Below are 57,671 nucleotides of genomic sequence, written 5' to 3' on the forward strand. Positions count from 1 at the left end.
CCGAAGCGATGACACGGCGAGTCGCCTCCATAAGCGCCCGGGGTGTATGGGCTTGGGTAGTTTCGCTCGCGCACACCTCTTCGAGTGGTCGCGGCTCGCGCCGCTCCTACAGGGAGATACCCACAGCCCGATCAGCCGTTCGCCCGCGTCCCCGCATGCCGCAACACCTCCAGCACCGCATCCGGATCGCAGGCATACAACCCCGCGCCCCAGGCCGCGTTCTGCTCGACGCAGGCCCAATCGCCGCCGTCGATGATGCCCGCGTCGATCACGCAGGCGCGCGGCAGATCCACGCGCGAATCAGCGAGCAAGCGGCCGATGAAATCGCGCAACCCCGCGTCTTCCTCGGACGTGCTTGCGAACCCGCTGTCGCGCGCGAGTTCACCGTCGCGCGAATACAGCGAATACGTGCGCAACTCACGATCGAGCACGAAGCAGCGGAACTCGCAGCGCCAGCGCACGACGTCCGACACCAGCACCGGCATGTCTTCGTCGTAACCGCGCGGCAACTCGGCGCCGATGTAGACCTGGGCCGGAAAGCTCTTGTCGTTCGGCGGCTTGATGAAGGCCGGCGCGATGCTGGCGCGTTCGGCGCCGAGCGTGCTGAGCCGGATATCGCGCAGGCGATATTCGAGCGGCAGCCGCACCAGCCAGTCTTCCGGCGGGTTCGAAAGGACCAGGCCGAGTTGTTCGCTGATCGACGGCCCGAACAAGGCTTCGCCATAGAACACCGGTTCGGACAGCGTGCGCAGATGCTCGGGCACGCGCCAGCCGGGCAGGCGTTCGACGCTCCAGCCTTGGCGAGCAGCGGCTTTCCACAGCGCCTGCGAGTCTTCGCTGTGGCGAGGGGTGAAGATCAGCGTGGGCATGGGGTTGTCGGGAGTCGGGAGTCGAGAGTCGAGAAGGGGGCGAACAGACTTTGTTTTTCCCCCCTTTGGAAAAGGGGGGCAGGGGGGATTCGCTTTTCGCTTTTGTCTTCGCTTTTGCAATCACGCCCCACGACAGCATGGAGCAAAAGCGAATCCCCCCTGCCCCCCCTTTTCCAAAGGGGGGAACAGCAAGAGCGTGGCGCGAACGGGATATCCATTGATGCAGACGAAGGCCCGGCGCGGCAAATGACCCCTCGGCGCGTACCTACCCATACCCGCCCGCCTCGCGAATCCCGCGCGTATCACCCCATCGTCGTTCAATGCCCCACACACGCGTCGATCGACACGCATCCAGATCAACGCAACGCGTGATCCGGTACATCCAGCTCCAGCGACAACGCCAGATGATCCGACAGTGCCGCAGGCACCGCGCGCGCGCTGGCGAAGCTCAGGCCGTCGCCCAGCAGGATGTGGTCGATCGCGCGCTGCGGACGCCAGCTCGGGAAGGTGGGAAACACTTCGTTCGGCGGTTGCAGGCGGGTGTTGCGGAACAAGGCCTGCATCTCGGGGCGATCGGCCGAGCAGTTGAAGTCGCCCATCAGCACCGCGTGCGGATGGTCGTGCAGCAGTTCGGCGATGAAGGCCAACTGCGAGGCGCGCGAACCGGCGCCGAGCGAGAGGTGGGCGACGGCGATGGTCAGGCCGTCGTCGCCGCTTCCGTAATGCGCGATCAGCACGCCGCGGCCGGAAATGCGGCCGGGCAGGGGATGGTCGACGACTTCGCGCGGTTCCAGCTTGCTCAGCAGGCCGTTGGCGCTGGAGGCGACATTGCCTACGCGGCGATTGGGCTGGTGGCTCCAGTAATCGAAGCCAGCGCGCTGGGCTAGGTAATGGGTCTGGTTGGTGAAGCCCGAACGCAGACTGCCCGGATCGCTTTCGTTGAGGCCGACGATGTCGTGCTCGCCGGCCAGCTGGGCGATGGTGTCGAGGCTGCCGCGCTTGTTGCCGGCCGGCAGCACATGCGACCAGCTGCGCGTCGCGTAATCGCTGTAGCGACGCGTGCTGGAGCCGGCCTGGATGTTCGCGCTGAGCAGGCGCAGCCGGCGTGTGGTCATGCTTGGGTCGATGCCTGCGGGCCGATTACGGCTTCGGCGCCGCGTCGGCGGCCGGAGCGGCGGCCGGCGCGCTGGACTTCAGCGCGGCGCGTTCCTGCGCGACCAGGTGGTCGGTGATGCGCAGCATGTCCTCGAAGCTCTTGCCCTTGACCAGGAACTTGCCGTTGACCACCAGCGACGGACTGGAGCTCACGCCCGAGCGCTGCATGAACTGTTCGGCGCGCTTGCCCTTGGCGTTGATCGCGAAGCTGTTCATGGTGCCGATGAAGTCGGCCGCCTTGACGCCGTACTTGGCGTAGAACGCGCCGATCTGTTCGTCGGTGATGGTCTGGTAGTTCAGCGACTGGTCGATGTGGACGGCGCGGAACATCGCTTCGTGGGTCTTCTCGACCAGGCTCAGGGTCTGGGCGGCGTAGAAGGCCTTCTGGAACGGGATCGGGTTGCCGCCGAAGGGACCTGCGATCGGGGTGAACTTCACGTCCGCGGTCTGCTTCCTGCGCCAATCGAGCAGCACCGGCTCGAACTGCGCGCAATGCGGGCAGGTGTAGCTGAAGATTTCGGCGACTTCGATCTTGCCCGGGACCGGGTCGAACGCCTGGCCGCCGGGAATTTCTTCGTAGTCGGCGCCGACGGTCGGCGCCGGGCCGGCCGGCGGGGTCGCGACCGCGGCCGGCTGGATCGCGGGTTCCGCGGGGGCCGGCGCGGTTTCGGCCGGCGCCGGCGTGGCGCCTTCGGCGGCCGGGGTGGCGGCGGCTTCGGTCGCGGCCGGGGTGGCGGCGCTTTCGGCCGGCGCGGTTTCGGTCTTGTTGCAGGCGGCCAGCGCGAACAGCGCGGTCAGCACCAGCGGAAAGCGGGACAACGAGGCCATACGCGAAATCATCGGGAATCTCCGCAAACGATCAAAGAAGACGAGGGCCTCGGGGCGTGGCGAACGCCGAACGCGAGGCCGACAAGGGCGGCGGCCAGCATAGCGGCCGCGGGACTGAACGTGGAGTGTAGGTTGGGAGCCGGGATTGGAGATTGGGGATTCGGGATTCGCAACAGCCACGGCGAGTCAGCGCTGGTGATTTTCCGAATCCCGAATCCCGAATCCCCAATCCCGGCCGTCAAGCGCCTCAGCGCTTGGCGGCAGCACGTTCCTTGGCGATCAGCCCATCGGCCACGCGCAGCATGTCGTCGAAACCCTTCTGGGTGATGATCCGGTACTTGCCGGCGACCACCATCGACGGGGTGCTGTCGACTTCGCTGGCCATGATGAAGGTCTTGGCGCGGTCCATGGCCTTGGCGGTGGCCGGGCCGTTCATGGCCGCGGCGAAGGCGATCGGATCGGCGCCGAACTTGGCGTAGAACGCGGCGATCTCGGCCGCCGAAGCGTTCTGGATCGGCAGGCTGCGCTCTTCGTGCAGGGCCTTGAACACCGCTTCGTGGGTCTTGGGTTGCAGCTTCATCGCCTGCGCGGTGTAGAACGCCTGCGCGTACGGATTCCAGTAGCCGCCGAACGGCGCGGCCAGCGGCACGAAATTCACATCGCTCGGCAGCTTGGCCTTCCAGGCCGCGACCTGCGGTTCGAAATGGGCGCAGTGCGGGCAGGTGTAGCCGAACACTTCGACCACTTCGATCTTGCCCTTGACCGGCGCGAACGGCTTGCCGCCCTCGATCTCGACGTAGTCCACGCCCACGACGGGCGCGGCGCCGGCGGCGGCCTTGGGCGCGGCGGAGGCAGCGAAGGGAAGCACGGCGAGCAGCAGCAGGGTGGCCAGGCGCAGATTCATCGGTAGGTCTCGTCGGTGGGGTGGCCGGCGCGCGGCGAACGGGGTTCGCGCTGGCCGGGGAACATAAAAAACGCCGGCAGCAAGGATAACGGCCGGCGTGCAGAACCAAGAGTATGCAGTGAGATCGAAACCGCCCGAAGAAGTTCCTGTGCGCTCAGGCAGTGATGGCGGTCACTTTATGCGGCGCGGATCGCGGCCCGGGGCAACGGGCGCGCGTCGGCGGCACGGCGATTTCTCGCGGTCGCGAGCCGTGGCGGGGTGCGTTGATGACGCCATCGCGCCAGATTCGCGGCCGCGGCTCGGTCGCCGAAGCAGGGCCCGCTTGCAGAGGCTGTCCGCCTCGCGCCTTCGCCCAACAAAAACGCCGGCCTGTTGCCAGGCCGGCGTCCGGGTATTGCCTTGACGCGCGCTCAGCCCTTGGCGGGCTGGGCCGGTGCCGCCGGAGCGGTGGTCGGCGCGGCCGCCGGAGCCGTGGCGGGCGCGGCAGCCGGTGCGGGCGCGGCCGCCGGCTTGGCCGCCGGGGCATCGGCCGCGGCGACGTCGTCGGCGCGTTCGTGCAGGCCCTGCAGGTAGCTCGACAGCGAACCGATCTCTTCGTCGGTCAGCGACTTGGCCACGCTGGCCATGATGTTGAACAGGTGCGGGTCTTTCTGGGTGCTGGTGCCGGCGCGGTATTCCTCCAGACGACGCTTGGAGTAAGCCGCCTGCTGGCCGGCGACGTGCGGGTAGGCCGGGCCGGGATTACCGGCGCCGCCCGGACCGTGGCAGGCCATGCAGGCCGGGATGCCGCGGGCCTTGTCGCCGCTGCGGAACAGGTCTTCGCCGATCTGATAGAACTTCTTGTCCTTGTTCGGACCCGAGGCCACGACCGTGTCGTCGGCGACGCCGGCGCCGGACTTCTGGGTCGCGAAGTAGGCGCCCAGGTCGCGCGCGTCCTGCTCGCTGAGCGCGTCGGCGAACGGCTTCATCGCCGCGGACATGCCGGTATTGCGCTCGCCGGTCTTGAACAGGGCGATCTGGTGGGCGATGTAGCGCTCGCTCTGGCCGGCCAGACGCGGGTACTGCGGATCGGTCGGATTGCCGTCGAGACCGTGGCAGGCCGCGCAGGTGCCCGCCTTGGTCGCGCCGGCCTTGACGTCGCCCCAGGTGGCCTTCGGGCCGCCGTTGAGCGGCGCGGTCTGGACCGGCTCCTTGTCGGGAATCGGGGTGACCGTGGTCTGGGCGAACGCAACGGCGGCGACCGCGAAGGCGGCGAGGCCGACGAGGCTCAGGACGCGGGCTTGGCTCATGTAGCTGGGCTCCGAACTACTCGTTGCTTCAGGGCTGGCTTGCTGCTGAAGAGGCTGGCTGAAAGGCGGTACGGGGCGGCTGGGCCGACACCGGAACCTCGGAATTATCTTCGCCGGCCGTGATCGGGTCAACGCGGGTTCATCCGGATGTGACCGGAAGGGCAAGTATTCCGGTGCGCCGTGCGATCCTACCCGCATGACCAACCACCTCGCCCGCGCCCGCTATCTGCTGTCGGCGCACAACGTCAAGCAACTGCCGCCCGATGGCGGTTTCGAGGTCGCATTCGCCGGCCGCTCCAATGCCGGCAAGTCCAGCGCGCTCAATGCCATGTGCCAGCAGAACGCGCTGGCGCGGGTGTCCAAGACCCCCGGCCGCACCCAGCAGCTGGTGTTTTTCGACGTCAGCCTGCCGTACCGCGGCCCCGATCCGGCGCCGGAACCGGACAAGTTCCTGGTCGACCTGCCCGGTTACGGCTACGCCAAGGTGCCGCAGAACCTGCAGGCGCACTGGCAGGCGTTCCTGGACCGCTATTTCCGCACCCGCCAGGCCCTGCGCGGGCTGGTCGTGGTGATGGACATCCGCCACCCGCTCAAGGACTACGACCGGCAGATGCTCGGTTACGCGGTCAGCCGCGACCTGCCGGCGCACGCGCTGCTGACCAAGGCCGACAAGTTCGGCCGCGGCCAGCAACAGCAGCAGCTGATGATGGTGCGCAAGGAATTGAACGCGGCCTTCGGCGACACGGTCAGCGTGCAGACCTTCTCCGGCGAGTCCAAGCAGGGCGTGGACGAAGCGCGCGAGAAGGTGATGGGCTGGCTGGGGCTGCTGCCGAGCGTCGCGCCGACTCCGCTGGCCGTGCCCGAAGCGCTGTTCCCGCCGCCGTCGGACGAATAAGCCGGCCGCCGCGCCGGTGCGTGTCGAGCGGGCTTTCCAGGGTAAGCGGGGTTTCGGCCCCGTCCACGGACACCTGGTTCGCTCCCGCCGCCAGCGTTCGCTGGCCGCTTTCGCACCACGCTTCGCGTTACTGACTGGGTGACTCAAGGACCTTCGCGCACTGCGCGAAGACCCGGCCTGCGCGTGCAGGCCCCGGCCCAGGACGCGCTACCGCATGGACACGATCACCGATCCGCAAACCATTCTCGCCGCAGGCGCCTACGGCACCGCACTGCTGTTCTTCGCCTACGGCGCGTATGCGCTGCTCAAGACCAAGAACGCCGAACAGAACAAGAACGTGCGCTGGTATCTCGGCATCGGCGCCATCGTGGTGGTGGCGATGATCGGCTTCGACACGCTCAAGAGCTGGCGCAGCGGCGAACGCGTGGTGCCCAACGTCTACCTGACCTTCTCGCCGCGTTTCGCCGCGGTGAAACTGCCCGACCCGGTGATCGAATACAGCGGCCAGACCCTCGCGCCGAACGCGCCGATCCGGGTCGCCGACAACAACAGCAGCATCAACATCTCGGTCGATTCGATCATCGAGACGGTCAAGGGCCTGCAGCAGAACAACCAGCAACTGCAGAACGCGCTCGGCAGCGCCGCGCTGGCCAGCCAGCCCAAGGAATTGGCCGAGGAAATCGCCGCCGCGTCCAGCGCCGGCAAGGACCCGTGCGAAGGCGGCGGCGACGCCACCCTGTGCGGCTGGAAGCAGTTGTCGAGCGGCCAGTTGGCCAACGCGCAGCAAACCCTGACCCAGGCGGTGAAGGACGCGCCGGCCGACGACCCCAAGGCCAAAGCCACCGCGCTCAGCGGCCTGGGCGAGATCTATGTCGGCCAGGGCCGCATCGAGGAAGCCAGGGTCGTGCTGAAAAAAGCGGCCGATCTGGGCAATAGCGGGGCGAAGAAGCGGTTGGATACGTTGGCGGCTCCGTCGCGGACCGCGCCGGTGCGTCCGCTCACGCCGGTGCGTACGCCGACGGGCGTCACGCCGCGCGAGGGACGCGCGGTCCCGACGCATTGAGGGCGACCGTCAGCGGTTGCGTCGCGGCGCGGAAACGTCGCGACCGTCTCAGGGTCGAGGCAACGAACGCGTCGTGGTGATTTCGCCGATCGGATCGTAACGGCGCTCGATATCCATGACGCCGTCGCCATCACGGTCGAGCTGGTCGTCGACCAGGCGGCCGCCGACATAGCGCATGCGCTTGATGACCCGGCCCTGCTTGTCCTGCCATTCCTGGACTTGCACCACATCGAACAGAGCTCGATCGCGGTACTCGGGTTCGCCGTCGCCGTCGTAGTCCATGGTGTAGCTCGACAGCTGGTTGTGTCGATACGCGCCCTTGCCTTCGCGATAACCATCGAAGTCGTCGTCTCGTTCGATGGTCGAGGTCAGTCCATCTTCGTAATACACGATCTGGTCGATCTTGCCGTCGCGGTTGCGGTCGGTCTCCATGCGCTCGGGCAGACCATTGCTGTAGAAGACCGTTTCATCGGTCTTGCCGTCGCCATCGAAATCGAAGCGGCCAGTGAACGGTTCGGGCCGTTTCGCGGCAGCGGTCAGCACGGCGCCGATGACGCCACCGACGACCAGCGCGAGCACGAGGCTGGGTACGCCGAAGCGGCTGGGTACGGGCTTGGAGCGATGCAGGGGTTTGTAGAGGTTGGGATCGTCGTCGGGCTTGGCCACGGCCGTGTCGTTGAATCCGTCGTCGGCCGGTTCGTCCTCAACCTCCTCGGCTGGCACCGCCGCCGCCTGCCATTCGTCGATGATCGCGCGCGCCTCGGCGACATGTTCGTCCGCCACTTCGACCCGCACCGAACCGCCGACCGGCAACAGCCCGGCGCCGCCTTCCAGCGCGCCGCCGAACACGAACGATTGAATGCCTTCCTGCGCCAACAAGCCACGCACCAGCTGCGCGTCGGCCGAATGGGCCGCGTGATACACGATCTGCATCGATTCCCCCTGGCGCGCGGCGACGCGCTCGCGCAGGCGAAGTATGCATCGGCGCGATGGGGCGACGCACGAACGCCGCGCCGCCATCAGCAGCGGCGCGAAGGCGGAACCTATGCGCCGATCAGCGTCCGGCGCGCGCCGCGTAGATGCCGTAGGCCGGCAGGATCAGCCGCCCGTCGACGACCCGGCCCTGCGGCAGGCCGTGGCCCGAATCGACCGGCCAGTCCGCCATCGCGCCGAGTTCGACGCTGGCGTCGCCGTCGCCGAGATTGAACGCCATCAGCATCGCCTCGCTGCCTTCGCCGCGCACGAACGCGATCACCGGTTCGGCGCTGTCGACGAAGGCGATCGCGCCATCGAGCAACGCGGCATGGCGTTTGCGCCAGCTCAGGAAACGGCGAAAACCATTGAGCATCGAATCGCGATCGGCATGCTGGGTGGCGACGTCGAGCCCGCGATGGCTGGCCGGAATCGGCAGCCACGCTTCGCCGGTGCTGAAACCGGCGCGTTCGCTCGCGTCCCACGGCAGCGGCGTGCGACAGCCGTCGCGGCCCTTGAAGGTCGGCCAGAATGCCTTGCCGTAAGGGTCCTGCAAGGATTCGTACGGTACCTCGGCCTCGGGCAGGCCGAGTTCCTCACCTTGATACACGCACACCGAGCCGCGCAGCGAACAGGTCAACGCGCTGAGCATGGTCGCGAAATGCGCCGGCCTGGCGCCGCGGCCCCAGCGCGTGACCACGCGCTGCACGTCGTGATTGGAAATCGCCCAGCACGGCCAGCCCTCGCGCATCGTGCCTTCCAGCCGCTGCACGGTGTCGCGGATGTGGGCGACGCTGTAATCGTCGGTGAGCAGTTCGAAGCTGTAACCCATGTGCAGGCGGCCGTGACGGGTGTATTCGTCCATGGTCGCCAGCGAATCTTCCGAGGAGATCTCGCCCAGCGACACCGCGCCGGGGTATTCGTCCAGCAGCGCGCGCAGATCGGCGAGGAAGGCCAGGTTCTGCGGCTGGGTGTTGTTGTAGTGGTGGTACTGGAACGCGTACGGATTGTCCGGGCTGAAGCCGCGGCCCACGCGCTGCGCTGGCGGCTTGGCCGGGTTGTCGCGCAGCTGCGCGTCGTGGAAGCAGAAGTTGATCGCGTCCAGGCGCAGGCCGTCGACCCCGCGTTCGAGCCAGAAGCGCACGTTGTCGAGCACCGCCGCGCGCACCGCCGGGTTGTGGAAATTCAGATCCGGCTGCGACGACAGGAAATTGTGCAGGTAGTACTGCTGCCGGCGCGGTTCCCAGCGCCAGGCGACGCCGCCGAACAGCGACATCCAGTTGTTCGGCGCGGTGCCGTCCTCGCGCGCGTCGGCCCACACGTACCAGTCGGAATACTCGTTGTCGCGGCTTTCGCGGCTGCGCTTGAACCATTCGTGTTCGCTGGAGGTGTGGCTGAGCACCTGATCGATCATGACCTTCAGGCCCAGCGCATGCGCCTTGGCCAGCAGCCGGTCGAAGTCGTCGATGCTGCCGAACAACGGATCGACCGCGCGGTAATCGGCGATGTCGTAGCCGAAATCGGCCATCGGCGATTTGAAGAACGGCGAAATCCAGATCGCGTCCACGCCCAGATCGGCGACATAACCGAGCTTGTCGATGATGCCGGGCAGGTCGCCGACGCCGTCGCCGTCGAGGTCGCGGAAGCTGCGCGGGTAGATCTGGTAGATCACCGCGCCGCGCCACCACAGTTCTTCGCGCGGGGATGGATCGGTGGAAAGGCTGACGGCTGACAAGTGACGCCCCTGATTCGATTGGCGGCGTTCGTGCTGCACTGCCGCGATGCACGCCAGCTTACCGCCGCAGGCCGGCGCGGCCGGAGCCTGTGCATACGTATTCACCCCTCAATCGCCAGACGAAGTGCGACATGAATGCGACTTCATCCCATGAATACGTATGCAGAACCCGCTGCGGGCGCGATCGCTTGCCTAACATGCGCCTCAGACCGAGGGCGTACGCCGCCCAGGCAACCGCAGCGCGCCGCAGTGCGCGCGCGGACGACACACAGCGCTTCTGGAGGGGAGCATGTCGAGACTCAAGCCGGCCACGCCGCAATCGCAATTCAATCGCCATCTGTTGACGATGGCCCTGGCCTCGCTGGGGTTGTGCAGTTCGTGGACGGTGTGGGCGGCCGATGCGCCGCAGCCGCAGGACGCCGCGCCGGTCGCGGGTCAAGCCGCCGCGCCCGCCGCGCAAAGCGCTGCGCACGAACTCGACGCGGTCCAGGTCACCGGCAACCGCCGCGTGCAGTCGATCCAGAAATACGCCGGCACGATCCAGTCGTTCAGCGGCGAGGACCTGACCAAGCTCGGCATCAACACCGATTTCCGCAACCTGCAGGCGGTGGTGCCCGGATTGCAGATCACCAAGCAGGAAGGCAAATACGAAATCTTCCTGCGCGGCATCGGCGCGGCCGATTCGGACTTCTCCTCCGATCCGTCGGTGGCGACCTACTACAACGGCATCTACCTGCCGCGTCCGCGCTCGATCGGGCCGATGTTCTTCGACGTCGACCGCATCGAGGTTAACAAGGGCCCGCAGGGCACGGTGCGCGGCCGCAACGCCACCGGCGGTTCGATCAACGTGATCTCCAAGCGCCCGGAGCTCGGCGTGACCAGCGGCGGGCTCAAGATCGGCGCCGGCAATTACGACTTCACCAACGCCGAGGGCGTGCTCAACCTGCCGATCGGCGAGACCTTCGCGCTGCGCGCGGCCTTGTTCGACGAGGAACGCTCCTCGTACATCAGTAACGGTTATCCCAGGTCGCTGTTCGATGCCGAAGGCCCCGGCGCGCTAGACAACCAGGCCGCGCGCCTGTCGATGCTGTGGGAGCCCAACGACAAGTTCTCCGCGTTCGTGATGCTGGACAAGGTCACCGAGCGCGGCACCGGCGACCCGGGCCTGTTCGCCGAGCGCGGCCTGTCGGCGGGCTACGACATCAAGGACCTGGACGATCCGTTCAAGCAGTACTTCCGCACCCAGGGCAAGACCACCAACGACATCGAAGGCATCGCCGGCACCTTCACCTACGCCTTCAACGACAAGTTCTCGGTCGAGTTCAACACCTCGTACCGCAAGTACGATTTCTACAACCGCAACGCCTCGCGCGAGTGGCAGCTCGGCCCGGTATATCCGGGCTCGGAGCGCGAAGCCTATTTCAATCCCGAGCGCCTTGACTGGTACGACACCTTCTACCAGGCCGACAAGTCCAGCTCGACCATCAACGAACTGCGTTTCTTCGGCGACACCGGCCGGGTGATCTGGTCGGCGGGCCTGTTCAACTACGAAGAAAAGTACGACTACACCTCGTGGGACGTCGGCAACGGCTACTTCGGCGATTGCGACTGGTGGCGTCCGGGCACGATCTGCGGTTACCAGGATGGTTTGGGCGGCGAAAACCGCGGCGACAATTCCAAGGTCGAATCGAACGCGGCCTATGCCGATTTCAGCTTCGCCGCGACCGATTCGCTGCGCCTGATCGGCGGCGTGCGCTACACCCGCGACAAGAAGATCGCGCGCGAATCCAACGTCAAATACCAGTTCATCATTCCTGAGGAACTGTTCGCGCAGTTCACCGGCCAGCCGATCAACACCGCGACCAACCCCTACACCACCGGCCTGATCCTGGGTTCGCCGGGCTTCCGCCTGGCGCCTCCGGGCAATCGCGGCGGCGGCTCTCCGAGCATCTGCACCGGCTGGAACCCGACCGATCTGCGTTGCGGGCCCGGCGGTAACACGCTGGATTATTTCCTCGGCGGCATCCAGAACTTCGGAGCGCAGGACAACTGGCAGCAGTTCCTGCAACAAAACCGCGACCAGATCCAGGTGATCGCGCGTTCGGATTTCCCCAACGGCCGCAGCGAAGACGTCTATAAGGACAGCTACGTCGACTGGCGCGTGGGCTTCGAGTACGACATCAATCCGCAGGTGATGGTGTACGGCACCGTGTCGACCGGCACCCGCTCGGGCGGCATCAACCGGCCGTTGCTGCTCAACGACGGCAGCGCGCTGGCGCCGACCTTCGAACCCGAAGAACTGACTTCGTACGAAGCCGGCATCAAGGGCGACTACGTCTGGGGCGAGACTCCGGTACGCCTGAACGCGTCGGTGTTCTACTACGACTACAAGAACAAGGTGCTGCAGAACCTGATCGACGTGCCGGCGCCGACGCCGACCAATCCCAATGCGACCAGCCGCCAGGTGTTCAACGACAACGCCGCCAATGCCAGCGTGCTGGGCCTGGAACTGGAAGGCCGGGTCGGTCTGCCGTACGGCTTCAACCTGGGCTACAACTTCACCTACCTGGATGCGACCTTCGACGAGTCGAACGTGCTCGACACGCGTTCGGGCGGTCTGGGCCTGATCGTGCCGCTGGACGGCAATCGCCTGCCGAACACCTCGAAGTACAACGCCAACGTCAGCCTGTCGCAGACCATCGACATCGGCCGCGGCGCGCTGTCCTCGTTCGACTGGACGATCAACCTGACCTACCGCTCCGATTACTACCTGACCGCGTTCAACAGCCGCGGTTTTGGCCAGGATGCGAACGGCAACGTCATCGAGATTCCGCTGCGCGACATGCCGTTCAACAACGGCTCCAACCCCGCCGCGGGCGGCGGCCCGGCCAACGGCCTGGCGATGCGCGACGATGTCGACGGGTTCCTGACCGTCAACGTCTCGGCCGGACTGAACTTCGGCAGCGACAATCAGTTCCGCATCGACGGCTTCGTGTCCAACCTCACCGACGAGGTGTATTCGGGCAAGGGCTTCGTCAACAACGCGACCAATATTCGTTACTTGAATACGCCGCGGATGTATGGGGTGCGGTTCTCGTCGCAGTTCTGAGTGGCTGCGGAGATTTTCGGGTAAAGGAAAATCCCCGCCCGCTTTTTCAAAAGTTCTTCTCCCGCTTGCGGGAGAAGGTGGCCCGAAGGGCCGGATGAGGGCGCGCGGATTTGGCTTGCGATATAGGTTTGCAGTCCGTGGGCCCTCACCCCAGCCCTCTCCCGCAAGCGGGAGAGGGTGTAGAGGGAATCGCCGGGCCCGGTTTGATCGGCGGTCGCGATCGCTGCCTGTGAATGAGTGGCTTCGGCCGTGTTTTTTGAAGAGCGAGCGTGGTTGAGCGGGCTCATGAAGATTCTTTGTATCCGAGCGTGCAACGTCTCTCGCGGTTCGCTTCGTACTACGCTCCGCTCGCGCTTATGTTCCCTCTTCGTGACAGGGATTGAGGGGGATTCGCTTTTGCCGGCCGAAGCCCGCGTAGCCACGCTCACCTTCGTGCCAGTATCGAGCCCATGACCTACAGCCATAGCGCCCCGTCCCGCAAGCCGCAGCTCTCGTTCTGGCAGATCTGGAACATGTGTTTCGGCTTTCTCGGCATCCAGTTCGGCTTCGCGTTGCAGAACGCTAACGTCAGCCGCATCTTTCAGACCCTGGGCGCGCCGATCGACGACATCCCGATGCTGTGGATCGCCGCGCCGCTGACCGGCCTGATCGTGCAGCCCATCGTCGGCTACCTGTCCGATCGCACCTGGACCGGCCTCGGCCGTCGTCGCCCGTACTTCCTGATCGGCGCGGTGCTGGCGACGCTGGCGCTGATCGCGATGCCGAACTCGCCGACGTTGTGGATCGCCGCCGGCCTGCTGTGGATCCTCGACGCGTCTATCAACATCTCGATGGAGCCGTTCCGCGCCTTCGTCGGCGACCAACTGCCGCAACAACAGCGCGCCAGCGGCTATGCGATGCAGAGCTTCTTCATCGGCGTGGGCTCGGTGATCGCCAGCCTGCTGCCATTCGCGCTCGCTCATTTCGGCGTCGGCAACACCGCCGGGCCGGGCGAAGTGCCCGACACCGTGCGCTATGCGTTCTACTTCGGCGGCGCGGTGCTGCTGCTGTCGGTCGGCTGGACCGTGCTGCGCACGCGTGAATACCCACCGGCGCAACTGCACGCCTTCGACGAGGCGCCGGTGCTGGCGCGACCCAATCGCGACCGCGTGCGTTGCCTGCTGCTGGGCGCGTCGTGGATGGTGGTCGGCGCCATCGTCGCGACCACGATCTCGATGCTCGGTTGGGACAAGCAGTTGTATGTGCTGGCCGCGTTGATCGCCGCGTTCGGGCTGGCGCTGGCGCTGCGCGGCGTGGTCGGCGACAGCGGCGGTTTCGCGTCGGTGATGGACGATCTGGCGGCGATGCCGACCACCATGCTGCGCCTGGCCGTGGTGCAGTTCTTCTCCTGGTTCGCCTTGTTCGCGATGTGGATCTACACCACGCCGGCAGTCACCCAGTTGCATTACCACAGCAGCGACACCGCCTCGGCCGCGTACAACGAGGGCGCGAACTGGGTCGGCGTGTTGTTCGCCGCCTACAACGGCTTCGCCGCGCTGGCCGCGGTCGTGATCCCGCCGATGACCCGCCGTTGGGGCCTGCGCTGGAGCCATCTGTTCAACGTCTTTCTCGGCGGCGCCGGGTTGATTTCGATTGCGCTGATCCGCGATCCGCAATGGCTGCTGCTGTCGATGCTCGGGGTCGGTTTCGCCTGGGCCTCGATCCTGTCGCTGCCGTACGCGATGCTGTCCGACAGCGTGCCGGCGGCGAAGATGGGCGTGTTCATGGGCATCTTCAACTTCTTCATCGTGATTCCGCAGTTGGTCGCGGCGAGTCTGCTCGGCTTTTTGCTCAAGCATCTGTTCGGCGGACAGCCGGCGATGGCGCTGGTGATCGGCGGCGTCAGCCTGTTCCTGGCCGGGCTGTGCGTGTTGTCGGTGCGCGAACCCGGTCAGGCTGCGGAGCCGATCGATGCCGCGCAGGCGCGCGCATGAAGAGGCTGACGATCGCGCTGTTGAGTCTGACGTTGGCGGCCTGCGCGCATGGCGCGCGCGATGCGAAACCTGCGCGCGACTACTACGGCACTTTGGAGCCGATGGCGAGCGACGCGGTGTACTTCGTGGTCACCGATCGTTTCGTCAATGGCGACACCAGCAACGACCAGCGCGAGCAGGGCGGACCGGATCCGGCGACGCGGACCTTCGATCGTCCGGTCGCGGGCGGACCGCCCGGACAAAGCGACAACATCGGCTATCTGGGCGGCGACTTCAAAGGCCTGCTCGACAACGCTAGTTACATCCGCGACATGGGTTTCGGCGCGGTGTGGCTGACGCCGATCGTCGACAATCCCGATCAGGCCTTCACCGGCGGCGATGCGGTGACCTGGGGTGGCGCGTTCCAGGATCGCGGCAAGACCGGTTATCACGGGTACTGGGGCGTGGATTTCTATCGGCTCGACGAGCATCTGCCGAGCCGCGATCTGGATTTCGCCGGGCTGACCCGAGGGCTCAAGCGTCATGGCCTGAAGACCGTGCTCGACATCGTCGCCAATCATGGCTCGCCGTCGTTCACCATGCCGGTCGATCAGCCCAAGTACGGCGAGATCTATCGCGACGGCGTGCTGGTCGCCGATCACCAAAATCTCGCGCCGGATAAACTCGATCCCGCGCATAACCCGCTGCACCGGTTCTTCCACAACGAAAAAGATCTGGTGCAGCTGTCGAACATCGACGACACCAGTCCCGAAGTGCTGGACTATTTCGTCGGCGCGTATTCGCAATGGATCGACCAGGGCGCCGACGCGTTCCGCATCGACACCATCCGGCATATGCCGCCGGCGTTCTGGAAGCGGTTCTCCGACCGCATCCGCGCCAAGCGGCCGGGTTTCTTCATGTTCGGCGAGGCGTTCGACTACAAGGCCGAGAATATCGCGCCGTTCACCTGGGCGAGCAACGGCGGCGTCAGCGTGCTCGATTTTCCGCTCAAGGAGCGGATGGCCGAGGTGTTCGGGCGCAAGCGCGGTGATTTCGCATTGCTGAGCGAGCGGCTGTATCTGACCGATGGTCCGTACGCGAACCCGTACGAGCTGATGACGTTCTACGACAACCACGACATGCCGCGCCTGGATGCCAGCGATGAGGGTTTCATCGACGCGCACCACTGGCTGTTCACCGCGCGCGGGATACCGGTGATCTATTACGGCTCGGAGGTCGGCTTTGAGCGCGGGCGCGCGGAGCATGCCGGCAATCGCAATTATTTCGGCCAGCAGCGCATCGACACGGCGCGAGGCAATCGGATTCGCGAATCGCTCAAGCGCATCGCGAAGGTGCGCGAAACTTCGCCGGCGCTGCAGCGCGGCTTGCAGTTGAACGTTGAGTTGCGTGGCGATCGGGCGGTGTTCTATCGGGTGTACGAGCACGCTGGGAAATCGCAGATCGCTCTGGTGCTGCTCAACAAGGGCGATGCGGCGACGCAGTTCGAGGTGAGCGAGTATCTGCAGGCCGGGCGTTGGCGCGCGGCATTGGGTGGGGGCGAGGTCGACGTGGCCGAAGGCGGGTCGCTTCGCGCGTCGGTGCCGGCGCATGGGGTTGAGGTTTACGTTCTCGATCAGCCCGTGGTTCGCGAGGATCTTCGGGTGGCGTTGGATCGTGCGATGGGGCATGCGCGGCGGCGTTGAGTGCGCTGCTTGATTGCGGCGTCATCTCACCAGAACGTCATTCCCGCGAAGGCGGGAATCCAGAGCCTTCAGCGCCATCCTTCCAGGAGCGTCATTCCCGCGAAAGCGGGAATCCAGCGACTTCAGGCGCTCTCGCACGAAAGGCACTGGATTCCCGCCTTCGCGGGAATGACGGTAGGTAGGATTGTCGCGACTGACGACTGACGACTGACGACTGACGACTGACGACCGGCGATCTGTCGTCGGTGACTGGTGGACAAAATTGCAACGAGCAACGAGCAACGAGCAACGAGCAACGAGCAGCAAGCAACGACTGGAAACGCGCGTAAACCAACTTGTTCGCCGTCGTATCCGCTTCCGTCACTCCGCCCCACACGACTTACGCACCACCAACGCCGTAGGCAACCGGATACTCTCCGCCGCCTCCCCCCGCACCAAGGTCATCAGCGTATCCACCAACAGCTCCCCAGCCTGCTTGGTGTCCTGGAAAATCGTGGTCAACGGCGGATGGGCGAAGCGCGCCATCGGGATGTCGTCGAAGCCGATCACCGACACGTCCTCGGGCACGCGCAGCCCACTTTCGGTCAGCGCGCGCATCGCCCCCAATGCGATCAGGTCGCTCGCCGCGAACACCGCGTCGAACGGCAGCGCGCGCGCGATCAGCTCGCGCGCGGCGGCGTGGCCCGCGTCTTCGGAGCTTTCCGCGTCGACCTGCAAGGCGCGATCCATCGTCAGGCCGGCGTCGCGCAAGGCCTGCTCGCAGCCGAGGAAGCGATCGAGGAATTCGGGATAGTGGGTGGACGCATCGCCGAGAAACGCGACCCGCTTGCGTCCCAGCGCGACCAGATGCGCGCCGGCCTGGCGGCCGCCGCCGATGTTCTCGCAGCCGATCGACAGCCCCGGCTGGTCCGGCAACACCGCGCCCCAGCGGACGAAGCGGGTGCCTTGCTCGACCAGTTTCTGCAGCTTGCCCTGATAGGCGAGGTAGTCGCCGTAGCCAAGCAGGATCAGCCCGTCGGCCTTCATGCTGTCTTCGTAGTCGCCGGCCCAGTCGTCGGACAACTGCTGGAACGAGATCAGCAGATCCTGGCCGTGGCGCGCGCAGGCGCGGGTGATCGAGCCGAGCATCGACAGGAAGAACGGGTTGATGTGCGATTCGTCCGGGGTCGGGTCCTCGAACAGCAGCATCGCCAGGGTGCCCGAGCGTTGCCGGCGCAGGCTGGAGGCGTGCCGGTCGACCTTGTAGTTGAGCTCGCGCACCACCGCTTCGACCCGTTTGCGGGTCTCGGCGTTGACCAGGGTGCTGCCGCTGAGCACGCGCGACACCGTGGCCTGGGACACGCCGGCCAGGTGGGCGATGTCGAGCGAGGTGGCTTTCGACTTCTTGCGCATGGGGGCGAGTTTGGCACGGGATTCGGGATTAGAGATTCAAGGCGGCGCGGCCGGCCTTACCCCCGAATCCCGAATCTCCAATCCCGAATCTCGGCTTTCAACGAGGATCCATCCACCCCCGCAACGCATCCACCACCACATTGATCGCCACGATCAGCGCGCCGATCACCAGCACCACGCCGAGCACCAGGGTGTAGTCGCGGTTCAAGGCGCCCTGGACGAAATAGCGGCCCATGCCGGGGATGCCGAACACCTGCTCGACCACCGCCGAACCGGTGACCACGTTGATCAGCGCGGGCGACAGCCACGCCACCACCGGCAGCAATGCCGGCTTGAGCGCATGGGCGAACAGCAGGCGGGTATCGGATAAACCACGCGCGCGCGCCGCGCGCAGGTAATCGGCCGACAGCACGTCCAGCATCGAGGCGCGGGTCAGGCGCGCGCAGTAGGCGATGTTCGGCAGGGCCAGCGCGATCACCGGCAGCACCACGTTGTTCCAGTCGCCCCAGCCGCCGGCCGGCAGCCAGTGCAGGGTCACCGCGAACAACAGCACCAGCAGCGGCGCGACCACGAACTTGGGCACCGCCAGCCCGAGGCCGGCGAGCAGCATCAGCGCGCGATCGGTCCAGCCGCCGGCGCGCAAGGCCGCCCATACGCCGACGCTGACGCCGATCAGCACCGCCAGCAGCAGCGCGAGGCCGCCGTTCAAGGCAGACACCGGCAACGCGTTGGCGATCAGCTGATTGACGGTGTAGTCGGGATATTGAAACGACGGCCCGAGGTCGCCGCGCAGCGCGTCGCCGAGCCAGCCCAGGTATTGCATCGGCAGCGATTGATCGAGCCGATACTGCGCGTCGAGCACGGCCTGCACTTCCGGCGGCGCGGCTTTCTCGGTGTCGAACGGGCCGCCCGGCGCGGCGCGCAGCAGGGCGAAGCACAATGTCGCCAGCAACAGCAGGGTGATCAGCGCTTCGAGCAGACGCGAAGCGAAGCGCGCAGGCAAGGAATCGCCGCGCATCAGACGTGCACGTCGAACAGGCGGCCGACCAGACTGGCCGCGGCCATCGCCAGCGCGCCCCAGAACGCGACCCGCAGCGCGCCGCGCAGCACCGGCGCGCCGCCGGTCCAGGCGGCGAGCGCGCCGGACACCGACAGGCCGATCAAGGTGATCGGGATCGCGACCGCTTCGGTGCGCCCGGCCGGCGCCAGCAACACCGCGGCGATCGGCAGCACCGCGCCGGCGATGAACGCCGCCGCCGAGGTCAGCGCCGCCTGCACCGGGCGCGCGCGCAAGGTGTCGGTGATGCCGAGTTCGTCGCGCGCGTGGCTGCCCAGCGCATCGTGCGCGGTCAGTTGCTGCGCGACCTCATGCGCGAGTTCCGGCGTCAACCCGCGTTGCACGTAGATGCGTGCCAGCTCGGCCAGTTCGCTTTGCGGATCGTCGTCGAGTTCGCGCTGTTCCACCGCGATATCGGCGCGTTCGGTGTCGGCCTGCGACTGCACCGACACGTACTCGCCGGCCGCCATTGACATCGCCCCGGCGACGGTGCCGGCGATGCCGCTGGTCAGGATCGCGCCGGGCGATGCGCCGCTGGCCGCGACGCCGACCACCAGCCCGGCGATCGAGACGATGCCGTCGTTGGCGCCGAGCACGGCCGCGCGCAGCCAGCCCACGCGTTCGGAACGGTGGCGTTCGGGATGGCGGCTGCGCGATTGCGGCGTGGTCATGGCGATGCGCTCATGGCGACAGACTCAGCCAACGGCTGGCGTGACGATCGAGCGCGTTGGCTTCGAAACCGCGCACGTTGTCGGCGACCAGATGCTTGGAACTGTAGAAATACAGGGGAATCGCCGCGTTATCGTTTAGCAGCCGCTGCTCGGCCGCGCGCAGCCAGGCGTTGCGCGCGGCTTCGGAATGCGCCGCATCGGCCTTGGCCAGGCGTTCGCGATAACCGGCGTCGTCGTAGCCCATCCAGTTCAACGGCCCGTCGCTGCCGAACGCGGCAAGGAAGTTGCGCGCATCGGCCAGATCGCCGATCCAGCCGCCGCGGAACACCTGGGTGATGGCGCGCTGCTTGCGGTTCTGCACGAACACTTTCCATTCCTCGTTGCGCAGCCGCACCTGCACGCCGAGGGTCTGCCGCCACATCGCCGCGACCGCGAGGGTCAGGCGACGGTGCGGGGTCGAGGTGTTGTAGCGCAGTTCGATCACCAACGGATTTTCACTGGAGTAACCCGCATGTCGGTAAAGCGCGCGGGCATGCTCCTCGCGCTGGCTCTGGCTCAACGACTGCCACGGCATCGCCGCGGGCGTATACCCGGCGATGCCCGGCGGCACGATGCCATAAGCCGGGGTTTCGCCCAGGCCGGTGACGTAGCGGGTGAGTTTGTCGCGATCGATCGCCAAGGTCAGCGCGCGTCGCAGCGCGAGTTCGCGATCCTTGCAGGGCGGCGTCGCGCAGGCGGCGCTGCGCAGCGGAGGGCGGGTCAGATTGATGCCGAGCCAGAACGCGCCCAGGTACGGCGACAAGCGCAACTGCGTGCCGAAACGTTTGCGCAAGGCGGGCAGCGGCTGCGGCGGCACCACCTCGGTGATGTGCAGGTCGCCGGCGGCGAAGCGTTGCAGTTCGGCGGCGGCGTCTTCGGTGACCTGGAAACGTACGCGTTCGATCGCGACCGCGGCGGCATCGTGGAAACGCGGGTTCTTCTCCACCACCAGGTTGGCCTGCGGCGTCCACGCCGCCAACCGATACGCGCCGTTCGATACCAATCGCCCCGGCCGCGTATGTTGCGCGCCGTACTGTTCGACCGCGGGCAGGTACACCGGGAAAGCGATCGGCAAGGTCAGCAAGGCCGGCAAGCCGGCGCTGCGGTTCAGGCGGAACACCAGGGTGCGCGCATCGGTCGCGCTGACGCCGAGCCGCTCGGGCGGCAGTTTGCCGGCCTGCACCGCCTGCGCGTTGTCGAGCGCGTCGAACAGTTCGCCGAACGGCGCCGCGGTGGCCGGAGCGAACGCGCGGCGGAAACTGGCGACGATCTGGTGCGCGTCGATCGGCTCACCGTTGCTCCACTGCAGGCGTTCGCGCAGGGTGAAGGTCCAGCTGCGGCCGTCGGTCGAGACCGACCAGCGCTGCGCCATGCCCGGGATCAGCCGACCCCGCGCGTCCTCGGTGACCAGGCCCTCGTACAGGTCGCGCAGCACGTTGCCGCAGGCGACTTCCTGGCAGCGGTGGGCGTCCAGCGTGCTCGGTTCCGGGCCGTTGCCGCGTTCGAGCGTCGCCACCACGGCCTGTGCCCGCGCGCCCGGCGCTATCAGCCACAGCAACGCCAGCGCCAGTGGCAAGGCCGCACCATAGCGTTGCAAGGCGGACGTTGTTCGGTGCAAGGCGGGGTCTACACTGCCGGGGGTCTTGCGATTGTAGGCGAGGTGCCGCATATCCAGACCCGAAACCCAGGCAATGCAGGTCGTCAGGTTTGCGCCGGTCCTCGCCCGTCGAGGCGCCGGCCGCGTCCGCTGGGTTGGCGGGCGCGCAATCCGCGCAGCGATGCGCGAGCAGGGCATAGTGCCTTGCAGCAGGTTTTTCTCAGCGAGGTGGATGTGTCCGGTCCCAGCCAGGTCAAGGATCTCGAGATTCCCGACATCAAGGGCGGCGCGCGCGCCGTGCTGGTGGATTACCTGGCCTCGGGCGTGCGCCCGGAGTCGGATTGGAAGATCGGCACCGAGCACGAGAAATTCGGATTCCGCGTCGACGACTTGCGGCCGCCGACCTTCGACGGCGATCGCGGCATCGAGGCCTTGCTCAAGGGTCTGGTCCAGTTCGGCTGGACCCCGGTGGAGGAAAAAGGCCGAGTGATCGCGCTGACCCGCGACGATGCCTCGGTGTCGCTGGAGCCGGCCGGTCAGCTGGAGTTGTCGGGCGCGCCGCTGGCGACCCTGCACGACACCTGCGTGGAGGCGGCGACCCATCTGCGCGAAGTGCGCACCGTCGCCGAGCCGATGGGCCTGGGCTTCCTCGGCATGGGCTTCCAGCCCAAGTGGCGCCGCGACGAAATGCCGTGGATGCCGAAGGGCCGTTACAAGATCATGCGCGACTACATGCCCAAGGTCGGTTCGCTCGGCCTGGACATGATGACCCGCACCAGCACCGTGCAGGTCAACCTCGACGTGCGCGACGAGCCCGACATGGTGAAGAAGTTCCGCGTGTCGCTGGCGTTGCAGCCGATCGCGACCGCGCTGTTCGCCGATTCGCCGTTCACCGAAGGCAAGCCGAACGGCTATCTGTCGTACCGCTCGCACATCTGGACCGACACCGACCGCGATCGCACCGGCCTGCTTGATTTCGTGTTCGAGGACGGCTTCGGTTACGAGCGCTATGTCGATTACCTGCTCGATGTGCCGATGTACTTCGTGTACCGCGACGGCACCTATATCGACGCGGCCGGACAATCGTTCCGCGATTACCTCGAAGCCAAGCTGCCGGCGTATCCGAACCAGCGCCCGACCTTGAAGGACTGGGCCGATCACACCACCACCGCGTTCCCGGAAGTGCGCTTGAAGAAATATCTGGAAATGCGCGGCGCCGACTCGGGCCCGTGGAACCGGATCTGCGCGCTGTCGGCGTTCTGGGTCGGCCTGCTGTACGACGCCGATGCGCTCGACGCGGCCTGGGACCTGGTGCTCGACTTCACTCCAGCCGAGCGTCACGCCTTGCGCGACGGCGTGCCGCAGCACGGCTTCCACCTGCCGTTCCGCGACGGCAAGGTGCTGGACCTGGCGCGGCGCGCGCTGGAAATCTCCGCGCACGGCTTGAAGCGTCGCGCGCGCCTGAACCACAACGGCGCGGACGAATCGATCTATCTCGAGCCGCTGACCGAGTTCGTCGCGATGGGCAAGAGCCCGGCCGAACGCAAGCTCGAACTGTTCCATGGCGCCTGGGGCGGCAGCGTGGATCCGGTGTTCAAGGAATTCGCGTACTGAGATTGAGCGTGTCGCCGGTAGATGCGTTCTCTGAGCGCATCCGTACCAAACCGGTGGTTACGCCATCCCGTGCTTTTCCCCCCTTTGCAAAAGGGGGGCTGGGGGGATTCGCTTTTACCCACAAGCTCCCAGCGAATCCAATCGACCCGCATCGCGCCCAATCCCGCGACGATTCACCCGTTAAACCGCACGTCCCGCGCATCCACCACCCGCGCCACCGTCCCCAGCATTTCCAGCGCCGCGTCATGCAGACACGGATTCGCGCTCGCGCACGCATCCCCGATCACCTGCACGCCGAAATCGCGATCATGCGCATCGCGCGCGGTGGTCTGCACGCCGGTTTCGGTGCTAACCCCGCAGATCGCGAGATGACGGATGTCGGCCGCGTGCAATCGCGCGGCCAGGTCGGTGTCGAACAAAGCGCTCACACGCGGCTTGGTGACGATCCAGTCGCGCGGCGCCACCACCAGGTCGGCATGAAACTGCGTGCCCCAATCGCCGTCGCGCAGCGCGCCCAATTCGGCCGCGCGGCCGAACAACGGCGATTGCCGCGGTGCGTTGGAATAATCCGGCGCGAACGCCACCCGCACCATCGCGACCATGGCGCCGGCGGCGCGGGCGCGTTCGCTCAACGCATTGATCCTGGCGATGATGCCGCGCTCATGCACTTGCGCGGCGGCGCGCGCGATCTTGCCGTCGGGGTGGACGATGTCGTTGATCAGGTCGATCACGATCAAGGCGCTGTGGCGGGTCGCGGTGCTCATGCGGGACCTCCGGGGTTCGAATTCGCGGCGACCGGCGCCGCGCGACGATTGCCGCGCAGCGCGGCGATCGCGCCGGCCACGATCAGCGCCGCGCCGATCAAGGTCGCCGCGCGCGCCGCATGCCCGAACAGCAGCCAGTCCAGCGCCGCGCTGACCGGGACCGCTACATACATAAGCGGAGCCAGTGTGGAGGCGTTGTCCATGCCGCGATACGCGAGGTCGCGCAGCGACTGACTGCCGAGGCTGCACGCGGCCATGCCGAGCAACGCGAGCACCAACACCAGCGGCGGCTCGACCGCGAACGGCTGCGCCGGCATGCGCCAGCTCGCCAGTAGCACCAGCGGCAGGCCGACCATCGCCGCCTGCAGGTACAGCTTGAATTGGGTGCGAAACGGCGGCTGATGCTGGGCGCTGCGGTAGAACAGCACCTGCGAGGCGGCCATCGCGAACCCGCCGAACAACGACACCAGCGCGTTCGCGTCGAGCCCGTGCCGGCCGGGCTGCAGCACCACCAGCACGCCGGCGAAGCCGACCGCCAGGCCGCACAAGGTCGCCGGTTGCAGGCGTTCGCCGAGCCAGGCGCGCGCGATCAGCGGGATGAACAAGGGCCCGGTGTTGTACAGCAGCACCGCGTGCAGCAGGTCGCCGCGCATCGCCGCGAGCACGAAACAACCCTGCGACACGATCACCGCCACCGCGCGCACCCAGCCCGGCCGGTCGGCGAACGACCACACCGCGCGCCAGTCCTCGCGCCGGGCCAGCCCGACCAGGATCAAGCCGGGGATCGCGAAGCGCAGCCAGGTGACCAGCTCCGGCGGCAGGCCGCGGGTGTAGCGGCTGAGCAGCCCGAGCAAGGCCAGGCAGATCGAGGCTGAGGCCATGAGGCCGGCGCGAACAACCAAGGGACGGGACGGCGAACGTACAGCCGAGGCAATCAGAGGGGCAGCAGACATATGGTAAAGATAGACTCACCAGATGCCTTTAAAAATCAACAAAACCAACACAAGTGGTAAGTAAAAATGACCACAGACAACCCATCCCCCAGACGCCTGCCACCCCTGCGAGCCCTGCAAGCCTTCGCCGCCGTAATCCGCCACGACGGCATGCGCCGCGCCGCCGAACACCTGCACCTGAGCCACGCCGCGCTGAGCCAGCACGTCCAGCACCTGGAGGAAGCCTTCGGCCTGCGCCTGCTGGATCGCAGCGGCGGCGGTCGCGCCCGCCCGACCGCGCTGGGCCGCGAGTACGGCGAGGCCTTGATCGCCGGTTTCGAACAGATCGAAGCGGCGACCGCGCGCCTGCGTCTGCGCGGCGACGAGAGCCGGCGGCTGGTGCTGGGCGCGCCGACCAGCCTGAGCGTGAGCCTGTTGTTGCCGCGGATCGAGGAGTTCGGCGCCGATGCCGGCTTCGACCTGCAACTGTTCTGTCCGGCCGCCGCGGCGGATCTGGCCCACAGCCGCATCCACGCCTTGCTGATGCACGGCGATCCGCGCGAACAGGGACTGCAGGGCGAGCTGTTGTTCGAGCAGGCCTTGCTGCCGGTGGCGTCGCCTGAGTTGATCGCGCGCCTGGATCCGCGGCGCTGGTGGCAGGACGCGACGCCGGGCGTGCGCGTGCTGCATGTGGTCAGCGACGGCTGGCGTCACGATTGGCCGGCGTGGTTCGGCGACGATCCGTCGACCTGGCCGCTGCCGCACCTGAGCCTGTCCTCGCCGATGCCGGCGATCAGCGCCGCGCTGGCGGGGCAAGGCATCGCGTTGATGTATCCGCGCCTGATCGCCGATCGACTGGCCAGCGGCGAATTGCGTGTGTTGCCTTCGCCGTATCCGGCGCACGTCAAGCGCCTGTACCTGGCGTGGTTGCCCGAGGCGCAGGGCAGCGGGCGCCTGGAGCGCGTGCGCGATTGGTTGGGCGAACTACTGGGCGAGAGCGCGGTGGGCTGATGCAAACGCTTCAGCCCCGACGCGGTCGGCTCGGATCGCCGTGGCTTACGTGCTCTCCGCGCGCTTGCCCAATTCCTTGAGCTTATCCAGCGCCGGCTTGTTCATCCGCCGCGCATACGCCGGCAGGCGCTTGGCCCGCGTCTGCGCCTGCTCGCACAACTCGCGCGCGCGGCCGAGTTCGCCCCAGCCGATCAGGCATTCCACGTAATGCACGTGCGCATCGAAGCCGCTGCTGTAACCGACCAGCGCCTCGAATTCTTCCTTCGCCTTGGCCTTGTCGCCGCTCGCCGCGACCGCGCGCGCGAAGGTCAGATGGCCTTCGGGCGAGCGGAAATCGGGCTTGCGCGCGATCAGGTCCTCCAGCGTCTGCCGCGCCTGCGCGGCGTCGCCGGCTTCCAGCAGCGCGTGGGCGAGCTTGACCTGGATCCGCGGATCGTCGCGATGGATGCCGCTGAGCGCGGCGCGGTACAGCGGCAACGCGTCGCTGGCGCGGCCGGCGCCGAGCAGCGCATCGGCCAGACGCATGCGGTTGTCGGTGGTGGCCGCGGTTTCGTACGCGTCCTGCGCCTCGCGCAGTTCGCGGCCCGGGTCGAGCAAGCGCCGCACGTTGCCGGCCAAGGCGCGGCCGTGACGGGTGTGGCGCTGGTCCGGCAGCCAGATCGCCACGCCGTAGACCACGCTGCCCAGCAGCGGAAACATGAAGAGAATCATCAGCCAGTACCGGTCCTGGCCGCTGCGCACGACATGCACGGCGAAACACAGCGCGACGATGACGTGCAAACCCAGGCCCAGGTACGGCATGACGCGATCCTTGCGAGTAGGGGCAAAACGGACGGCCGATAGTTTCGTGATTCCGGTCGCAGCGCGCCAGGGGGTTCGGGCGCCGCTCGTCGCCTCGTCGGCGGTGCGCTCGACCGTGCATTCGTGGCTCATGCCAAGGCACGACCGGCCGCGTGCCCGAGGTGGCAGCGCGCGGCGGCATTGTTCGGCAGCGCTGTCGCCAATCCGTCACACCTGCAACCTTCGGCACATCGCGCATGGCGTGCTGTAGCCTTTAAGCATGAATGTCCTTCTCGATACCAGCGACGAACCGCTGCGTGCGGTCGATTTCGCCTCCACCGACGCCCTGCTGCGCGACGACGTCAAGACCCTGGGCGCCCTGGTCGGCGAAATCCTCGCCGAACAGCGCGGCCCGGCCTTCCTCGACGATGTCGAACGCCTGCGCCGCGCCGCGATCCGCCGCCGCGAAGCGCAAGCGCCGATCGGCGCCCTGGCCGAGGTGCTGGCCGATATCGATCTGGATCAGGCCAGCGATCTGGTGCGCGCCTTCGCCACCTATTTCCAGGCGGTCAATCTGGCCGAGCGCGTGCACCGCATCCGCCGCCGCCGCGACTACGAACGCAGCGGCGCCGGCGCCCAGCCCGGCGGCCTGCGCGATGCGATCGGCCTGCTCGCGCGCCAGGGCGTCAGCGCCGAGGAAGTCGCCGCATTGCTGCCGCGGCTGCGGATCGAGCCGGTGTTCACCGCGCATCCCACCGAAGCGGTGCGACGCGCGCTGCTGGAGAAGGAACGCACCATCGTCGGCTGTCTGGTCGCCGACATCGACCGCAACCGCACCCCCACCGAACGCCGCGCCGACCGCGAACGCATCCGCCTGGCCCTGACCGCGAGCTGGCAGACCGCCGAAGCGCCTGCGGCCAAGCCCAGCGTCGCCGACGAGTTCGAACACGTCGGGTTCTATTTGTCCGACGTGCTGTACCGGGTGCTGCCGGTGTATTACGAAACCTTCGAGGACGCGCTGCGCGAAATCTACGGCGAGCGTTTCGGCGAAGGCGGCGCCGCGTTGCCCGACGTGCTCGGTTTCGGCACCTGGGTCGGCGGCGACATGGACGGCAATCCGAATGTCGGCGCCGACACCATCGCCGCGACCTTGTCCGGTCAGCGCGCGCTGGTGCTCAATGCGTATCGCAACGATCTGGCCTCGCTGGCCGAACTGCTCAGCCAGTCGGTCACCCGCGTGCGCATCGACGACGCGGTGCTCGCGCGGGTCGAGGATTACCGTTATCAATTGCCTAAGGCGGCCGCGCTGCTCAAGCCGCGCCACGCCGACATGCCCTACCGCAACCTGCTCAGTCTGATGGCCGCGCGCCTGCAGGCCACGGTCGAAGAAAGCGTGCACGGTTATCCCGATGCGCCCGCATTCCTGGCCGACATCGCCCTGATCGAACGCAGCCTCGCCGCCAATCAGGGCGAACACGCCGGCGGTTTCGCGGTGCGCCGCCTGCGTCGGCGCGCCGAATGCTTCGGCTTCCATCTGGCCAGCCTGGACCTGCGTCAGGACTCGGGCACCCACGATGCCGCGCTCGCCGCGCTGCTCGATATGCCCGACTGGGAATCGCTGGACGTGGCCACCCGCGCCACCCGTCTGCACAGCCTGCTCGATGGCGACGCGCCTCCCGCGCGCGCCGCGGCCAATGCCGCGCAGTCGACCCTCGAAGTGTTCCGCGCGGTCGCGCGACTGCGTCCGCGGTACGGCGAGCGCGCGTTCGGGCCGTACATCGTCAGCATGAGCCGCAGCGCCGCCGACGCGTTGGCGGTGCTCGCGCTGGCCAAGACCGCCGGTTGCGTCGATGGCGACGGCCGGGTGCCGCTGGATGTCGCGCCGCTGTTCGAAACCGTCGACGACCTCGACGCCGCCGCCGACACCTTGCGCGCGTTGTTTGCCGATCCGATGTATCGCGCCCATCTGCGCGCGCGCGGCAATCGCCAGGTGGTGATGCTGGGTTATTCCGACAGCGCGAAGGACGGCGGCATGGTCGCCTCGCGCTGGGCCTTGCAGCAAACCCAGATCGCGCTGACCGCGCTGGCCCACGACAGCCAGGTGCGGATCGCGTTCTTCCACGGCCGCGGCGGTTCGATCAGCCGCGGCGGCGGCAAGACCGAGCGCGCGGTGATCGCCGCGCCGCGCGGTTCGGTCGACGGGTATCTGCGTTTGACCGAGCAGGGCGAAGTGATCCATCGCAAGTACGGCATCCGCGCGCTGGCGCTGCGCAATCTCGAACAGACCACCGGCGCGGTGCTGCGCGCGACCTTGCGTCCGCGCGCGCCGGAGCCGCGCGAAGCCGGCTGGCGCGCGATCGCCGCCGAACTGGCCCAGCGGGCGCGCGCGCACTATCGCGCGCTGGTGCACGAAGACCCGCAGTTCCCCGCGTACTTCCGCGCCGCCACTCCGATCGACGTGATCGAGCGGTTGCGCATCGGCTCGCGTCCGGCCAAGCGCGCAGGGGTCGGCGATATCGGTTCGTTGCGCGCGATCCCGTGGGTGTTCGCCTGGTCGCAGAACCGCGCCGGTTTGACCGCGTGGTACGGCGTCGGCACCGGCCTGGAACGCGCGCTGGCCGAACACGGCCGCGATGCGCTGGCCGAGATGGCGCGCGACTGGCCGTTCTTCGGCACCCTGATCGACGATCTGGAAATGGTCCTGGCCAAGTCCGACCCGGCGATCTTCGAACGCTATTCGATGCTCGCCGCCGATTTGCCCGAAGGCGACCTGCATGCGCGTTTCCATCCCGGCATCGCCGAGGAATTCGAACGCACCCGCCGCGCGGTGCTGACGATCAAGGGCAGCGAGGAGCTGTTGCTGGGCGATCACCGTCTGCGTCAGTCGATTCGCCTGCGCAATCCTTACGTCGATCCGATCAGCCTGTTGCAGGTCGACCTGCTCGCGCGCTGGCGCGCGGCCGGACGGCCGGACGACGGCCTGCAGCAAGCGTTGGTGGCGACAGTCAACGGCATCGCGGCCGGGGTGCAGAACACCGGTTGATCGCGGCCTGGCGGCCGCGATCGACGGGAGACCTCGTCCGTCGACGCGAGACCTTGCGTCCGAGCATATGGCCTCGCCGCCGCGGGCCACCGTTCAATGCACGTGCCCGCCTTGCGCATGTTCGCTATCGATCAATCGGCTGGATTCGGACGTCGTATCGCGCAAGTATCCGCCCGCCTGCCCGGTCTGGATCGAGAACTGGCGTTGGTTCGCGCTGATATTGCCGACCACGACGCGGCCATCGCGCATCAGGGTCAGGCTGAAGGGCCACGAGTCGATGTCGCCGTCGTGCAGGCGACCGCTCAGGCGGCGTCCGCCCGGTATATCGATCGCCTGAGCGACCTGAGCGGTATAAGCCGACCGTCCCATCGGCAGATCGATAATGAAGGCATCGCCGACGCGCAATGCATCGAGGACGGCGGGATTGGATTGCAGAGGAAAGCTGCCGTCCGCGCGTTGGGACTCGCGCAGGTATTGGAACGGGCGCGGAAGCTCGCCGGCGTTGGTTACGTCGTTCGTTTTGACGGCGGGCGTTGCGATCGGCGCGGTGGTCGGCGTCGGCTCGTGTTGACGAGGCGCGGCTGGAGCCGGCGCGCCCGACACTGACACCGGATTCGTATTCGTTAATGAAAATACCAGCGCCGCGACCGCTGCGAGAATCGCAGCGGTCGCGGCCAGCCGATATCGCGATGTCTGCGATCTCATCGCCGCATCAGCGGAACGCGGCCACGGTGGGCGCGCGATTGTTCATCGTCTGCATTTCGTTCACGCCGCCCGGCAGCGTCAGAGGAATACCGAGGTTGGGCACATACAGATACGGCGCGCCGAACAACGACCACTCGTTGCCGTTCATGATGGTGCCCGTCATCGTGCGGCCTTCGGAATGTTCCAGCCCCATGTTGTGTCCGAGTTCGTGACGCGCCACGGTCGTGCCGCAGTCGGTCGAACCCGAACCGATCATGTGCGAAGCCGCCGGTCCCAGATAGGCCAGCCCGCATCCTTCCTCCGTGCCTTCGTAGTAAGTGCCGTCGGCCTTGGCCTGATTGCGCCAGGTTTGCGCCTGGGTGTGGCCGGCCAGTCCAGGCAGAACGTGATCGAGCGAGGTCCAACTGCTGGGCGAGGCGAATTCCCGCGTCGAGACTGCGCGGAAGCGGAAGGTGGCCAGAGAGTTTTCCAGCGCGTCGTTGGTCAGGCTTAATCCTTCCGCCAGCCGCGAGCGCATCGTGTCCGCGCCGAACCGCGAGGCCGAGGCGGCGCTGTAAAGCATCAGCATGTCGAGGGTACGCGTCTGCCGCTGCCATTGACCGTTGGCGCCGACGACGAAGGTCACCGACTCGCCGGCGGTGACCGAGGCGAAGGTTTGCTGTCCGCTGCGCACCGCGATGGGCGAGGCGGCCTGCGTCTTGATGGTCACGCGATCGCCGACGCGTCGCGTCAGCGGCAGTTTGATGGCCGCCGCCCAATTGCCGTCGGCCGCGTTGACCACGGTGTGCGGGTTGACCATGTTGGGCAACTGGCCATCGGCGACGGCGCCGGCCTGATGGAACGAAACCGGACTGACGATCAGTTCCCAGCGCCGCAGATTGGCCGCATACATGAATTGGTATTCGTCCCCGCTGCGCAGGATCATGGTGCCGGTAAATCCGGTATTGACGCTTTCGATGTTCGCGTTCGAGCTGGCCTGCGAACGGATCGTGATGCGATCGCGATCGCCGGCGCTGGCGGGAAGGCGGATCTGGCCAATCCAGCCGCCATCGTGGAGTTGCACCAGATTGCGCGGCGATCCGCTCAGCGGGACCGTGCCGCCGTTGCCGGCGATATCGCTGGCGCCCAGATGCCTGGTCGTGGCGCCGGAACTCACCCAGGCGCCGAAATCGCCGCGATAGACGTACGAGAAAGAATCGCCCTTGCGAAGGTTCGCCGAGCTGACGTAAAGCCGATTGGCGGGTGTCACCGTGACGCTGGACGCGGCGGTCGATTGAACCACTACGACGCTGCCGGGGGCGGCGAGCTTGGGCAATGCGACGCTCGCCGCCGGGTTGGCGTCGGAGACGCTGAAGTAGGTGATCTTGTTCGGATTGTCGGGGATCGTCGCCGCGCCGTTCTGCGGCGTCAGCCGGGTCACCAGATCGCCCGAGAGGAACGTCCATTGGCCCGCCGCGGCCGAGTAGGTCAACGAATAGCGGTTGCCGGCGCTCAGTTCCAGCGCCGGCATTCCCACATCGACCCGCGAGATATCCAGGGTCGAATCGAACGTCGCCGCGGTATGGATGTTGACGCGCATTCCGTCCCGAGGCTGGGTCGGCAGGAACAAGTCTTGCGCCCAGTTGCCGTCGAAGGTCGAGAAATCGATCTGGTCGTAGCCGTTGGGCAACGCGCCGCTGCCGCCGTTGGTTCTGGGTGTCAACGATATGGTTTGAGCCTGTACCGGCGTTGCCAATACGCAAGATGCGGCTAGTACGAGACCGAGCAAGGTTTTCATCTGGAGGACCTGACTATGGAAACGGCGGTGTGTTGCTGCCTGGCCAAGGCTAGATGCGGCCAGCGAGGATGGCTTCACGCGCGTCTGATCGAAGGTCGATGTGGCGCGTGAGTCGGATCACAGATCGGCGCGATTAAGACGAGTCAGAAGCCCAGCGCGGCGCGTGCGCGAGGCGATAGCGCGGTCGCCTCGCGGGCAGGGCAATCGCTGGAGGGCCGCTCGCTCTCGCGCCTTCCGCGGTGTCTTGCGGGCGAAACGCGGAGATCGGGCAGCGATCTTGGTATACTCACCCCTAGTATCAAGGCCCGCCCGCCCGGACGCCGAGACCACCGCCATGCCCCATTCCCCCGCCGAGAAAAAACGCGTGCTTACCCGGGTGCGCCGCATCAAGGGCCAGACCGAGGCACTGGAGCGCGCGCTTGAAGCCGGCAGCGAATGCGCCGCGGTGCTGCAGCAGATCGCCGCGATCCGCGGCGCGATCAACGGCCTGATGTCGGAAGTGCTGGAGAGCCACATCCGCGAGGAACTCGGCCAGGCCGTGTCGTCGCAGAAAACCCGCAGCGCGAGCATCGACGAAGTCGCCGCGCTGGTGCGGTCGTACCTGAAATGAATCCGTCGCAGCCGCGCGCTGCGCATCGATCCGCGCGTCGCCGCTCCGAATCCTCGCAACCCCTATCCTTTCCCGCCCCACGCGGCGCCACCGCAGGAGAATCCTTCCCATGAGCCGGACCATCAAAAGCCGCGCCGCCGTCGCCTTCGCCGCCGGCCAGCCCTTGCAGATCGTCGAAATCGACGTCGAGCCGCCACGCGCGGGCGAGGTGCTGGTGCGCATCACCGCCACCGGCGTGTGCCATACCGATGCGTTCACCCTCAGCGGCGACGATCCGGAAGGTCTGTTTCCGGCGGTGCTCGGCCATGAAGGCGGCGGTGTGGTGGTCGAAGTCGGTGAAGGCGTCACCAGCGTCAAGCCCGGCGATCATGTGATCCCGCTGTACACGGCCGAATGCCGCAAGTGCAAGTTCTGCCTGTCGGGCAAGACCAATCTGTGTCAGGCGGTGCGCGCGACTCAGGGCCGCGGCGTGATGCCCGACGGCAGCTCGCGTTTCAGCTATGAAGGCAAGCCGATCCATCACTACATGGGTTGCAGCACCTTCAGCGAATACACGGTGGTCGCCGAAGTGTCGTTGGCGGTGGTTAACCCCGAAGCGCCGCTGGAAAAAGTCTGCCTGCTCGGTTGCGGCGTCACCACCGGCATCGGCGCGGTCCACAACACGGCGAAGGTGCAGCCCGGCGACACGGTCGCGGTGTTCGGTCTGGGCGGCATCGGCCTGGCGGTGATCCAGGGCGCGGTGCAGGCCAAGGCCGGGCGCATCATCGGCGTCGACACCAACGCGGGCAAGTTCGAGCTGGCCAAGGCGATGGGCGCGACCGACTGCGTGAATCCGAAGGACCACGAGCGTCCGATCCAGGACGTGTTGGTGGAGATGACCGACGGCGGCGTGGATTTCAGCTTCGAATGCATCGGCAACGTCAACGTGATGCGCGCGGCGCTGGAGTGCTGCCACAAGGGCTGGGGCGAGTCGGTGATCATCGGCGTGGCCGGCGCGGGCCAGGAAATCAGCACGCGTCCGTTCCAGTTGGTGACCGGCCGCGTCTGGCGCGGTTCGGCGTTCGGTGGGGTCAAGGGCCGCACCCAATTGCCGGGCATGGTCGAGCAGGCGATGAAGGGCGAGATCGATCTCGATCCGTTCATTACCCATACGCTGCCGTTGGAGCGGATCAACGAAGCCTTCGATCTGATGCATGAGGGCAAGTCGATTCGTACGGTGATTCATTACTGATCGCTTGCGGCCCTCACCCCAACCCCTCTCCCGCCAGCGGGAGAGGGGCTGATGGCGAGTTGTTTCCTTCTCGTGTGAGTGGGAGAGGGGTTGATAGCGAGTTGTTTCCTTCTCCCGCGAGCGGCGACCGCAGGGAGTGCAGAGCTGAGAAGGTGCCCCGCAGGGGCGGATGAGGGCCGCGGCGCTTCGCTGATCGGCGAAAATCAAGAGAGACACCATGCAAAAAATAGAATCCCACGCCTGCTTCGGCGGCCGCCAGGAAGTCTGGAGCCACACCGCCACCACCCTGGGCTGCACGATGCGTTTCGGCGTGTACCTGCCGCCGCAGGCCGAGCGCGGCGATTGCCCGGTGCTGTATTGGCTGTCGGGGCTGACCTGCACTGAGCAGAACTTCATCACCAAGGCCGGTGCGCAGCAGTTCGCGGCGCAGCACGGGGTGATCCTGGTTGCGGCCGACACCAGTCCGCGCGGCGAGGGCATGCCCGATGCGGAGGGCTACGACCTGGGCCAGGGCGCGGGGTTCTATATCAATGCGACGCGGCCGAAGTGGGCGGCGAATTTCCGCATGTACGACTACGTGGTCGATGAATTGCCGGCCTTGGTCGATGCGCATTTTCCGACCACCAGCGCGCGCGCCATCAGCGGGCATTCGATGGGCGGGCATGGCGCGCTGATGATCGCGTTGAAGAATCCGGGCCGCTATCGCAGCGTCTCGGCGTTCTCGCCGATCGCCGCGCCGTCGCATTCGCCTTGGGGCGAGAAGGCGTTCACCGCGTATCTGGGTGAGGATCGCGAGACGTGGAAGGCCTGGGATACGACTGCGTTGGTCGCCGGTGCGCGCGAGCGGTTGCCGTTGTTGATCGATCAGGGGGGCGACGATGAATTTCTGGTGCCGCAGTTGAAGCCTGAGCTATTGCGGGTCGCGTGCGAGGTGGCCAGGCATCCGCTGGAGCTGCGTATCCGACCGGGGTACGACCACAGCTATTACTTCATCGCCAGTTATATCGGCGAGCATATTGCGCATCATGCCAAGGCGTTGCACGGCTGAGCATGGCTGAGATTTGCGTGCCCTCACCCCGGCCCTCTCCCGCAAGCGGGAGAGGGAGTCACGAGCAGCTATCCCTAGTGGTCGATGCAGACGGGAGAAGAGGTAAATATCCCGAGTGACCCGCGCCCTTCTCCCGCGGCGCGGGAGAAGGTGGCCCGAAGGGCCGGATGAGGGAACGCGGACCTTACGACTTCTTAGGCGGCGGCAACGCCTTAGCGTGCACCTTGTTGCCGTCGGCCAGCAGCGCGTTCGGCGCCAGTACCACGGTGTCGCCGGCCTGGATGCCGGTCAGCACTTCGACTTCGTTGCCCAGGTTACGGCCCAGGGTCACGTCGCGATACGACAGGGTCGAGTCTGCTTTCAAGGTCACCACCTGCACGCCGGTCGCGCGTTGGATCACGGTCGACACCGGCAGCACAACCGCAGGCGCGACGCGCGGCAGGTGCAGGCGCGCGGAGCCGACCATGCCGGCCGGGATACGGCTTTCGGGATTGGGCAGGCGCAGTTCGGTGCGCATCACGCCGGCGTCGCGCGAGAGCGTGCGCGCGCTGCGCGCGACCTGCGCTTTGAAGGTCTGCCCGGGCAGTTCCGGGAAACTCACGTCCGCTTCCAGTCCATTCTGGATCTGCATCGACACGTTCTGCGGCACGTCGACCACGACCCGCAGCGGATCGAGCACCGCGACCTCGAACATCGGCACGGTCGAGGACGCCGAATCGCCGACCACCCGATCGCCGCGCTCGACATTGCGCGCCACCACCACGCCGGCGAACGGCGCGCGCACCGACTGGAACGACTGCCGCTCGATCGCCGAGGTCAACCGCGCCTGCGCCGCGTTGCGCGCGGCCACGGCCACGTCGTAATTGCCCTTGCGATCGCTGAAGTATTCCTTCGATACCGCGCCGGTGCCGATCAGCGTTTGCGCACGATCGTAGTTGACCTTGGCCAATTCCTGATCGGCCGTGGTCTGCGCCAGCAGCGCGCGCGCTTCGCGCACCGACTGATCGATTTCCGGCGCCGAGATCGTCGCCAGCACCTGGCCCGCGCTGACCTTGTCGCCGAGTTCGACCTTGCGTTCGCTGACGAAACCGGTCGCGCGTGCGTACAACTGCGCCGACTCGCCGGCCTGCGCGCGCGCGGGCAGGGACAGATCAAAGGCGGCGTCGGCGGCCTTGGCCTGCACCGTGAGCACTTCGGGCAGCGCGTTGGCCGGCGTGGTCTCGGCGTCGCTGCGGCTGCAGCCGGCCAGCACGGTCAGCAGCGCGGCGGCCAGGGCGAGGCTCAGGCCGGCCCGGTCGAGCGGGTGGGAGACACGGATCGAGCGGTTCATGGAGCGACTCCTGCGGGGGCGCCGGCGCTGTCGGAGGATTCGTCCTCGACGCGCGGCTTACGACGGCGGCCGACGACGGCCAGGATAGAGGGAACGAGGATCAAGGTGGCGGGCGTGCCGAACAGCAGGCCGCCGATCACCGCGCGGCCGAGCGGCGCGTTCTGTTCGCCGCCGTCGCCCAGGCCGATCGCCATCGGGATGATGCCGAGCACCATCGCGCTGGCGGTCATCAGCACCGGGCGCAGGCGCACCGCGGCCGATTCGTACGCGGCCAGTTCGGGATCGTGGCCGTCGGCGATCAGGCCACGGGCGAAGCTGGTGACCAGCACGCTGTTGGCGGTCGATACGCCGATCACCATCATCACGCCCATCAGCGCCGGCACGCTCAGCGGCGTACCGGTCACCCACAGGCCGACGGCGGCGCCGGCGATCGCGATCGGCAGGCCCGACATCGCCACCGCGGGTTGAATCCACGACTGGAAGTTCACCACCAGCACCAGGAACACCAGGATCGCCGACATCACCAGGCCGGTCGCGAGTTCGCCGTAAGCGCTCTGCATCTCGCCGGCCTGGCCGACGATTTCGATACGGTTGCCGGGCTTGAGCTTGGCGTTGAGTTCGCCGGTGATCTTCGTGAGCTGATCGTAGATCGAACCCAGGTCGGTGCCTTCGACGTTCGCGATCACGCTGATGGTCGGCGCCAGGGTGGTGCGGGCGACGCTGGCCGGCACCTGACGCGCGGTGACCGTGGCGATATTGCGCAACAGCACCGCTTCGCCGTTGGCGCCGATGCGCAGCGGCGAATTCATCAGCGCATCGATGTTTTTCAGATTATTGATCGGCGCCTGCACCTGCACGGTGTAGGCGATCGCGTTGACGGTGTCGGTCCAGTACACCGGCGACACCGTGCCGGCCGAACCCAGCACCGCGAGCACGGCGCGGCTGGCTTGTTGCGCATCCAGACCTAACTGCGCGGCGCGGGTGCGATCGATCTTGACCTGGTACTCGGGCAGATCGAGCACCTGGCGCAAGGCGATGTCGACCGCGCCGGGGACCTTGTGCAGGCGCTGCTCGATCTCGCGCGCCATCGCCAGATTGCCGGGCACGTCGCGGCCGATCAGCCGTACTTCGAACGCCGCCGCGGCCGAGCCGGCGAGGGTGCGGCTGGTCGCGTCCGGCGGACGCTCGAACAGCTTGGCTTCGGGGAAGCGCTCGGCGATGCGCTTGCGGATCTTGACCAGGTAGTCGTGGCTGTTGGCGTGCGGCGAGCGCAGCTGCAGCATGATCTCGGCTTCGAACGAACCCACCACCGCGCTGTCGACCAGCGACAGGTTGACCGCATCGGGCACGCCGATCTGTTCGTACACGGTCTGCAATTCCTGCGGCGGAATGATCGAGCGGATTTCGCGCTGGATCTCGCTGAGCTTGGCCGCGGTTTCCTCCAGACGGGTACCCGACGGCAGCCGCACCTGCATGCGCAGCTGGCCGGCGTCGACCTGCGGGAAGTACTCGCGGCCGAGCGAGGCGGCGGCGAGCGCGCCGACGCCGAACACCAGCACCGCGACCACGGTCAGCACCAGGCCGTGATGACCGAGCTTGATCAGCAGCGCGTGGTGCTTGTCGCGCAGCGAATCGAGCACGTGCTCGACCTTGTGGTTGATCTTCAGCAGCAGCTTTTCCGGCGCCCAGCGCGGATTGGCGCGGCTTTGGATGTCGGCCGGCAGCAGCATGTAGCACAGCACCGGAATCAGCGTGCGCGAGAGCAGGAACGAGGCGAGCATAGCGAAGATCACCGCCAGCGCCAGCGGGGTGAACACCCATGCCGACAGGCCGGTCATCAACAAGATCGGGGTCAGCACGATGCAGATCGAAATGGTCGAGACCATTTCCGGGAACACCACTTCCTTGGCGCTGTCGAGGATCGCAGTGCGCACGTCCTTGCCCAGGGCGATGTTGCGGTTGGTGTTTTCCACGTCGACCACCGCGTTGTCGACCAGGATGCCGATCGCCAACGCCAGGCCGCCCAGGGTCATGACGTTGAAGGTGTAGCCGAGCAGATGCAGCATCGCGATCGACGACAGCAACGCGAGCGGAATCGCCGACAGCACGATCATGCTCGAACGCCACGAGCCGATGAACATCAGCACCACCAGCGCGACCAGCAGGCCGACCAGCAGCGCTTCGTGTTCGATCGAGCTGATCGCATTGTCGACGAATACCGACTGGTCGAAGATCGCGTGGATGCGCGTGCCCGGCGGCGCCGAGGCTTCGATCTCGGGCAGGCGTTCGCGCACCGCGCGCACGATCTCGACCGCGGACGCGCCGCCGAGCTTGATCAGCGCCACCGACACCGCGCTGGAACCGTCCATGCGCGCGACATTGGTCTGCAGCGCGCCGCCGTCGCGCACTGAGGCGACGTCGCGCACGTAGATCACGGTGCCGCCGCGCGACACCACCGGGATGTCGAGGAACTCGGCCGCGGTCGCCGGGCTGGTGTCGATCGAGATCTGCATCTCGCGCTGGCCTTCGCGAATCGAACCCGACGGCAGGGTCGGGCTGCCGCGTTCGAGCGCGCCGGTCACATCAGCCGGAGTCAGGCCGTAGGTCTGCAGCTTGGCCGGATCGAGATCGACCATGATCTGCCGCGGCGCGCCGCCGTAGGGCAGGGTCATGCGGATGCCGGGAATGGTCTGGATCTGCGAACGCATCTGCAGACGCGCGTAGTCGTACAGCTGCGCCTCGGTCAGCGAATCCGACGACAGCACCAGTTGCAGCACCGGCGTGCTCGACACGTTGTTGCGCACCACCAGCGGCGGCGAGGTACCCGGCGGCATGCGCCGCAGGATCGTTTGCGAGACCGCGGTGATCTGCACCAGCGCGCGGTCCAGGCTCACCGTCGGCTGGAAATCGATGCGCACGATGCTGGCGCCGTTGATCGTTTCCGATCGAACCTCTTTAAGGTCGTCGACGGTGTTGAGGATCGCCGCCTCGGAGAACGAGGTCATCTTCGCGGCGACATCGGCCGCCGGCAGGCCGGTGTAGGTCCACACCAGATTGATCGAAGGAATCCCGACTTCAGGCAGGATGTCGGTCGGCATCTTGCGCGCCGACAGCACGCCGAACAGCAGGATCAGGATCGCCAGGACGCCGATCGTGTAACGGCGGCTCAGGGCGTATTGAACAATCCACATCGTGAGGGGAATCCGAGTGAGGGAGCCGACGGCTGGATGAGTGGTGCGAAGTGTCCGCGCCTGACGACCGGGCCGCAGCCGTGTCGCGTGGAACGGTTCGTATGCAGGCCGCAACGCTGGCGATGCGTCGCGCAAGGGACGGTGAAGAACGAACGCTGAAGAACCGCAAACCCTCGCGGCACTCTAGGCGCGGCACGCGTACGCGAAGCTGTCGTTTGGCTGACAAATTCGTCAGCTGTGCGGACGTGGCGATACGAGTGGCCGCCGCGATCGGTCGCGCAAGCGCAGCTGACGGGCGCGCGCGATCGTTGCGTGTCGAGTGTGGGGTCGTGTCGAGTGTGGGGTTGGGTGGACCTCGCTCGCTGTTGGACCGGCGGCATCCGTTCGCGTTTCGCCTGGCCCGCTCCGGGGCCCGCGCGACCACCGCCGCTACCCGGCGTACCGTCGAGGCGGGCGTCGGGTGAAAGGTCGTCGCCCAGCGTTCGCTGGCCAGGGTGCATTGGGGAGTGCGGCTACGTTAGTCCGTGACTCGCGCGTGCGTTAGTACATTACTGTCGCATCGTTGCCTATTTCTGCAATTTGGCCGGATCGGCACAGCTTGCGGGCAGATTTCTACCGATGCCGGCGCGAGCCGGTATTGCTCGGGAACCCTGGAACATTAAGACCTTCGTCTAATTCGCCGTGGCCGCCGCAGCAGCATGGCGCGGCACTTGGCGAAGCGGCGGGATTGCCTGATCGAGCGGTGCCCAGGTTTCGTTCGATCGTGGCCACCGCGCGGCGCTGACGTGGTGTCGCCGCAGCCGGCGAACCCGCGGCGATCCGACGATGGCGCGCCGGCGATCGGGCGCCTCCGGCTTCCCAGACGCGTGCTCGCTGGCATACTCGACGCTCAGGGAATCGCTCGCACCGAGCCGCGGCACGACAGGGAGAGAGACGTCGATGGTCAACACCCGGATCCCGGCCTGGCTGGCAGTGGCGATGCTGTTGCCCTCCATCGGCTTGTTCGGCGCCTGCGCCGCGAAACAGCCGCACGAACTCTCGCCCCCATCCGAACCTGTGAAGGTCAGCGCCGCCATGTCCGAAACCACTTCGTCTTCGCTGCCCGCCGCCGGCGGGCAAACGCTCACCTCCCAGGAAGCCGGGCAGCGGCTGTTGAAGTTGATCGACAGCCTCAAGAAGCCGGCGGATTTCAGTCTGGATCGCTTCAAGGCGGTCATGCGCCTGCCCGAGCCGTCCGCGGACGCCGGCGAGCGCGAACCGGGTTACGAAGGATTTTCCGAAGCGATCGCCGGTGGCGACTGGTCGCAGACCATCGCCTACTCGGATGATGCGTCGGCGGCGGACGCGAAGAAGATCGAATACCGCCTCGACTACGACGGCGCTCAGGCCGATCAGGACCAGCTCGATCTGGGTCCGGTCTGCGCGATGGATTACGCGGCCTATCGGCGCGCGCTGCTCGACATGGGATTCGAGGAAGGCCCGGCGACCCCGAGCAAGATCGAATACGCCACCCGCGGCACCCTGGCGCAAGTGTTCCGGCGCGGCGGCGTGAACGTGGACATCGTGACCCAGCGCGAATCGTCCGCGTCCGAGGCCAAGCGCGCGCATGCTTGCGTGCGCAGCATCGAGGTGCGCTTGAATGCTTATGACGCAGTCAAAGAGGAGGGCTAAGCCATGCCCGGCCCCAATCCTCAGCTGACCGCGGCGCTCGATCAGTTCGCGCTGGAACCCGGCGTCACCCCGGCGCAGGCCGCGCAGTTGCGCGCGGCGATCACCGCCACCCCGACCTTGTTGACCAGCCTCAATGCCGACGCCGCCAACGGGCATTTGCGCAGCTTCGCGCTGGCGCCGCCGGGGCCGGAGTCGGTCGGCCAATACGACATCGCCAGCGGCCGGGTCACCCTGCCGGCCGAGGTGCTGACCGGCACCTCACCGGTCAATCCGGATCTGCGCGCGGTGTTGAAGTTGCAGGACATGAGCCTGCGTTTCGCCCACACCGCCAACGTCACCGCGGACATGCACGCCAACCTGGAGCGCACCCTCAACGGCTCGCCGGTGCTGGTCGATCAGTTCAAGGACGCGGTGCGCAACGAGGCTCAGCGCGAGCTGCGCGGTTTCGCGCTGCATACCGCGCCCGGTGCTGGCGGCAGCTACGATCCGACCACGCGGGTCATGAACCTCACGCCCGCGAGCCTCACCACCGCCAGCTTCGATCAGCACAACATGAGCTTCGTGCTCGGCCACGAAATGGAGCACGGCTTCAACCGCGCCGGCTCGGATCGGGCGCGCGACCGGTTCGATACGCAAGCGCGGCAGATCGCCTCCGATGCCAACCCGATCAACGACTACACCGCGCCGAGCGTGCGCTGGATGCAGTCCAATCGCAACGACGAGGCCGAGGCCCACATCGCCGGCTGGAACGCGATGCTGAGTTACGAGAAGCAGCGCAGCGGCAATCCGAACGCCGGACTGACCGAGATGTGGAACAACGCCAACCGCGGACGGGTCGAGGATTTCCTCGAACTCGACGCCGCCGGCGCGCCGGTGGCGCGGGCCAATCTGACCTTCAACACCGACGGCAGCCTGACCAGTTCGCCGACCAATGTCGCGACCATGGGCCAGTACTACTTCGATCAGAAACCGGTGGGAACGCCGGGCGTCGCCGCCCACGCCACGGTCGGCCTGGGGCCGCACGGCCATTCGGATTACGCCAACATCTATGGCGCCGAAATCGTCGGGCGCGCGATCTGGATCGAGCGCAGCTTCGGGGTGCCGACGCACGGTAACGCCTCGCGCATGCACCTCAACATGAGCAGCCTGGGCGTGAACGAAACGCTGCTGGAGGAGAACGGCATCTCCATCCGGACCGCCACAGGCACCGGGTCGCAGGTGTATCGCGACACCAGTACGACGCCGTCGGTGGCGGGCCGGTTCGATCACACCTTCGACGGGCCGCACATGCATCAACACGTGCCGGTCGACGCGCCGCCAGCGCGCGAGAACGAGCGCTCGGTCGCGGGCGGCGCCGGCGATGGTCCGGCGCGCAACGAGGCGGTTCCTGGTCGCGCCGCGGTGCTGTCCGATCCGGAGCATCCCGGTCATGCCATGTACAACAGCGCGCTGCAGGGGCTGCGGCACTCGGTCAATATCCCGCCGGGGACGTTCCAGCCGCACGACGAAGAGCGTCTGGCCGCCGGCATCGTCGCGCAGGCGCTCAATCAACGCGACGCGTTCCCGGCGGCGCGGATCGACCATGTGGTGTTCAACCGCGATCACAGCATGCTGATCGGTGTGCACGGGCCGCTCAACGATCCGACCCACCATCTGGCCGGCGTGAACGTGCAGCGCGCGATCGCGACGCCGGTCGAACAGTCCTCGGAGGCCAGCCGGCCCGGGTTGCAGTCGCTGCAGCAGGGGCAGGAGGCCGCGCGCATCCAGGCCGAGACCCAGGGCATGCAGGCCCAGGCGCGCGGGATGCAGCAGTAGCGCGCCGGGCGATGGTTTGAGCGCTCCGGCCGCACGGCACGGGCCGGGGCGTACACGCAGCACGACCGTCGCGCCGCTCCGGTCCATGCCCGGCCGCGCCCGGCCGCGCCCGATCCCGTCGAATCCTTGCCTATTTCTGCAAACCGGCCGACTAGGCACAGTCTTGCGGGCTGATTCGTGCCGATAATCGAGGCAACCCGACTCCGCACGGGACGCCATGAACGCCAATAGCTCCGCCGAATCGATCGCGCAACGCGGCAGCTGCGCCGCGCAGGCCGAACTGGTCGATCGGATTGCCCGATTGACCGACAGCGACGGCGTCCACGCCACCGCGGTGCGGCCGCTGCACCTGATCCGCATGAGCGCGCCGACCGAATGTTCGCCGTCGGTGTACGAGCCGCGCCTGTGCGTGGTCGCGCAAGGCCGCAAGGTCGTGACCTTGTCCGATCGCACCTATCACTACGACCCGCTCAATTATCTGGTGGTATCGGTAACCCTGCCGATGATCGGCCAGGTGGTCGAGGCGACGCCGGACAAACCGTATCTGTGCCTGCGCCTGGACATCGACCCGGCGCAGATCGCCAGCCTGATCGTCGATGCCGGCCAGTCGCCGACGATCGATCACGGTCACGGCGGCAACGGCGTCGACCTGGGTCTGTACGCGGCGCGAGTCAACACGACCCTGATGGACGCGGTGCTGCGGCTGATGCGATTGCTCGATACGCCGCAGGACTTGCCGGTGCTCGCGCCGATGGCGTTGCGCGAAATTTTCTATCGCGTGCTGATGGGCGATCTCGGCCATCGGCTGCGCACGCTGGCGCTCACCGACAGCCGCTCCAGCCGCATCGCCAAGGCCGTTGCGGTGCTGCGCCAGTGCTATCTGCAGCCGTTGAGCATCGACGAACTGGCCGAGCAGGTGCATATGAGCACCTCCTCGCTGCATCACCAGTTCAAGGCGGTGACCACCTTGTCGCCGCTGCAGTTCCAGAAACATCTGCGCCTGCACGAAGCGCGGCGTCTGATGATGGTCAGCGGCGTCGAAGCGGTGACCGCCGCGCACCGGGTCGGTTACGAAAGCCCGTCGCAGTTCTCGCGCGAGTACAAGCGCCTGTTCGGCGCGCCGCCGCGCGCCGAGGTGGTGATGGCGCGCGGCATGCCGCAGGGCTGAGGCCGCGTCGCGATCTGTCGATGCCCTCGTGTGTCGACAGATGCATGGATGGGCCGATACGTTCGCCGCTGACCGGCGCAATCTTCCTCGATGCCAACGCATGCTCGCGAATACGCGAGCGCGTCTGCGTGACCGGCTGAATCGTCGCGAAAAGTTTCGAATGAAACCGCATGCCGTGCGATGCCGCGACGTGCGTGTCGCGATGCAACCACGCAATCGCGAATGAACAAAAACACGATGCGCGAACGGGGTAGGGCGTTCGCCACGCACTTGCGTTTCGCGCGCGGCGCAACGTTCGCGCGCCGCATCGATATGAAAAATCGTGCTGTCAAAATAAGTGCCACGGTGATGGGGGGACGTCGCACTTTTTGCGTTTGAGGAATGAGCGCGACGAAAACCCGATCCCTTCCTTCCCCTGATCGTCGCGCTCCCATCGCTGTTCCCCTTTCCCGCACCCAGGTCTTCGCGCCTCGGCCGTGCCACGGGCTTGCGCCCGTCGGCAGCGGACGACCACGACTGCAATCCGCATCAGGAACCAACGAATGAACAAGATGTCGTCGAAAAAATTCGCCGTGCTCGGTCTCGCCGCGGCCTGTGCCACGGTGCTGTTGTGGTCGCGCAACGAAGCGCAGACAGCGGGCGCGGTTGCGTCCGGCGCGCTCGCCAATGCCGCGGGCGCAGCAACGGCGTCGGGCTCGCTGCCCGCGCCGAGCTGGCAACCGGTCGCGATGAACGCGCCGACGCCGCATAACGACGCGCAGAGCAAGCTCGGCGCCGGCCAGTTGCTGCAGGCGGTGCAGGCGTTGTCGCAGATGCCGAACGCCGCGGGCGCGTCGGCGTCGACCGGCGCATCGTCCTCGGCGCGCGGCCCGGCCTATGCCGGCGCCAGCGTCTCCGCGCAAATCGCGGTGCTCGACCGGGTCGGCATTCCGCTGCGTTATCGCGACGGCGAGAAGCTCAAGGTCAACGTCAATCTGGCCCTGACCCACGAACAGATCCAGAACCCGAGCCTGCTCGATCGCGCCACCTCGACCTTGCGCGAGACGCTGCTTGCCGCGGGCCTGGAAGCCGAACAGATCAACGGTTCGCCGAGCCTGGAAGCCAAGGTGCCGCTGGCGCGTCTGGAATGGGTGGCGGGCCTGCAACCGGTCGCGCAGGTGTCGCTGCTGGCGATGCCGAACACCGCCGCGTTCACCGACGGCGCCACCGCCAGCAATCTCGATCAGCTGCGTTCGCTCGGCAACTATGCGCAACTGCCGGCCGCGCAGCGCCGCGATCTCAAGGGCGAAGGCCTGACCGTCGCGGTGTTCGATCAGTTCGCCGACAACACCGGCCAAGTCAAGGCATTGCAGGACGCGAACGAATGGCCGAAGAACACCGCCGCGGTCGCCGACAAACTCACCTTGTTCAAGCCGGCCGCGGGCGCGTTCGGCTACACCAGGCAAAAGCATGGCAACGCCGTGGTCGAGATCGTCTACGACATCGTGCCGGAAGCGAAATTCCGCGTGTACGACGCCGGCCAGACCGCCGACTGGATCAAGGGCATCCAGGACGCGGCCAACCTCAACGCGCTCAACGAGCCGCAGGGCGAACCGCGCGCGCAGGTGCTGACCGCATCGCAGGGCATGGCCCTGTACGCGCCGGGCGACGGCACCGGCACCGGCAGCAATCTCAAGGGCCTTTACGATGCGATCGACGCGGCCGCGCGCAACGGCGTGCTGATCCTCAACGCCGCCGGCAACGAAGCGCAGGTGCATTGGGACGGCGACAGCACCGCCGGCGCGGTAGCCAACACCTTGCAGGATTTCGTGGTCGGCAACCTCGACGCCAACGGCGCGGCGATCGCCGACAACATCAATCTGCTGCGCCTGGAAGGCCAGGGTTTCGGCGATTGCATTCCGGTCGGCGGCAAGACCGCGGCCGACGCCGAGTTGATCGCGATCGACGTGTGGCTGGGCTGGAACGACTGGACCAGCGCCAACAACACCACCAACGCCGACTATCGTCTGGAACTGGTGCGCTGGGCCGACGCGGTGACCCGCAACGGCCGCGTGGTGACGCCGGCCGGTTGGGTCGCCGTGACCCAGTCCGACGACGCCCAGACCGGCCTGGCCGGACAGCAACCGCTGGAACGCATCGCCCTGCAGCCGGCGGCCAACACCAAGACCACGACCTGCAACAACCTGTTCAACACCACGCGCTTCTCCGGCGGCGGCAAGTTCGGCGTGCGGGTGGTGCGCAAGACCGCCAACGCCAACAACTTCCTGCGCCTGATGAGCGGCGGCCTGCACAACTTCCAGTACGGCGTGCAGGATCGTTCGCTGGTGCATCCGGCCGACTCGGCCAATGTGATCACGGTGGCCGCGCTGGACGCGGCGACATCGAACCTGGAAGCGTACAGCTCGCGCGGTCCGGTCCTCGCCGCCGGCGGCGCGCGTCCGAACGGCCAGGCCGCGGGCAACGCCAAGCCGGACATCGCCAACTTCGCCAATGTCGACACCGTGTCCTACGGCGACAACACCTTCAACGGTACTTCCTCGGCGACGCCGCACGTGGCCGCGCTCGCGCTGCTGGGTCTGCAGCATCAGCGCCAGCTGACCAACGCCACCGTGCCGGCGCCGTTGCCGGCCAACGCGACCGCGCAGCAGAAAGCCGATCGCGCCGCCTTGCTCAAGCAGCGCAATGTCAGTCTGTCCAACTCGGTGTACGACTCGCTGGTGTACGTGGCCAGCACCGGCGGCAACGATCTGGGCGCGGCCGGTTTCGACAGCAGCTACGGCAACGGACGACTGAAGTTCCACGCCCAGTCCGAGGCCTGCTTCCTGTCGGCGACCTACGACCCGTCGTATCGCTCGCTGCTGCCCGCGCAGGTGACGCCGCTGCCGGCCGGACAGAAGACCTACGACCAACTGCGCGCCGACAACAGCGCGAGCTGCGCCGCCAACTGAGCGGCGGACGAGGCGGCTTGCGTTCGCGCAAGCCGTTCGTGGCAATCGAGCGCGCAAGTCATCGCGCGTCCTGATGGATAAGCAAAGTGATTCTTACCTGGCGAGTGCAAGCCGCGCGGGTTCCCCCGGCACCGGACACGATGTCCGGTGCTCTTTTTCGACACCACCCATCGCGGTGGTGTCGGTTTTTGCGATAGCGACTCGCGTCGCATTCGCGCAAGCCCGCGCTGCAACGCAAACAAGTCGCGCGCGGGCTCACCGACGCTCACCATCGCACCACCGCCGATAACGCAAAAACGCCGCGCATTTCATCGGGGCAATGCCTGCCGCTTCAACAGAGAACGCAATTGCGCGCTCGCGCAGGACAACGTTTCGCGCTCGATCGCAAAGAAACATCGTTTAGTTTATTTCTGCGCGAACAGTCGCATTTTTTCGCCGAACGCGTGGTAGCGTCTGCGCCCGACGCGACGTAGCCAGCGATTCGATCGCCAGCCAACCAACCCGGCTTGTGTTCCTTCTCCGCAGCCTGCTGCGGTGTGCTGCCTGCCTCGCGGCGAAGCGAATCTTCGCTTCGTATCACCAGGGAGCAGGGGACTCGCCATGAATCATCGATACCGTCTTGGCCCGCAGCGGGTCGTGCCGTCGATCAAGCCAATGATCAGGCCACTGGCCGCGGCCGCGTTCGTGTTCGCGCTGGCGGCATGCACCGACAGCCATCTCAAGCCCGAGCCGCACGACAGTCTGTCGCGCGCCGATATCCGCCAGCACGCGAGTGCCGCCACGCCGCTGCCGCCGTTGAGTTCGACGATTCCGCTCGAGATCAGCGTGCCGCAATCCAATCCGAACCTGCAGGACCTGCAGGACGATTTCGATCTGTTCTCGTGGCAGTCGTTCATCGCGGTCAACTGGCCCGGTGGCAGCGACGGCAATCCAAAACCCGGCTCGACCTTCGGCGCCAACGACGCGACGGTGTGGGAGAACTGGAAGGAAAGCCGCGACATCTTCCTGCCCGGCGGCGCCACGCCGCCGCCGTGGGGTCAGGACCCGCCGCCGCCGGACGTGTGCAAGGGCATGGGCAACGGCGTGTTGAACCTGACCCAGGTCGGCAAGACCCCGAACGTGCTCGACGAAAGCGGCGAGCCGTTCGAAACCGGTCCGCTGATCGATCAGAACGGCCAGTACGTGCGCTTCGCGATCATGACCAACCAGGACATGTTCAACACCATCGTCAGCGACGGTCTGTACAGCAAGGCTGGCCAGCAGAAATTCGGCAAGCCGGCCAACTTCGCTCAGCCCGCCGGTTCCAAGAACACCGGCGCGATCATGATCAAGTCGTCGTGGAAGGTGATGGGCGGCAAGGACCAGGCGAGCCGTTTCCACACCATCCAGGCGCTGGTCTACACCAACCCCGGCGAACACGAAGGCGTGCAGGCCTCGTGCAAGTTGCAGACGGTCGGCCTGGTCGGTTTGCATATCGCGCACAAGACCGCCGGCGAGCCGCAATGGGTGTGGTCGACCTTCGAACACGTCGACAACGTGCCGGTCAAGGGCGAGCCGCTAAATCAGGCGAACTACAGTTTCTATAACCGCAACTGCAGCGGCACTTGCGCGGTCAACGAGCCGCCGGCGCGGCCGTGGAATCCGAACAACCCGCACACCACGCCGAGCCAGATCATGCGCGAGGTCGCGCTGACCGCTTCGACCAAGTCGCTCAACGCGCGCTACCAGGCGCTGTTGCAGCAAACCTACCCGGGCACGGTGTGGGCCAACTATCAGCTGATCAGCACGCAGTGGCCGACCAACGCCAAGAATCCGACCGATCCGACCGGCAATCCGGCGCCGTCGTTCCTCGCCAACGCGACCTTGGAAACCTACATCCAGGGCAAGGTGCCGCAGGCCTCGTCCAGCTGCATGGCCTGCCACAACAACGCGACGATGACCAACGGTCTGACCTCGGACTTCACCTACCTGCTGCAGCGCGCGCAATAAGGAGCACGGACATGGTCGATTACATGGAGTACTTCATCCGTCTCAGCGTCGGGCTGACCGGTTTCACCCGCGACGCGATCGCGCCGCAGATCGATCCGGTCGACATCAAGACCGTATACCTGCAGGTGTTTCGCGAAAAACTGCCCAACGGCATGGCCGATCAGATCATCTGCGAGTACTACAACCTCAACGAAGCCGAAGGCGGCAAGGACGGCAACAACGAAGCCATCGCCGGCGCGTTGCTCAGCGGCACGTACCCGGCCGAAGTGCTGGCGCTGCGCCAGCTGATCTACCTGTGGTACATGGGCGCCTGGCCGACCGTGGTGTCCGACAGTTCGCCCACGCGCGGCCAGACCTTCAGCGAGGTGATCTCGGCGACCAGTTACACCCAGGGTCTGGTCTGGCGAGTGATGCAATCGCACCCGATGGGCAGTTCCAACTACACCTACGGCTATTGGGCGACCACGCCGCCGCCGCTGCAGGACTACCTGGAGAACCCGGCATGAGCATCACCATTCCAGCGGGCGGTTTCGACGTGGTGATCGTGGGCTCGGGCATCTCCGGTTCGATCATCGCCTACCAACTCGGCAAGGCCGGCAAGCAGGTGTTGATCCTCGAAGGCGGCCCGCCGGTGCCCAAGAGCCGCGAAGACTACATGCAGACGTTCTTCACCGCGAACGCCAAGACACCCGAGTCGCCGTATCCGCCGACCATGCAAGGCGCCGGCGGCCCGAGCAACCCGCTCGGCCAGCCCGACCCGGCCACGCTCAACACGCCGCGCTATACCGTGCTGCAGATCAACGCGTGGCAGAACCCGGCGCAGTGTTACTTCGTCTATCCGCCGCAGACCGCGACCCGCGCCGACGATCCGGAGATGACCTTCGCGTTCGGCAGTTCTTACGAACGCGTCGCCGGCGGCACCACCTGGCATTGGCTGGGCACCTCGCTCAATCACCTGCCCAACGATTTCCAGCTGAAAACCAAGTACGGTCAGGGTGTGGACTGGCCCGGTGGCGCGCAGTTCTATCAAACGCTGCTGCCGTACTACCGCAAGGCCACCGAAACCATCGGCGTGTCCTCGGACAAGCAGCCGATGGTCGATCTGTACAAGACCTTCAACGTGCAGCCCGACGGCACCTACGGACCGAACTACGATTTCCCGATGCCGGGCATTACGCCATCCTTGAACGACGTGTTGTACGAGGGCAACGTGACCTCGCTGAAGATCGACAACATCGGTCTGTTCGTCACCCCGACGCCGCAGGGACGCAACTCACGGCCGGGCAAGCGCCGCCAGTGCGCGGGCAACACCAACTGCATTCCGATCTGCCCGATCCAGGCCAAGTACGACGGCACGGTGACATTGGCCGAAGCGCTGCAGACCGGCAACGTGCAGATTCAGTATCAGAGCGTGGCCAACAATATTCGTCTGACTGGCGATCAGGTCAGCGGCATCGATTACCTGACCTACGACAGCCAGACCGGACCGTCGACCGGCAAGGGCACCGCGACCGGCAAGCGCTACGTGCTCGCCGCGCATGCGATCGAAACGCCCAAGCTGCTGCTGATGTCGAACGGCAATCCGGGTTATCCCAACGGCGTGGCCAATCGCTCCGATCAGGTCGGCCGCAATCTGATGGATCACGTGATGTACCTGGCCTGGGGCCTGTCGAAGGACCCGATCTATGCGTTCCGCGGGCCGCTGTCGACCTCGGGCATCGAGTCGGTGCGCGACGGCGCGTTCCGCAATCAGCGCGCGGCGTATCGCATCGAGATCGGCAACGAAGGCTGGAACTGGGCGACCAACGATCCCTACACCACGCTCGCCGATTTCGTGTTCGGCCAGAACAACACCCAGTTGAACGGCGATTCGGTCAACCAGCAGGGGCAGTCGCTGCGTTTCGATCCGAACCTGCCGGCGTTCAGTCAGTTGTACGGCTCGAAATTGGTCAACACGCTCAACAACGTCTACATCCGGCAACTGCGTCTGGGCTATCTGATCGAGCAGTTGCCCGATCCGGACAACCGCGTGCAGCTGTCGAGCCAGTTCAAGGATCATCTTGGCTTGCCGCGGCCGCAGGTCACCTATCGCATTCGTGAGAACTACGTGCGCAACGGCTTTGTGTCGGCCAAGGCGGCGTCGACCGAGATATTCAAGGCTCTCGGCGCGACCGAGTACACCCAGGTGCCGGCACCGCCGGTGTTGAGCGGGACGAATCCGAGCCCGAGCCCGACCACGTTCCAGTACCAAGGCAACACGTTCACCTTCTACGGCGCCGGCCACATCATCGGCACCTACCGCATGGGCGACAGCGCCACGACCTCGGTGCTCAACGCGCGCCAGCAGTCGTGGGATCACAGCAATCTGTACATGGTCGGCAGCGGCGTATTTCCGACCACCGCGACCGCCAATCCGACCCTGACCATCGCCGCGCTGGCGTTGCAGGCGGCGGACAATATCCTGGCCGATCTCGGCTGACCCCGCCGGGTCGCAGGATGCTGCAGGGAGGGTAGAGGAGGCCGCGTCCGGGGAGGGCGCGGCCTCGTTGCTTTGGTTCGACAGCACGAGTCTTGGAGCTGTTTGGTCGAGACTTCGGCGGTGCCGCGCTTTCCGGATTGAACCGTCGCGCGCATCGCTTGCGAACGCAACGCGTCGGACTGCATGGCGCTTGCGCGCAACGATGACGCGGCAACGTGCGCCGCGGCTTACTCCACCGCCCGCAACAAACGCTGCGCGACCTCGCGCAACCGCGGCAGCTGATCGCCCGCATCGAGCAGTTCGAACTCGACCCCGGTCAGGGCCAATAGGGCGAGAATTTCTTCCGGCGTTTCGCCGCGCACGTGCAGCATGCAGTTGTGCTCGTCGATGTGTTCGAGCAGCCCGCACCACGGCGGCAGGCTCGGCGCCAGGGCGTCGGCCGAACCGCGCAGGCGCGCGCGCACGGTCGGGCCCTGGTTCGGCTGGCTGAGCGAACGCTGCACGTACACCGCCACGTCTTCGGGAAACTTGCGCGGCGCGAACGCGCCGCCGCCGCAACGCAGCGCGACGATGCGGTCGGCGCGGAACAGGCGCCAGTCCTCGCGGCCGCGATCCCAGGCCAGCAGATACCAGCGGCGCCCGGCGCTGACCAGGCGCAGCGGCTCGATGCTGCGCTGGCTGGCGCGGCCGCCGCGATCGCTGTAGTCCATGTCGATCAGCCGATGGTCGCGGCAGGCGCCGGCCAGTCCGGTCAGGGTGTCGACGTCCGGGCCGGTTTCGTTGTGCGCCAGCGACACCGTCACCGAATACAGCGCGCTGACCCGCCGCCGCAGCCGCGCCGGCAGCAGTTGATCGAGCTTGCCGAGCAGGCCGACCGTGGTGTCCTCGATCCGCGCCACGCTGCCGGCGGCGCTGCGCAGCGCGACCACCATCGCCACGGCTTCGTCGTCGTCGAGCAACAGCGGCGGCAGCGAGGCGCCGGCGGCGAGCCGGTAGCCGCCGCCGACGCCGGTCGAGGCCTGCACCGGATAGCCGAGTTCGCGCAGCCGGTCGACGTCGCGGCGCACGGTGCGGCCGTCGACGTCCAGGCGTTCGCACAGTTCCGCGCCGGTCCAGTGACGGCGCGATTGCAGCAACGACAACAGGCGCAGAAGGCGGGTCGAGGTCTTGAGCATGGGCGCAGTGTAAAACCTATTGAGGACATGTCCTGTCCTCAATGGCTACTATCCTGTAACTGTCCCGGGCCACCCGCCCCTCGCCATCGGAGAACCGCCATGACCGTCGAGACCTACCAGGCCAGCTGCCACTGCGGCGCCATCCGTTACGAGGTCGACCTCGACCTTTCGGCCGGCACCTCGCGCTGCAATTGTTCGATGTGCAACAAGCTGCGCAAGTGGGGCGCGATCGTCAAACCCGATGCGTTCCGCCTGCTCAGCGGCGGCCCCGAGGACACCGGCAGCTACCAGTTCGGCACCTTCAGCGGCACTTATCACTTCTGCAAGCATTGCGCGGTGCATGCCTACGGCACCGGCGAGCTGGAGGTGCTGGGTGGCAAGTATTACTCGATCAACATCGCCTGCCTGGATGTGGATCATGCGGTGCTGGCGGCCGCGCCGGTGCAGTTCATGGATGGCTTGAACAACGATTGGTTCAACGTGCCGAAGATTACCTCGCATATGTGAGGAGCATTGCAGTCCGGTCTGCGATCATGCGAGTCGAGCCCGTGACGGAATCATCCGGCCTGTCGTCATCTCTCTTGCCGTCGTCCCCGCCTTCGCGGGGATGACGAGCAAAGTCCGCGGCGTCCTCGTGCGACCATGCATGCCCGAACCGAGCCTTCGCCGCAATGGACACCAACGCCCTCAAGAAACTTTGCCGCGCCTACCCCGGCGCCGAGGAAGTCCTGCACGCGGCGCCGTCCAATATCCTGGTCTACAGCGTCGGCGGAAAATTCTTCGCCTATTTCAAGACCAGCGAACCCGAGCGCTGGCGTTTCAGCTTCAAGACCACGCCGGAACGGTTCGTCGAGCTCACCGACATGCCCGGCGCCAAGCCGGCGCGGTTCATGGGCCGCTATCACTGGGTCACGGTGGTCGAGGTCAAGCGCATGCCGGCGGACTATCTGCGCGAACTGGTCGACTGGTCGTATCGGCGCGCGCTCGGCAATCTCAGTCGTAAGCGCCAGGCCGAGGCGTTGGCCGACGCGAGCGAGGAACAACGCCTGCGGCTGACGCCTATCGCGCCGACGAAAGCGCGCCCAAGACTTGTAACGCTGCATCCACCCGCGCATCGAGGGCGTGGCCGTAGTTGAGCCGCAGGCAATGCGCGTAGCCGCGATTGGCCGAGAAGATCGGCCCCGGCGCGATGCTGATGCCTTGTTGCGCGGCGCGGCGTTGCACCGCCAACGCGTCGCTGCCTTCGGGCAATTCGATCCATAGGAAATAGCCGCCGTCGGGCCGGGTCACTCGCGTTCCGGGCGGAAAATAGCGCGCGACCGCATCGAGATACGCGGCTTGTTGCGCGGCCAAGGTCTTGCGCAGGCCGCGCAGGTGGCGGTCGTAGCCGCCGCGCTGCAGATAGCGCGCGATCGCCAGTTGCGCCGGCACGCAGGTCGCCAAGGTGTTGGTCAATTTCAGCCGCGCCACCCGCTGCGCATAGAGTCCCGGCGCGGCCCAGCCGATCCGGTAACCCGGCGCGAGGGTCTTGGAAAACGACGAGCAATGCAGGACCAGGCCGCGGCTGTCGAAGGCCTTGGCCGGCGCCGGACGATGCGCGCCGAAATGCAGTTCGCCGTAGACGTCATCCTCAATCAGCGGCAGCTCGTGGCGCGCCAGCAACTCGACCAGTTCGCGCTTCTTCGCTTCGGGCAGGGTGCTGCCGAGCGGATTCTGGTAATTGGTCATCAGCCAGCACGCGGCCGGCGCATGACGACGGATGGCCGCGTCCAGCGCGCCCAGCTCGATGCCTTCGCGCGGATGGGTGGGTACTTCGATCGCGTGCAGGCCGCGGCGTTCCAAAGTCTGCAGGGCGGCGTAGAAACACGGCGATTCGACCAGCACCGCGTCGCCGGGCCGGGTTACCGCGGCGATGCACAGGTTCAGCGCTTCGATCGCGCCGTTGCACACCACCAGATCATTGGCGCCGATCGGCACCGCGCCGATCCGATAACGCAATGCGATGTGCCGGCGCAGTTCGGCATTGCCCGGGGTGAGGTCGTCGACGGTGCTGCGCGGGTCCAGATGCACCGCTTCGTGCGCCATCGCGCGGCCGAGCTTGGCCAGCGGAAACAGGGTCGGGCTCATGAACGCAGAGCCCAGCGGCACGATGTCGCGCGCCATCGCCGATTCGAGCACCTCGAACACCAGTTCGCTGACATCGACCGCGCGCGCCTGCCCGTCGGGCTGCGAAGCGGTGTCTGGCTCCGGCGGCATCGCCCGCGCGCGTTCGCTGACGTAATAGCCCGAGCGCGCCCGCGGCTCCACCAGCCCCTGCGATTCGAGCAGGTAATAGGCCTGGAACACGGTCGCCGGGCTGAGCTTGCGCGCGGCGCTGGTCTGCCGCACCGACGGCAGGCGCTGGCCCGGGCTCAGCAGGCCCTGGCGGATCGAGCGGGCGATGTCGTCGGCCAGGGCTTGGTAGCGTTTCATGGGGGCCGGGATTGGGGATTGGGGATTGGGTGAGGCTACGGAATGCGGGGTCGCGTGAGGCGCCGATCTTTTGTGGGTTTCACCCCCAATGCTCGGCTCGGTTCGTCGGAAGCTGCACGAGCCTGACCGGAAAGAGCCGGAGCTGAAGCCCCAACAGCCCGTCGCGCCCAACACGGCCGCGGAACCCGCTCTTCCGATTCCCGACTCCCCATTCCCGATTCCCGCCCCCAACTGATCCGGTTTTTTATCCCAAACCTGATTCTATGCAATCTGCGCCAGTAGGCGAACAATGGACCCCGCAGCAAAAGCTGCGCCACGCCACAACCCCTCGCGCTCGCCATGAACCCGCAAGTCGAACTCAATCTGGCCCTGATCCTGTTCGTGCCCTGGTTTTCGATCCTGGCCTGGCTGTTCTGGGCCTATCCGCGCCAGCCGCGCGGCGCCCTGCGCACCGTCTACGACAGCGCCAGCCTGATCGTCTCCACCCTGGTCGCCGGGTGGGGCATGCACTGGAGCATGTACAACGCCGACCCGCATGCCGGCGCGATCTGGAAACAGGTGCTCGCCACCTCGGTCGCCTACGGCCTGTTCCTGGGCCTGATGACGGTCGCCATCGTGCTGCGCTGGCGCTGGCTGCGCGCCCGCCCGGCCACTGCGTTGCAATCCTCCGAAGACCACTCGCGCCCGATCCCGGGCAAGGTCGAATCATGAAGATCCTGTTCGTCGCCGCCTTCTTGTCGGTGATCGTCTACAACCTCGGCGCCGGCCTGTACTACATGCTGGTCGACAAAGGCGCGAGCAAGCGCACCGTCAACGCCTTGACCCGGCGCATCGGCTTTTCGATCGCGCTGATCGCGCTAGTCGTGGTCGGCATCGCCACCGGCGTGGTCCAGCCGCACGGCGTGGGGGTCTGAGCGCGGAGCGAATCACCGCGCGCGGTTAAGCTGTCGGCTGCTTCCACGCCGACATCGCCATGGCCAGCGCCCGCATCGTCTCCAACGCCGACACGGCCGAGTACTACATCGCAGAACGCTGCCACGTCATCGAGTGGTGGAACTCGCCCGACGATGCGCACAGCTCGATCGCGCGCATCCGGGTCGAGCCCGGCGTAAGCACCCAGCTGCACCGTCTGCGCGGCACCAGCGAGCGCTATCTGATCCTGCAAGGACGCGGGCGCATGCATGTCGGCGATCTACCTCCGGGCGAGGTGGGTCCGGGCGACGCGGTGTTCATTCCCGCCGATACGCCGCAACGCATCGTCAACCTGGGCGACGAGGATCTGATCTTCATCGCGGTCTGCACGCCGCGCTTCGTACCCGATTGCTACGAAGACCTGGAGGCCGCATGAGCGCCTCGCCCGAATTGCGCGAACGCTACCTGGGCTGCCTGCTGGGCCTGGCCTGCGGCGATGCGGTCGGCACCACGGTCGAGTTCCGCTCGCGCGGCAGTTTCGCGCCGCTGACCGACATGACCGGCGGCGGGCCGTTCGCGCTGCGTGCGGGCGAGTGGACCGACGACACCTCGATGGCCCTGTGCCTGGCGGCCAGCCTGATCCATCGCCGCGGCTTCGATGCGCGCGATCAGATGAATCGCTACTGCAACTGGCGCTCGCACGGCTACATGAGCAGCAACGGCGAGTGCTTCGACATCGGCATGACGGTGAGCGCGGCGCTGGACCGGTATCGCCAGAGCGACGATCCGTATGCCGGCGATCCCGGTCCGCGCGCGGCCGGCAACGGCGCGCTGATGCGCCTGGCGCCGGTGCCGATGCTGTGGCGTCTGGACGCGCGGCGCACCGGCGATTACGCGGTCGAATCCACCCGCACCACCCACGGCGCGGCCGAAGCGCTGGACTGCTCGCGATTGTTCGCCGCGCAATTGCGCGCGGCGTTGATGGGCGCCGGCAAGGAGGCGGTGCTGGCGCCGTCGATACCGCTGCTCGGCAGCGAAAAAGTCGCGGCGATCCATGCTGGCGCCTATGCCGGCAAGCGCGAGGCCGAGATCGTGGGCTCAGGCTACAGCGTCGAATCGCTGGAAGCGGCGTTGTGGTGTTTCCTGCACACCGGCAGCTTCGAAGCGGCGGTGCTGCGCGCGGCCAATCTTGGCGACGATGCCGACACCACCGCGGCGATCTGCGGGCAGATAGCCGGCGCTTATTACGGCGTGGATGCGATTCCCGCCGCGTGGCTGGACAAGCTGGTGATGCGCGAGGAGATCGGTCGCATGGCCGAGGACTTGCTGCAGTTGTCGGATGACCCGGCTGGGTTGGTCTGAGCCGAAATAGTCCGAGCTACGTTGGTTTGGCCGTGCCGTTCGAACAGTGTTGGTTCGAATCGGGCTAAGCGAATCGGGCTAAGGCCGGCGTCTCGCCGGCGCTGAGTCGTCGCGGCCCGCAGATCGTTCTGCAGGCCGCGCGTCGACTGCGTAGCGACTACGCGAGCCGTCGACTCAACCCGCGGTAACGTCGCGCAATTCCCAGCCGCTGCCGGCGAGCAATCGCAGGCGATGCTTGAGCACGGTGCCGGACAAGGTCGTGGTGACCACCAGGTCCATGCGCAGATCGCGTTGTTCGCCGTGCACGACCGCGCTGGGGTCGGTGGCGCCGAGCATCGGGTCGACTTCGTCCGGATCGGGCTGCTTGGCGCGCCAGCGCTCGAACAGATCGTCGCCGCGCAATGCCGACTGCAG

47 protein-coding genes (1 of these 47 cut by a window edge) are annotated in these 57,671 nt (G+C 66.7%); 25 read left to right on the plus strand and 22 right to left on the minus strand.

Going from position 1 to position 57,671, the window contains the following annotated elements:
- Nucleotides 1-131 precede the first annotated feature (131 nt).
- The 5 genes from ASD86_RS21045 to ASD86_RS21065 form a co-directional block, all read right to left on the minus strand.
- Complete coding sequence (locus ASD86_RS21045) at nt 132-869, minus strand: ATP-grasp domain-containing protein (RefSeq protein WP_056115390.1); 738 nt, start codon at nt 867-869, stop codon at nt 132-134.
- Nucleotides 870-1,225: 356 nt separating this feature from the next.
- A complete protein-coding gene (locus ASD86_RS21050; protein ID WP_056115394.1) occupies nt 1,226-1,984 on the minus strand; it encodes an endonuclease/exonuclease/phosphatase family protein in 759 nt (252 codons plus the stop codon).
- Nucleotides 1,985-2,009: 25 nt separating this feature from the next.
- A complete protein-coding gene (locus ASD86_RS21055) occupies nt 2,010-2,852 on the minus strand; it encodes a thiol:disulfide interchange protein DsbA/DsbL (RefSeq protein WP_056115396.1) in 843 nt (280 codons plus the stop codon).
- A gap of 247 nt (nt 2,853-3,099) precedes the next feature.
- Nucleotides 3,100-3,756, minus strand: coding sequence for a thiol:disulfide interchange protein DsbA/DsbL (locus ASD86_RS21060; RefSeq protein WP_056115399.1), 657 nt, complete (start codon nt 3,754-3,756; stop codon nt 3,100-3,102).
- Nucleotides 3,757-4,166: 410 nt separating this feature from the next.
- Nucleotides 4,167-5,045, minus strand: a complete 879-nt coding sequence (locus tag ASD86_RS21065) for a c-type cytochrome (protein ID WP_056115402.1) — start codon at nt 5,043-5,045, stop codon at nt 4,167-4,169.
- 196 nt (nt 5,046-5,241) lie between these two features.
- Between ASD86_RS21065 and yihA the strand changes: the two genes are divergently transcribed.
- Nucleotides 5,242-5,940 (plus strand): ribosome biogenesis GTP-binding protein YihA/YsxC, encoded by a 699-nt coding sequence (gene yihA / locus ASD86_RS21070; protein ID WP_051547443.1) that lies wholly within the window; start codon nt 5,242-5,244, stop codon nt 5,938-5,940.
- A 214-nt stretch (nt 5,941-6,154) separates the two neighbouring features.
- Entirely contained in the window at nt 6,155-7,003 is an 849-nt protein-coding gene (locus ASD86_RS21075) for a tetratricopeptide repeat protein (protein WP_056115405.1), read from the plus strand.
- Between the two features lie 48 nt (nt 7,004-7,051).
- On the opposite strand, the gene ASD86_RS21080 is transcribed toward ASD86_RS21075, so the two are convergent.
- On the minus strand, nt 7,052-7,936 hold the full coding sequence (locus tag ASD86_RS21080; RefSeq protein WP_162253720.1) for a DUF2007 domain-containing protein: 885 nt from the start codon (nt 7,934-7,936) through the stop codon (nt 7,052-7,054).
- A gap of 121 nt (nt 7,937-8,057) precedes the next feature.
- Nucleotides 8,058-9,710: an alpha-glucosidase gene (locus tag ASD86_RS21085; protein ID WP_235567858.1), complete on the minus strand. Its 1,653-nt coding sequence runs from the start codon at nt 9,708-9,710 to the stop codon at nt 8,058-8,060.
- A 289-nt stretch (nt 9,711-9,999) separates the two neighbouring features.
- Between ASD86_RS21085 and ASD86_RS21090 the strand changes: the two genes are divergently transcribed.
- The 3 genes from ASD86_RS21090 (at nt 10,000) to ASD86_RS21100 (ending at nt 16,474) form a co-directional block, all read left to right on the plus strand.
- The gene (locus tag ASD86_RS21090; protein ID WP_082578587.1) at nt 10,000-12,819 is read left to right on the plus strand and encodes a TonB-dependent receptor; all 2,820 of its coding nucleotides are present in this window, start codon (nt 10,000-10,002) and stop codon (nt 12,817-12,819) included.
- 449 nt (nt 12,820-13,268) lie between these two features.
- Nucleotides 13,269-14,792 (plus strand): MFS transporter, encoded by a 1,524-nt coding sequence (locus ASD86_RS21095; protein WP_056115416.1) that lies wholly within the window; start codon nt 13,269-13,271, stop codon nt 14,790-14,792.
- The gene (locus tag ASD86_RS21100) at nt 14,789-16,474 is read left to right on the plus strand and encodes an alpha-amylase family glycosyl hydrolase (protein WP_056115419.1); all 1,686 of its coding nucleotides are present in this window, start codon (nt 14,789-14,791) and stop codon (nt 16,472-16,474) included. The genes ASD86_RS21095 and ASD86_RS21100 overlap by 4 nt, the downstream gene beginning before the upstream one ends.
- Nucleotides 16,475-16,834: 360 nt before the next feature.
- On the opposite strand, the gene ASD86_RS21105 is transcribed toward ASD86_RS21100, so the two are convergent.
- The 4 genes from ASD86_RS21105 to ASD86_RS21120 all read right to left on the minus strand — a co-directional run bounded on the left by ASD86_RS21105 (nt 16,835) and on the right by ASD86_RS21120 (nt 21,230).
- Nucleotides 16,835-17,866: a LacI family DNA-binding transcriptional regulator gene (locus ASD86_RS21105; RefSeq protein WP_056115422.1), complete on the minus strand. Its 1,032-nt coding sequence runs from the start codon at nt 17,864-17,866 to the stop codon at nt 16,835-16,837.
- Between the two features lie 97 nt (nt 17,867-17,963).
- Complete coding sequence (locus tag ASD86_RS21110; protein ID WP_056115425.1) at nt 17,964-18,884, minus strand: ABC transporter permease subunit; 921 nt, start codon at nt 18,882-18,884, stop codon at nt 17,964-17,966.
- Entirely contained in the window at nt 18,884-19,594 is a 711-nt protein-coding gene (locus tag ASD86_RS21115; protein WP_056115429.1) for a VIT family protein, read from the minus strand. The genes ASD86_RS21110 and ASD86_RS21115 overlap by 1 nt, the downstream gene beginning before the upstream one ends.
- A gap of 10 nt (nt 19,595-19,604) precedes the next feature.
- A complete protein-coding gene (locus tag ASD86_RS21120; RefSeq protein WP_056115436.1) occupies nt 19,605-21,230 on the minus strand; it encodes a peptide ABC transporter substrate-binding protein in 1,626 nt (541 codons plus the stop codon).
- A gap of 267 nt (nt 21,231-21,497) precedes the next feature.
- Here ASD86_RS21120 and ASD86_RS21125 point away from each other — a divergent pair, with 267 nt between their 5' ends.
- Nucleotides 21,498-22,844, plus strand: coding sequence for a glutamate--cysteine ligase (locus ASD86_RS21125; RefSeq protein WP_157477049.1), 1,347 nt, complete (start codon nt 21,498-21,500; stop codon nt 22,842-22,844).
- A gap of 173 nt (nt 22,845-23,017) precedes the next feature.
- Here ASD86_RS21125 and ASD86_RS21130 read toward each other — a convergent pair whose 3' ends face one another.
- Together ASD86_RS21130 and ASD86_RS21135 are read right to left on the minus strand one after the other, a co-directional pair.
- Nucleotides 23,018-23,608, minus strand: coding sequence for an isochorismatase family cysteine hydrolase (locus tag ASD86_RS21130; RefSeq protein WP_056115439.1), 591 nt, complete (start codon nt 23,606-23,608; stop codon nt 23,018-23,020).
- Entirely contained in the window at nt 23,605-24,489 is an 885-nt protein-coding gene (locus ASD86_RS21135; RefSeq protein ID WP_056115442.1) for a DMT family transporter, read from the minus strand. The genes ASD86_RS21130 and ASD86_RS21135 overlap by 4 nt, the downstream gene beginning before the upstream one ends.
- 138 nt (nt 24,490-24,627) lie before the next feature.
- On the opposite strand from ASD86_RS21135, the gene ASD86_RS21140 reads away from it, so the two are divergent.
- Nucleotides 24,628-25,551: a LysR substrate-binding domain-containing protein gene (locus tag ASD86_RS21140; protein ID WP_082578590.1), complete on the plus strand. Its 924-nt coding sequence runs from the start codon at nt 24,628-24,630 to the stop codon at nt 25,549-25,551.
- A gap of 45 nt (nt 25,552-25,596) precedes the next feature.
- Here ASD86_RS21140 and ASD86_RS21145 read toward each other — a convergent pair whose 3' ends face one another.
- Complete coding sequence (locus ASD86_RS21145) at nt 25,597-26,352, minus strand: tetratricopeptide repeat protein (protein WP_056115447.1); 756 nt, start codon at nt 26,350-26,352, stop codon at nt 25,597-25,599.
- A gap of 259 nt (nt 26,353-26,611) precedes the next feature.
- Between ASD86_RS21145 and ppc the strand changes: the two genes are divergently transcribed.
- Nucleotides 26,612-29,374, plus strand: a complete 2,763-nt coding sequence (gene ppc / locus ASD86_RS21150; RefSeq protein ID WP_056115450.1) for a phosphoenolpyruvate carboxylase — start codon at nt 26,612-26,614, stop codon at nt 29,372-29,374.
- Nucleotides 29,375-29,467: 93 nt separating this feature from the next.
- On the opposite strand, the gene ASD86_RS21155 is transcribed toward ppc, so the two are convergent.
- Both ASD86_RS21155 and ASD86_RS21160 read right to left on the minus strand, forming a co-directional pair.
- Complete coding sequence (locus ASD86_RS21155) at nt 29,468-30,079, minus strand: hypothetical protein (RefSeq protein ID WP_157476964.1); 612 nt, start codon at nt 30,077-30,079, stop codon at nt 29,468-29,470.
- A gap of 7 nt (nt 30,080-30,086) precedes the next feature.
- Entirely contained in the window at nt 30,087-31,781 is a 1,695-nt protein-coding gene (locus ASD86_RS21160) for a zinc-dependent metalloprotease family protein (RefSeq protein WP_157476966.1), read from the minus strand.
- A gap of 409 nt (nt 31,782-32,190) precedes the next feature.
- Between ASD86_RS21160 and frmR the strand changes: the two genes are divergently transcribed.
- The 3 genes from frmR (at nt 32,191) to fghA (ending at nt 34,745) form a co-directional block, all read left to right on the plus strand.
- Entirely contained in the window at nt 32,191-32,466 is a 276-nt protein-coding gene (gene frmR, locus ASD86_RS21165) for a formaldehyde-responsive transcriptional repressor FrmR (protein ID WP_036108252.1), read from the plus strand.
- 121 nt (nt 32,467-32,587) lie between these two features.
- Nucleotides 32,588-33,697, plus strand: a complete 1,110-nt coding sequence (locus tag ASD86_RS21170; protein ID WP_056116473.1) for an S-(hydroxymethyl)glutathione dehydrogenase/class III alcohol dehydrogenase — start codon at nt 32,588-32,590, stop codon at nt 33,695-33,697.
- Between the two features lie 217 nt (nt 33,698-33,914).
- Nucleotides 33,915-34,745, plus strand: coding sequence for an S-formylglutathione hydrolase (gene fghA / locus ASD86_RS21175; RefSeq protein ID WP_056115459.1), 831 nt, complete (start codon nt 33,915-33,917; stop codon nt 34,743-34,745).
- 184 nt (nt 34,746-34,929) lie between these two features.
- On the opposite strand, the gene ASD86_RS21180 is transcribed toward fghA, so the two are convergent.
- The 3 genes from ASD86_RS21180 to ASD86_RS27000 all read right to left on the minus strand — a co-directional run bounded on the left by ASD86_RS21180 (nt 34,930) and on the right by ASD86_RS27000 (nt 40,342).
- A complete protein-coding gene (locus ASD86_RS21180) occupies nt 34,930-36,075 on the minus strand; it encodes an efflux RND transporter periplasmic adaptor subunit (RefSeq protein ID WP_056115464.1) in 1,146 nt (381 codons plus the stop codon).
- Nucleotides 36,072-39,266, minus strand: coding sequence for an efflux RND transporter permease subunit (locus tag ASD86_RS21185; RefSeq protein ID WP_056115466.1), 3,195 nt, complete (start codon nt 39,264-39,266; stop codon nt 36,072-36,074). The genes ASD86_RS21180 and ASD86_RS21185 overlap by 4 nt, the downstream gene beginning before the upstream one ends.
- Nucleotides 39,267-39,937: 671 nt before the next feature.
- Complete coding sequence (locus tag ASD86_RS27000) at nt 39,938-40,342, minus strand: hypothetical protein (RefSeq protein WP_157476968.1); 405 nt, start codon at nt 40,340-40,342, stop codon at nt 39,938-39,940.
- Between ASD86_RS27000 and ASD86_RS21190 the strand changes: the two genes are divergently transcribed.
- From ASD86_RS21190 to ASD86_RS21220, 8 genes are all read left to right on the plus strand, one after another.
- Nucleotides 40,341-40,937, plus strand: coding sequence for a hypothetical protein (locus tag ASD86_RS21190; protein ID WP_157476970.1), 597 nt, complete (start codon nt 40,341-40,343; stop codon nt 40,935-40,937). The two genes, ASD86_RS27000 and ASD86_RS21190, sit on opposite strands and share 2 nt — an antisense overlap.
- A gap of 3 nt (nt 40,938-40,940) precedes the next feature.
- Complete coding sequence (locus ASD86_RS27545; protein ID WP_056115472.1) at nt 40,941-42,752, plus strand: XVIPCD domain-containing protein; 1,812 nt, start codon at nt 40,941-40,943, stop codon at nt 42,750-42,752.
- Between the two features lie 217 nt (nt 42,753-42,969).
- The gene (locus ASD86_RS21200; protein WP_056115475.1) at nt 42,970-43,920 is read left to right on the plus strand and encodes an AraC family transcriptional regulator; all 951 of its coding nucleotides are present in this window, start codon (nt 42,970-42,972) and stop codon (nt 43,918-43,920) included.
- Between the two features lie 542 nt (nt 43,921-44,462).
- On the plus strand, nt 44,463-46,868 hold the full coding sequence (locus ASD86_RS21205) for a S8 family serine peptidase (protein ID WP_056115477.1): 2,406 nt from the start codon (nt 44,463-44,465) through the stop codon (nt 46,866-46,868).
- Nucleotides 46,869-47,015: 147 nt separating this feature from the next.
- Nucleotides 47,016-47,318, plus strand: coding sequence for a hypothetical protein (locus ASD86_RS27005; RefSeq protein ID WP_157476972.1), 303 nt, complete (start codon nt 47,016-47,018; stop codon nt 47,316-47,318).
- 150 nt (nt 47,319-47,468) lie between these two features.
- Nucleotides 47,469-48,857 (plus strand): hypothetical protein, encoded by a 1,389-nt coding sequence (locus ASD86_RS21210; protein ID WP_235567859.1) that lies wholly within the window; start codon nt 47,469-47,471, stop codon nt 48,855-48,857.
- Nucleotides 48,858-48,868: 11 nt separating this feature from the next.
- A complete protein-coding gene (locus tag ASD86_RS21215; RefSeq protein WP_056115479.1) occupies nt 48,869-49,363 on the plus strand; it encodes a hypothetical protein in 495 nt (164 codons plus the stop codon).
- Nucleotides 49,360-51,336 (plus strand): GMC family oxidoreductase, encoded by a 1,977-nt coding sequence (locus tag ASD86_RS21220; protein WP_056115481.1) that lies wholly within the window; start codon nt 49,360-49,362, stop codon nt 51,334-51,336. Before ASD86_RS21215 ends, ASD86_RS21220 begins: the two co-directional genes overlap by 4 nt.
- A 227-nt stretch (nt 51,337-51,563) precedes the next feature.
- Here ASD86_RS21220 and ASD86_RS21225 read toward each other — a convergent pair whose 3' ends face one another.
- Nucleotides 51,564-52,511, minus strand: a complete 948-nt coding sequence (locus tag ASD86_RS21225) for a YafY family protein (RefSeq protein ID WP_056115483.1) — start codon at nt 52,509-52,511, stop codon at nt 51,564-51,566.
- Between the two features lie 99 nt (nt 52,512-52,610).
- On the opposite strand from ASD86_RS21225, the gene ASD86_RS21230 reads away from it, so the two are divergent.
- Complete coding sequence (locus ASD86_RS21230; protein WP_056115486.1) at nt 52,611-53,018, plus strand: GFA family protein; 408 nt, start codon at nt 52,611-52,613, stop codon at nt 53,016-53,018.
- Nucleotides 53,019-53,182: 164 nt separating this feature from the next.
- On the plus strand, nt 53,183-53,647 hold the full coding sequence (locus tag ASD86_RS21235) for an MmcQ/YjbR family DNA-binding protein (RefSeq protein ID WP_082578592.1): 465 nt from the start codon (nt 53,183-53,185) through the stop codon (nt 53,645-53,647).
- Here the strand turns inward: ASD86_RS21235 and ASD86_RS21240 are convergent.
- Nucleotides 53,571-54,983, minus strand: coding sequence for a PLP-dependent aminotransferase family protein (locus ASD86_RS21240; protein WP_056115490.1), 1,413 nt, complete (start codon nt 54,981-54,983; stop codon nt 53,571-53,573). The genes ASD86_RS21235 and ASD86_RS21240 overlap by 77 nt on opposite strands.
- A 339-nt stretch (nt 54,984-55,322) precedes the next feature.
- Here ASD86_RS21240 and ASD86_RS21245 point away from each other — a divergent pair, with 339 nt between their 5' ends.
- From ASD86_RS21245 to ASD86_RS21260, 4 genes are read left to right on the plus strand one after another with little or no spacing between them, the layout of a single operon-like run.
- Nucleotides 55,323-55,694 (plus strand): hypothetical protein, encoded by a 372-nt coding sequence (locus ASD86_RS21245; protein ID WP_056115493.1) that lies wholly within the window; start codon nt 55,323-55,325, stop codon nt 55,692-55,694.
- A complete protein-coding gene (locus ASD86_RS21250) occupies nt 55,691-55,897 on the plus strand; it encodes a twin transmembrane helix small protein (RefSeq protein ID WP_036102620.1) in 207 nt (68 codons plus the stop codon). The genes ASD86_RS21245 and ASD86_RS21250 overlap by 4 nt, the downstream gene beginning before the upstream one ends.
- A gap of 59 nt (nt 55,898-55,956) precedes the next feature.
- Nucleotides 55,957-56,331: a cupin domain-containing protein gene (locus ASD86_RS21255; protein ID WP_056115494.1), complete on the plus strand. Its 375-nt coding sequence runs from the start codon at nt 55,957-55,959 to the stop codon at nt 56,329-56,331.
- Nucleotides 56,328-57,257: an ADP-ribosylglycohydrolase family protein gene (locus tag ASD86_RS21260; protein WP_056115499.1), complete on the plus strand. Its 930-nt coding sequence runs from the start codon at nt 56,328-56,330 to the stop codon at nt 57,255-57,257. Before ASD86_RS21255 ends, ASD86_RS21260 begins: the two co-directional genes overlap by 4 nt.
- Before the next feature lie 174 nt (nt 57,258-57,431).
- On the opposite strand, the gene ASD86_RS21265 is transcribed toward ASD86_RS21260, so the two are convergent.
- Nucleotides 57,432-57,671, minus strand: partial view of a hypothetical protein gene (locus ASD86_RS21265; protein WP_056115500.1) — the 3' portion only. Its footprint extends 105 nt past the window's final position; only the last 240 of its 345 coding nucleotides appear in the window; its start codon lies off the right edge, out of view — the gene reads right to left on this strand; it ends in the stop codon at nt 57,432-57,434.

The sequence above is a fragment of the Lysobacter sp. Root690 genome (genome assembly GCF_001427785.1).
Classification (GTDB): domain Bacteria; phylum Pseudomonadota; class Gammaproteobacteria; order Xanthomonadales; family Xanthomonadaceae; genus Lysobacter.

Bases quoted from the DNA above. Each gene is read 5' to 3' on its own strand.
- ASD86_RS21045 (WP_056115390.1), bottom strand. From the start codon at position 869: ATGCCCACGCTGATCTTCACCCCTCGCCACAGCGAAGACTCGCAGGCG.
- ASD86_RS21050 (WP_056115394.1), bottom strand. From the start codon at position 1,984: ATGACCACACGCCGGCTGCGCCTGCTCAGCGCGAACATCCAGGCCGGC.
- ASD86_RS21055 (WP_056115396.1), bottom strand. From the start codon at position 2,852: ATGGCCTCGTTGTCCCGCTTTCCGCTGGTGCTGACCGCGCTGTTCGCG.
- ASD86_RS21060 (WP_056115399.1), bottom strand. From the start codon at position 3,756: ATGAATCTGCGCCTGGCCACCCTGCTGCTGCTCGCCGTGCTTCCCTTC.
- ASD86_RS21065 (WP_056115402.1), bottom strand. From the start codon at position 5,045: ATGAGCCAAGCCCGCGTCCTGAGCCTCGTCGGCCTCGCCGCCTTCGCG.
- yihA (WP_051547443.1), top strand. From the start codon at position 5,242: ATGACCAACCACCTCGCCCGCGCCCGCTATCTGCTGTCGGCGCACAAC.
- ASD86_RS21075 (WP_056115405.1), top strand. From the start codon at position 6,155: ATGGACACGATCACCGATCCGCAAACCATTCTCGCCGCAGGCGCCTAC.
- ASD86_RS21080 (WP_162253720.1), bottom strand. From the start codon at position 7,936: ATGCAGATCGTGTATCACGCGGCCCATTCGGCCGACGCGCAGCTGGTG.
- ASD86_RS21090 (WP_082578587.1), top strand. From the start codon at position 10,000: ATGTCGAGACTCAAGCCGGCCACGCCGCAATCGCAATTCAATCGCCAT.
- ASD86_RS21095 (WP_056115416.1), top strand. From the start codon at position 13,269: ATGACCTACAGCCATAGCGCCCCGTCCCGCAAGCCGCAGCTCTCGTTC.
- ASD86_RS21100 (WP_056115419.1), top strand. From the start codon at position 14,789: ATGAAGAGGCTGACGATCGCGCTGTTGAGTCTGACGTTGGCGGCCTGC.
- ASD86_RS21105 (WP_056115422.1), bottom strand. From the start codon at position 17,866: ATGCGCAAGAAGTCGAAAGCCACCTCGCTCGACATCGCCCACCTGGCC.
- ASD86_RS21110 (WP_056115425.1), bottom strand. From the start codon at position 18,884: ATGCGCGGCGATTCCTTGCCTGCGCGCTTCGCTTCGCGTCTGCTCGAA.
- ASD86_RS21115 (WP_056115429.1), bottom strand. From the start codon at position 19,594: ATGACCACGCCGCAATCGCGCAGCCGCCATCCCGAACGCCACCGTTCC.
- ASD86_RS21130 (WP_056115439.1), bottom strand. From the start codon at position 23,608: ATGAGCACCGCGACCCGCCACAGCGCCTTGATCGTGATCGACCTGATC.
- ASD86_RS21135 (WP_056115442.1), bottom strand. From the start codon at position 24,489: ATGGCCTCAGCCTCGATCTGCCTGGCCTTGCTCGGGCTGCTCAGCCGC.
- ASD86_RS21140 (WP_082578590.1), top strand. From the start codon at position 24,628: ATGACCACAGACAACCCATCCCCCAGACGCCTGCCACCCCTGCGAGCC.
- ASD86_RS21145 (WP_056115447.1), bottom strand. From the start codon at position 26,352: ATGCCGTACCTGGGCCTGGGTTTGCACGTCATCGTCGCGCTGTGTTTC.
- ppc (WP_056115450.1), top strand. From the start codon at position 26,612: ATGAATGTCCTTCTCGATACCAGCGACGAACCGCTGCGTGCGGTCGAT.
- ASD86_RS21155 (WP_157476964.1), bottom strand. From the start codon at position 30,079: ATGAGATCGCAGACATCGCGATATCGGCTGGCCGCGACCGCTGCGATT.
- frmR (WP_036108252.1), top strand. From the start codon at position 32,191: ATGCCCCATTCCCCCGCCGAGAAAAAACGCGTGCTTACCCGGGTGCGC.
- fghA (WP_056115459.1), top strand. From the start codon at position 33,915: ATGCAAAAAATAGAATCCCACGCCTGCTTCGGCGGCCGCCAGGAAGTC.
- ASD86_RS21180 (WP_056115464.1), bottom strand. From the start codon at position 36,075: ATGAACCGCTCGATCCGTGTCTCCCACCCGCTCGACCGGGCCGGCCTG.
- ASD86_RS21185 (WP_056115466.1), bottom strand. From the start codon at position 39,266: ATGTGGATTGTTCAATACGCCCTGAGCCGCCGTTACACGATCGGCGTC.
- ASD86_RS21190 (WP_157476970.1), top strand. From the start codon at position 40,341: ATGTCCGAAACCACTTCGTCTTCGCTGCCCGCCGCCGGCGGGCAAACG.
- ASD86_RS27000 (WP_157476968.1), bottom strand. From the start codon at position 40,342: ATGGCGGCGCTGACCTTCACAGGTTCGGATGGGGGCGAGAGTTCGTGC.
- ASD86_RS27545 (WP_056115472.1), top strand. From the start codon at position 40,941: ATGCCCGGCCCCAATCCTCAGCTGACCGCGGCGCTCGATCAGTTCGCG.
- ASD86_RS21200 (WP_056115475.1), top strand. From the start codon at position 42,970: ATGAACGCCAATAGCTCCGCCGAATCGATCGCGCAACGCGGCAGCTGC.
- ASD86_RS21205 (WP_056115477.1), top strand. From the start codon at position 44,463: ATGAACAAGATGTCGTCGAAAAAATTCGCCGTGCTCGGTCTCGCCGCG.
- ASD86_RS21210 (WP_235567859.1), top strand. From the start codon at position 47,469: ATGAATCATCGATACCGTCTTGGCCCGCAGCGGGTCGTGCCGTCGATC.
- ASD86_RS21215 (WP_056115479.1), top strand. From the start codon at position 48,869: ATGGTCGATTACATGGAGTACTTCATCCGTCTCAGCGTCGGGCTGACC.
- ASD86_RS21220 (WP_056115481.1), top strand. From the start codon at position 49,360: ATGAGCATCACCATTCCAGCGGGCGGTTTCGACGTGGTGATCGTGGGC.
- ASD86_RS21225 (WP_056115483.1), bottom strand. From the start codon at position 52,511: ATGCTCAAGACCTCGACCCGCCTTCTGCGCCTGTTGTCGTTGCTGCAA.
- ASD86_RS21230 (WP_056115486.1), top strand. From the start codon at position 52,611: ATGACCGTCGAGACCTACCAGGCCAGCTGCCACTGCGGCGCCATCCGT.
- ASD86_RS21235 (WP_082578592.1), top strand. From the start codon at position 53,183: ATGGACACCAACGCCCTCAAGAAACTTTGCCGCGCCTACCCCGGCGCC.
- ASD86_RS21240 (WP_056115490.1), bottom strand. From the start codon at position 54,983: ATGAAACGCTACCAAGCCCTGGCCGACGACATCGCCCGCTCGATCCGC.
- ASD86_RS21245 (WP_056115493.1), top strand. From the start codon at position 55,323: ATGAACCCGCAAGTCGAACTCAATCTGGCCCTGATCCTGTTCGTGCCC.
- ASD86_RS21250 (WP_036102620.1), top strand. From the start codon at position 55,691: ATGAAGATCCTGTTCGTCGCCGCCTTCTTGTCGGTGATCGTCTACAAC.
- ASD86_RS21255 (WP_056115494.1), top strand. From the start codon at position 55,957: ATGGCCAGCGCCCGCATCGTCTCCAACGCCGACACGGCCGAGTACTAC.
- ASD86_RS21260 (WP_056115499.1), top strand. From the start codon at position 56,328: ATGAGCGCCTCGCCCGAATTGCGCGAACGCTACCTGGGCTGCCTGCTG.